51 protein-coding genes (1 of these 51 running past the window's edge) are annotated in these 57,671 nt (G+C 52.6%); 22 read left to right on the top strand and 29 right to left on the bottom strand.

The genetic code is table 11. The features are described from left to right. Window positions 1-1,863, top strand: the 3' portion of a protein-coding gene (locus K7H08_RS10830; protein WP_231657910.1) for an insulinase family protein. The gene continues 300 nt to the left of window position 1, outside the view; 1,863 of the gene's 2,163 nt are visible here — the last part of the coding sequence; the start codon falls outside the window, past its left edge; its stop codon occupies window positions 1,861-1,863. A 23-nt stretch (window positions 1,864-1,886) separates the two neighbouring features. Here K7H08_RS10830 and K7H08_RS10825 read toward each other — a convergent pair whose 3' ends face one another. Together K7H08_RS10825 and K7H08_RS10820 are read right to left on the bottom strand one after the other, a co-directional pair. Further along, complete coding sequence (locus K7H08_RS10825) at window positions 1,887-2,558, bottom strand: response regulator (RefSeq protein WP_009723006.1); 672 nt, start codon at window positions 2,556-2,558, stop codon at window positions 1,887-1,889. A gap of 153 nt (window positions 2,559-2,711) precedes the next feature. Then, window positions 2,712-3,650 (bottom strand): LysR family transcriptional regulator, encoded by a 939-nt coding sequence (locus K7H08_RS10820; protein ID WP_038478902.1) that lies wholly within the window; start codon window positions 3,648-3,650, stop codon window positions 2,712-2,714. Window positions 3,651-3,808: 158 nt separating this feature from the next. On the opposite strand from K7H08_RS10820, the gene speB reads away from it, so the two are divergent. Then, window positions 3,809-4,726 carry an agmatinase gene (gene speB / locus K7H08_RS10815; protein ID WP_193059715.1) on the top strand — a complete coding sequence of 306 codons (918 nt, stop codon included), beginning with the start codon at window positions 3,809-3,811 and terminating at the stop codon, window positions 4,724-4,726. Between the two features lie 128 nt (window positions 4,727-4,854). Here the strand turns inward: speB and K7H08_RS10810 are convergent, their stop codons facing one another. Both K7H08_RS10810 and K7H08_RS10805 read right to left on the bottom strand, forming a co-directional pair. Continuing rightward, complete coding sequence (locus K7H08_RS10810) at window positions 4,855-5,502, bottom strand: hypothetical protein (RefSeq protein WP_038478911.1); 648 nt, start codon at window positions 5,500-5,502, stop codon at window positions 4,855-4,857. Window positions 5,503-5,853: 351 nt separating this feature from the next. After that, the gene (locus K7H08_RS10805) at window positions 5,854-7,128 is read right to left on the bottom strand and encodes an O-acetylhomoserine aminocarboxypropyltransferase/cysteine synthase family protein (protein WP_038478914.1); all 1,275 of its coding nucleotides are present in this window, start codon (window positions 7,126-7,128) and stop codon (window positions 5,854-5,856) included. A 246-nt stretch (window positions 7,129-7,374) separates the two neighbouring features. On the opposite strand from K7H08_RS10805, the gene K7H08_RS10800 reads away from it, so the two are divergent. The 4 genes from K7H08_RS10800 (at window position 7,375) to K7H08_RS10785 (ending at window position 10,904) form a co-directional block, all read left to right on the top strand. Further along, window positions 7,375-8,136 carry a M48 family metalloprotease gene (locus tag K7H08_RS10800; RefSeq protein ID WP_231657909.1) on the top strand — a complete coding sequence of 254 codons (762 nt, stop codon included), beginning with the start codon at window positions 7,375-7,377 and terminating at the stop codon, window positions 8,134-8,136. A gap of 389 nt (window positions 8,137-8,525) precedes the next feature. After that, entirely contained in the window at window positions 8,526-8,702 is a 177-nt protein-coding gene (locus K7H08_RS10795; protein WP_167457104.1) for a hypothetical protein, read from the top strand. Between the two features lie 270 nt (window positions 8,703-8,972). After that, complete coding sequence (locus K7H08_RS10790) at window positions 8,973-9,767, top strand: IclR family transcriptional regulator domain-containing protein (RefSeq protein ID WP_038478921.1); 795 nt, start codon at window positions 8,973-8,975, stop codon at window positions 9,765-9,767. A gap of 333 nt (window positions 9,768-10,100) precedes the next feature. Further along, window positions 10,101-10,904 (top strand): SDR family NAD(P)-dependent oxidoreductase, encoded by an 804-nt coding sequence (locus K7H08_RS10785; RefSeq protein ID WP_038478924.1) that lies wholly within the window; start codon window positions 10,101-10,103, stop codon window positions 10,902-10,904. 130 nt (window positions 10,905-11,034) lie between these two features. Here the strand turns inward: K7H08_RS10785 and K7H08_RS10780 are convergent, their stop codons facing one another. The 14 genes from K7H08_RS10780 to K7H08_RS10715 all read right to left on the bottom strand — a co-directional run bounded on the left by K7H08_RS10780 (window position 11,035) and on the right by K7H08_RS10715 (window position 24,945). Further along, a complete protein-coding gene (locus K7H08_RS10780; protein WP_038478927.1) occupies window positions 11,035-12,816 on the bottom strand; it encodes an ABC transporter substrate-binding protein in 1,782 nt (593 codons plus the stop codon). A gap of 89 nt (window positions 12,817-12,905) precedes the next feature. After that, window positions 12,906-13,643 carry a sulfite exporter TauE/SafE family protein gene (locus tag K7H08_RS10775; protein ID WP_231657908.1) on the bottom strand — a complete coding sequence of 246 codons (738 nt, stop codon included), beginning with the start codon at window positions 13,641-13,643 and terminating at the stop codon, window positions 12,906-12,908. A gap of 165 nt (window positions 13,644-13,808) precedes the next feature. Further along, window positions 13,809-14,399: a malonic semialdehyde reductase gene (locus K7H08_RS10770; protein ID WP_231657907.1), complete on the bottom strand. Its 591-nt coding sequence runs from the start codon at window positions 14,397-14,399 to the stop codon at window positions 13,809-13,811. Window positions 14,400-14,455: 56 nt separating this feature from the next. Beyond that, window positions 14,456-15,319, bottom strand: a complete 864-nt coding sequence (locus K7H08_RS10765; RefSeq protein WP_038478936.1) for an intradiol ring-cleavage dioxygenase — start codon at window positions 15,317-15,319, stop codon at window positions 14,456-14,458. Between the two features lies 1 nt (window position 15,320). Next, window positions 15,321-16,241 carry an NAD(P)-dependent oxidoreductase gene (locus K7H08_RS10760; protein WP_231657906.1) on the bottom strand — a complete coding sequence of 307 codons (921 nt, stop codon included), beginning with the start codon at window positions 16,239-16,241 and terminating at the stop codon, window positions 15,321-15,323. Next, window positions 16,242-17,624, bottom strand: coding sequence for an amidohydrolase family protein (locus K7H08_RS10755; protein ID WP_198349320.1), 1,383 nt, complete (start codon window positions 17,622-17,624; stop codon window positions 16,242-16,244). Next, entirely contained in the window at window positions 17,621-18,700 is a 1,080-nt protein-coding gene (locus K7H08_RS10750) for a maleylacetate reductase (protein ID WP_231657905.1), read from the bottom strand. The genes K7H08_RS10755 and K7H08_RS10750 overlap by 4 nt, the downstream gene beginning before the upstream one ends. A 72-nt stretch (window positions 18,701-18,772) precedes the next feature. Continuing rightward, on the bottom strand, window positions 18,773-20,314 hold the full coding sequence (locus tag K7H08_RS10745) for a sugar ABC transporter ATP-binding protein (RefSeq protein WP_038478945.1): 1,542 nt from the start codon (window positions 20,312-20,314) through the stop codon (window positions 18,773-18,775). Continuing rightward, window positions 20,311-21,270: an ABC transporter permease gene (locus K7H08_RS10740; RefSeq protein ID WP_038478948.1), complete on the bottom strand. Its 960-nt coding sequence runs from the start codon at window positions 21,268-21,270 to the stop codon at window positions 20,311-20,313. Before K7H08_RS10740 ends, K7H08_RS10745 begins: the two co-directional genes overlap by 4 nt. A gap of 16 nt (window positions 21,271-21,286) precedes the next feature. Then, window positions 21,287-22,297, bottom strand: coding sequence for an ABC transporter permease (locus tag K7H08_RS10735; protein WP_038478951.1), 1,011 nt, complete (start codon window positions 22,295-22,297; stop codon window positions 21,287-21,289). Between the two features lie 157 nt (window positions 22,298-22,454). Then, window positions 22,455-23,393, bottom strand: a complete 939-nt coding sequence (locus tag K7H08_RS10730) for a sugar ABC transporter substrate-binding protein (RefSeq protein WP_038478954.1) — start codon at window positions 23,391-23,393, stop codon at window positions 22,455-22,457. A gap of 323 nt (window positions 23,394-23,716) precedes the next feature. Then, complete coding sequence (locus K7H08_RS10725; protein WP_009723019.1) at window positions 23,717-23,893, bottom strand: hypothetical protein; 177 nt, start codon at window positions 23,891-23,893, stop codon at window positions 23,717-23,719. 102 nt (window positions 23,894-23,995) lie between these two features. After that, window positions 23,996-24,406 carry a hydroxyisourate hydrolase gene (gene uraH / locus K7H08_RS10720; RefSeq protein ID WP_038478956.1) on the bottom strand — a complete coding sequence of 137 codons (411 nt, stop codon included), beginning with the start codon at window positions 24,404-24,406 and terminating at the stop codon, window positions 23,996-23,998. A gap of 47 nt (window positions 24,407-24,453) precedes the next feature. Then, window positions 24,454-24,945, bottom strand: coding sequence for a GlcG/HbpS family heme-binding protein (locus K7H08_RS10715; protein WP_038478958.1), 492 nt, complete (start codon window positions 24,943-24,945; stop codon window positions 24,454-24,456). A gap of 135 nt (window positions 24,946-25,080) precedes the next feature. Between K7H08_RS10715 and K7H08_RS10710 the strand changes: the two genes are divergently transcribed. The 3 genes from K7H08_RS10710 to K7H08_RS10700 all read left to right on the top strand — a co-directional run bounded on the left by K7H08_RS10710 (window position 25,081) and on the right by K7H08_RS10700 (window position 28,467). After that, window positions 25,081-25,752, top strand: a complete 672-nt coding sequence (locus K7H08_RS10710) for a heavy metal response regulator transcription factor (protein WP_198349316.1) — start codon at window positions 25,081-25,083, stop codon at window positions 25,750-25,752. Next, window positions 25,752-27,125 (top strand): heavy metal sensor histidine kinase, encoded by a 1,374-nt coding sequence (locus K7H08_RS10705; protein WP_038478965.1) that lies wholly within the window; start codon window positions 25,752-25,754, stop codon window positions 27,123-27,125. The genes K7H08_RS10710 and K7H08_RS10705 overlap by 1 nt, the downstream gene beginning before the upstream one ends. Window positions 27,126-27,309: 184 nt before the next feature. Continuing rightward, window positions 27,310-28,467 carry a linear amide C-N hydrolase gene (locus K7H08_RS10700; RefSeq protein ID WP_231657904.1) on the top strand — a complete coding sequence of 386 codons (1,158 nt, stop codon included), beginning with the start codon at window positions 27,310-27,312 and terminating at the stop codon, window positions 28,465-28,467. A 156-nt stretch (window positions 28,468-28,623) separates the two neighbouring features. Here the strand turns inward: K7H08_RS10700 and K7H08_RS10695 are convergent, their stop codons facing one another. The 3 genes from K7H08_RS10695 to ccoG all read right to left on the bottom strand — a co-directional run bounded on the left by K7H08_RS10695 (window position 28,624) and on the right by ccoG (window position 33,000). After that, the gene (locus tag K7H08_RS10695) at window positions 28,624-29,370 is read right to left on the bottom strand and encodes an alpha/beta fold hydrolase (RefSeq protein WP_084183764.1); all 747 of its coding nucleotides are present in this window, start codon (window positions 29,368-29,370) and stop codon (window positions 28,624-28,626) included. Between the two features lie 116 nt (window positions 29,371-29,486). After that, window positions 29,487-31,226 (bottom strand): sensor domain-containing protein, encoded by a 1,740-nt coding sequence (locus K7H08_RS10690; RefSeq protein ID WP_038478970.1) that lies wholly within the window; start codon window positions 31,224-31,226, stop codon window positions 29,487-29,489. Window positions 31,227-31,539: 313 nt separating this feature from the next. Continuing rightward, window positions 31,540-33,000: a cytochrome c oxidase accessory protein CcoG gene (ccoG, locus tag K7H08_RS10685; RefSeq protein WP_231657903.1), complete on the bottom strand. Its 1,461-nt coding sequence runs from the start codon at window positions 32,998-33,000 to the stop codon at window positions 31,540-31,542. A gap of 309 nt (window positions 33,001-33,309) precedes the next feature. Between ccoG and mapR the strand changes: the two genes are divergently transcribed. The 6 genes from mapR to gltS all read left to right on the top strand — a co-directional run bounded on the left by mapR (window position 33,310) and on the right by gltS (window position 39,060). Beyond that, on the top strand, window positions 33,310-34,719 hold the full coding sequence (gene mapR, locus K7H08_RS10680; RefSeq protein WP_231658078.1) for a GntR family transcriptional regulator MpaR: 1,410 nt from the start codon (window positions 33,310-33,312) through the stop codon (window positions 34,717-34,719). 112 nt (window positions 34,720-34,831) lie between these two features. Beyond that, window positions 34,832-34,954, top strand: a complete 123-nt coding sequence (locus K7H08_RS10675) for a DUF2474 family protein (protein ID WP_084183612.1) — start codon at window positions 34,832-34,834, stop codon at window positions 34,952-34,954. A 102-nt stretch (window positions 34,955-35,056) separates the two neighbouring features. Beyond that, window positions 35,057-35,908 (top strand): sensor domain-containing protein, encoded by an 852-nt coding sequence (locus tag K7H08_RS10670; RefSeq protein WP_231657901.1) that lies wholly within the window; start codon window positions 35,057-35,059, stop codon window positions 35,906-35,908. Between the two features lie 210 nt (window positions 35,909-36,118). Beyond that, window positions 36,119-36,829 (top strand): IclR family transcriptional regulator, encoded by a 711-nt coding sequence (locus K7H08_RS10665; protein WP_038478978.1) that lies wholly within the window; start codon window positions 36,119-36,121, stop codon window positions 36,827-36,829. A 26-nt stretch (window positions 36,830-36,855) separates the two neighbouring features. After that, window positions 36,856-37,776, top strand: coding sequence for a formimidoylglutamase (gene hutG, locus K7H08_RS10660; protein WP_231658076.1), 921 nt, complete (start codon window positions 36,856-36,858; stop codon window positions 37,774-37,776). Window positions 37,777-37,854: 78 nt separating this feature from the next. After that, window positions 37,855-39,060, top strand: coding sequence for a sodium/glutamate symporter (gltS, locus tag K7H08_RS10655; RefSeq protein ID WP_231657900.1), 1,206 nt, complete (start codon window positions 37,855-37,857; stop codon window positions 39,058-39,060). Window positions 39,061-39,093: 33 nt separating this feature from the next. Here gltS and K7H08_RS18405 read toward each other — a convergent pair whose 3' ends face one another. Both K7H08_RS18405 and K7H08_RS10650 read right to left on the bottom strand, forming a co-directional pair. Further along, window positions 39,094-39,225, bottom strand: a complete 132-nt coding sequence (locus K7H08_RS18405) for a hypothetical protein (protein ID WP_269438877.1) — start codon at window positions 39,223-39,225, stop codon at window positions 39,094-39,096. Between the two features lie 34 nt (window positions 39,226-39,259). Continuing rightward, a complete protein-coding gene (locus K7H08_RS10650) occupies window positions 39,260-40,576 on the bottom strand; it encodes an MFS transporter (protein ID WP_231657899.1) in 1,317 nt (438 codons plus the stop codon). Between the two features lie 365 nt (window positions 40,577-40,941). Between K7H08_RS10650 and K7H08_RS10645 the strand changes: the two genes are divergently transcribed. Next, complete coding sequence (locus K7H08_RS10645; protein ID WP_231657898.1) at window positions 40,942-42,096, top strand: M20 metallopeptidase family protein; 1,155 nt, start codon at window positions 40,942-40,944, stop codon at window positions 42,094-42,096. Window positions 42,097-42,156: 60 nt separating this feature from the next. Further along, on the top strand, window positions 42,157-43,662 hold the full coding sequence (locus K7H08_RS10640) for an AbgT family transporter (RefSeq protein WP_231657897.1): 1,506 nt from the start codon (window positions 42,157-42,159) through the stop codon (window positions 43,660-43,662). Between the two features lie 12 nt (window positions 43,663-43,674). Here the strand turns inward: K7H08_RS10640 and K7H08_RS10635 are convergent, their stop codons facing one another. Continuing rightward, a complete protein-coding gene (locus K7H08_RS10635; RefSeq protein WP_231657896.1) occupies window positions 43,675-44,571 on the bottom strand; it encodes a LysR family transcriptional regulator in 897 nt (298 codons plus the stop codon). 329 nt (window positions 44,572-44,900) lie between these two features. Between K7H08_RS10635 and K7H08_RS10630 the strand changes: the two genes are divergently transcribed. Continuing rightward, complete coding sequence (locus K7H08_RS10630; protein ID WP_231657895.1) at window positions 44,901-45,311, top strand: GNAT family N-acetyltransferase; 411 nt, start codon at window positions 44,901-44,903, stop codon at window positions 45,309-45,311. Window positions 45,312-45,446: 135 nt separating this feature from the next. On the opposite strand, the gene K7H08_RS10625 is transcribed toward K7H08_RS10630, so the two are convergent. Both K7H08_RS10625 and K7H08_RS10620 read right to left on the bottom strand, forming a co-directional pair. Continuing rightward, window positions 45,447-45,653 (bottom strand): cold-shock protein, encoded by a 207-nt coding sequence (locus K7H08_RS10625; RefSeq protein WP_038478993.1) that lies wholly within the window; start codon window positions 45,651-45,653, stop codon window positions 45,447-45,449. A gap of 472 nt (window positions 45,654-46,125) precedes the next feature. Continuing rightward, on the bottom strand, window positions 46,126-49,230 hold the full coding sequence (locus K7H08_RS10620; protein ID WP_231657894.1) for a bifunctional diguanylate cyclase/phosphodiesterase: 3,105 nt from the start codon (window positions 49,228-49,230) through the stop codon (window positions 46,126-46,128). Window positions 49,231-49,708: 478 nt separating this feature from the next. Between K7H08_RS10620 and K7H08_RS10615 the strand changes: the two genes are divergently transcribed. Continuing rightward, window positions 49,709-49,855 carry a PAS domain S-box protein gene (locus K7H08_RS10615; protein ID WP_231657893.1) on the top strand — a complete coding sequence of 49 codons (147 nt, stop codon included), beginning with the start codon at window positions 49,709-49,711 and terminating at the stop codon, window positions 49,853-49,855. 151 nt (window positions 49,856-50,006) lie between these two features. On the opposite strand, the gene K7H08_RS10610 is transcribed toward K7H08_RS10615, so the two are convergent. Next, complete coding sequence (locus K7H08_RS10610) at window positions 50,007-50,894, bottom strand: LysR family transcriptional regulator (RefSeq protein ID WP_038478998.1); 888 nt, start codon at window positions 50,892-50,894, stop codon at window positions 50,007-50,009. A gap of 124 nt (window positions 50,895-51,018) precedes the next feature. On the opposite strand from K7H08_RS10610, the gene amaB reads away from it, so the two are divergent. The 3 genes from amaB (at window position 51,019) to amaA (ending at window position 55,387) form a co-directional block, all read left to right on the top strand. After that, window positions 51,019-52,512 (top strand): L-piperidine-6-carboxylate dehydrogenase, encoded by a 1,494-nt coding sequence (gene amaB / locus K7H08_RS10605; protein ID WP_231657892.1) that lies wholly within the window; start codon window positions 51,019-51,021, stop codon window positions 52,510-52,512. Window positions 52,513-52,581: 69 nt separating this feature from the next. After that, a complete protein-coding gene (nhaC, locus tag K7H08_RS10600) occupies window positions 52,582-54,039 on the top strand; it encodes a Na+/H+ antiporter NhaC (protein ID WP_231657891.1) in 1,458 nt (485 codons plus the stop codon). Between the two features lie 55 nt (window positions 54,040-54,094). Then, window positions 54,095-55,387 (top strand): L-pipecolate oxidase, encoded by a 1,293-nt coding sequence (gene amaA, locus K7H08_RS10595; RefSeq protein WP_231657890.1) that lies wholly within the window; start codon window positions 54,095-54,097, stop codon window positions 55,385-55,387. Window positions 55,388-55,450: 63 nt separating this feature from the next. On the opposite strand, the gene hglS is transcribed toward amaA, so the two are convergent. Further along, the gene (gene hglS / locus K7H08_RS10590) at window positions 55,451-56,812 is read right to left on the bottom strand and encodes a 2-oxoadipate dioxygenase/decarboxylase HglS (protein WP_231657889.1); all 1,362 of its coding nucleotides are present in this window, start codon (window positions 56,810-56,812) and stop codon (window positions 55,451-55,453) included. Then, window positions 56,809-57,671: (Fe-S)-binding protein (locus K7H08_RS10585; protein ID WP_231657888.1), on the bottom strand; the 863-nt coding region annotated here is incomplete at its 5' end. The genes hglS and K7H08_RS10585, both read right to left, overlap by 4 nt.

Here is a 57,671-nt window from a genome sequence, read left to right as displayed (position 1 = left end):
CCATCCGTCATTTGTGCCGAAGTCGCCGCCATCGACGCCGAGTGGCAGGCCCGCCAGCACAGTTCGGCAATGCAACGGCTGTCGGCCATCGCCACGCTCAGCGACCCTCAACATATCGGTGCTGGCTGCCGTCACGGTAACGCGCAAACCCTAGGCAGCGACATGGCGCTCTTACTTGAAGCGCTCACCGCGTTTCACCGCGACCACTACCACGGCGGCCGCGTTAGCATTGCCATGATTAGCCCTTGGACCACGGAAACGATGACCCGGCTGATTAAACGCATGGCAACGCTGTTTAGCCCACCAACACCCAGCGCTCCTTCGCTTGCCATTACGCCCCGTTGGAGCCGCCTGCCCCACGCGAAGATAGCCAGGACGGGCAACGCCGTTGAGCTACTGTGGCCGCTGCCCTCGGCCATTGCTCGTCATCAGCTTATCGCCCTTAGCGGCCTAGCTGGCTCGGTACAGCAAGGCTACCTTGTAGAACAATTTCCTGATTCGATTACCGACTACCGCGCAACGTTGGCCCCTAACGGGGCAACAGACACCTTTAGCTTGACGCTAAGCGGCACTGCGACACAGGAGCAGGTGGAAGCCCTTGCGGCTGACCTAAGTGAGCGTTTAGCAACCTTCTTCGCAACCCTGCTCGGCACAGCACCTAACGATCACGACATCGTTTGGCAGCCACCCGCTGATACGCTGCAGTTAGCCCCGGCTTGGTTTGCACACGCCCGCCGCCAAGCGCTAGCTCGTCGCTTTATTGCGCAGCCCCCTGAGCATCAGCCAGGCGCAAGCCCGTTTGCGGCTAACAATGCCCGTTGGCTATTAGATAACGCGTCTCCATCGCCCTCACCATCCACTTTTGATAGACAACCAGCGGCTTACCCCGCCGTGCAGCATTGGTGCGGTCAGTACGGTGTTAGCGATGATTTCGCGGCACTTGCCACCACCGCCTGGGCGGCCTGCTTTGTGCCCGGCGCAGTGATTGTCCCCAGCCCGCTCACCGCTCAGCGGCTGGCGCTTCAGGATATTGTCTTCAAGCAAGAGAACTCGCTCCACGGCAGTTGGGTGATGGCGGTGGGTAGTCAAGCCAACCACGCCATGGTGGCGCTGTTGGAAGACGCCGTGCTAGCTGCCTCTAAGGCTCAAGAAGGGCTGCTGGCTCAGCAGTTGATACAGCGCTTAACACCATTGCCTGCCACGCCTGCGGTATGGGTCTCTCATCAAGCGGAGTTAGACACTATTTCGCAGGCACTAGCCGCCCTGGCCTGTCGCTCACTGACAACTACTGCTGGAAACACACCCAGAACCGCTCCGTCAGCCGCCGATACACAACCAGCGAACGTTGCAATCATGCGCACGCTGATCTTACCGGGCTCGCCCGCTCAACGCTGGCTATTGGCGGCCGCTGAAAAGTATCACAGCGCAACGTTTTTTCAGCAGGCACGCTATGACCATCACTTGGGCTATGTGGCGGCGGTTCGCAGGGGCGACGGCGCGCCTTGCTCGCTTGGCTATGTCGTGCAAACTAGCAACGAGGTGCAAACCAGCGCAGGCACTGTCTCGGCAGGGGAAAAACGGATAGCGGAAAAGCTACGATCGATCACCGATACCCTCTGGAAAACGTCGGATAGCGTTCTGCAGGGGCAACTGCCAACGCTAACACCACCTGAAACGCCACTCGCGGCGCTGGTTCTCCAGTGGCAAAGCCTCTTAGCAGGTACCCATCAGCCACTGCATCGCCTTGGACAACAACACATCGATTCACAGGCACTTACCAATTTACTCTCTCAGATAAACACCTTGGGCCATTGGCAAACCCACTGGCTGGATAGCGCAGGTCATTATGCAGTCAACCGCTGAGACAAACCGACAGCTGCAGCAAGTCAACGATTGAGGAACTGGGAAAAATCGATATCGTTGGCGGATAAAATCGCCTGTACTCGGCTGGTCACCCCCAGCTTGCGCAAGATCGCTGACACGTGGGCTTTCACCGTGGTTTCCGCAATATTAAGGTGATAGGCAATCATCTTGTTAGATTCACCGCGCGTCATATGCTCCAACACTTGTAGCTGCTTGCGGGTCAGCAGGCGCAGTTGTTCCGCGGTAAACCCTTGGTCCTGATGGCGACGCTTGCGGATACTGTCCGGTGCGCGCATGGCATCGGCAGGTAGAAAGATATTGCCTTCCAACACCTGGGCAATGGCGTGGCGCATTTGATCACGGGGCAGTGACTTGGTGATAAACCCCGCCGCACCACAAGAGACTGCCTGCAGAATAATCTGCTTATCCTCTTCCGCAGACACGATCACCACCGGAATCGTAGGCTGCTCATTACGCAGCTGCAAAAGCCCTGTTAATCCGTTCATGCCGGGCATATTTAAATCTAGCAATATCAAATCAAGATCAGGATCTTGCTGGGCATGGGCAAGGGCCGCATCAAAGTCTTCTACCTCGATAACCTCAGCATCTGCGTAAGCTTCACGGATCACTCGCGCCATGGCATCGCGCACCAGGGGATGATCGTCGGCAATCAGGAGTTTATATGTCGCTGTCATTATTATGGTTGCCTGTGGTTTAGCTAAATCCCGCTTACTGTGTCTTTTATAACACTCTACTAAGTCATCTCGACTAAGTCACCTCGACTAAATCACCACTACGGAGTCATCCGCCTTTAGTGAAGCAACTTCCCACCACCAAGCGGAGCCCGGCTACTGCTCAGCGGCTTTCTGCTTAAAGGTGCTAGCGAATTCGATCAGCGATTGCGTCAACCAAATGAGGGCAGGATCGTTGGCATACAGCCCATGCTGAATCAGCGTCATATTAAGTGCAGGTAACTCTTTAGGCGGCGCGACGATCCGCACCGGCAGCATGGTGATAAATCGCTCGGCCATTTGGCGTGGCAACGTCATGATCGCATCAGTGAGCGCAACGACCCGCGCTGCCGCAATATAATTTAAGTTCTTTGAAATCACTCGGCGGTTTAAGCCGTGCTGCACTAAACAATTATCGATATTACTGGGTCTTAAACCGCTGATATCAGACAGTGCCACATGGGACTCACAGGCAAACTGCTGAATATTCAGTGCATCACCTACGCGCTCATTGTCAGTCGCAGCCAAGCAAACCAACTCCTCATCCATCCAAAGATGCTGTATGACACCACTGGGCAGCACACTTTGGCTATCCAGCCCGACCACCATATCCACTTGGCGCTGTTCCAGCCCTTCACTCAGTACGTTGGGGGTGATCAGCTCAATGGAAAAGCTGATATCCGGCGCGTAAGCCAGCAATTGGCTAAGAAACGCCGGATACATCACCTCTTCAAAATAATCCGTGGTGGCCAGGGTGAAATGCCGCTCGCTGGTGGAGGGTAAGAAGTTGATCGGCGGGGCGAGGCCTTCCTGCAACATGGCCAGTGCCTGCTGCACGACTGGCAACAGCGCCAGCGCACGAGGCGTTGGCTGTAGACCATTGTTGGTACGTATTAATAATGGGTCATCCAACGCGTCCCGCAGCCGTTTTAAGGCATGACTAAGGGCGGGCTGGCTTAAATGTAGCTTTTCCGCTGCTCGTGTCACGTGACGCTCACGCATTAGCGCTTCAAATACCAGCAGAAGATTCAAATCAAAATGACGAAGCGAACGCATAGCGCCTCACTATTTATCCAACGAATGGTTTCATTCTAAACATTCATTTCATTCATCGCTAAAAATTCCTTATCGTCGCGCTACTTCAAGCCCTATCCCCCTGTTTTATTTCTACTGCACGCCATAGGAGTACACGCTCGGTGACCCCATCTCAGATCATGCCAAGCCTGTTTGGTGATGTTATCTCTACCTTTATGGGCGTGCCGAAGGCCACGGATCCTAAAACGACCGATGCTGAGGTCGTGGTCAGCGGTGTGCCCTTTGATCTAGCGTGTTCAGGACGATCAGGCACCCGCATGGGGCCAAACGCCATTCGTCAAAGCACTGCTAACCTGATCTGGGAAGGCAAACGCTGGCCTTGGGACTTCGCCCTGGAAGAGCGGCTGCGGGTATGTGACGCGGGCAATCTGGACTACGCCTACGGTGAGCCGGAAAGCCTAGTCGATAACCTTGAGACCCACGCATTGCGGTGGCTAAAAGCCGATAAAAAAATGCTGACACTGGGCGGCGACCACTATATCAGCCTGCCCCTGCTACGCGCTCATGCTCGGGTGCATGGCCCACTGGCATTGATCCATTTTGATGCCCACACCGACACCTACGAGCAAGGCACGCGTTTTGACCATGGCACTATTTTCCACCATGCCTTAAAAGAGGGCTTGGTAGTGCCGGAGCACTCGCTGCAAATTGGTATTCGCACCAGCTATGATCGCCATAACCACCCTTATGAAGTGCTGGATGCAGACTGGGTAAATGATCACGGCCCTGCCGCCGTACTGGAACGCATCCGTGCACGTGTTGGCCATCATCCAGCTTATATCAGCCTGGATATTGATGGCTTAGATCCAGCCTACGCGCCAGGCACCGGGACACCAGTATGTGGCGGCATGTCTACCGACCTGATGCTAAAAGTGATCCGCGGCATGGTGGGCATGCCGTTAATAGGCATGGATGTTGTTGAAGTAAACCCTGCTTACGACCATGGCGATATCACATCACTCGCCGCAGCCACGTTAGGGCTAGAGTTTTTATATACGCTGGCCGCGTCTAAGCGTGTTGAAAGGTTAAGCGTGTAAGTCTCGCTTCGCGTTGCCGCCTCTTCGCTCACAGCGTTGAGGCGGAACAAGGTTGAGAAGTCGCTGAGAAGTTGTTGAGAAGTAGACGGCTACTGCTGATCACATGGAGTAACATGCGTGAGGCGACGTTAACGAGCACTTTGCTCACGCACAGCAGCAAGATCCCAGTCACGCATTAAGTCGACGGCGACATCTTGGGATTCCAGGTTTTCACCCTTCACCTGCATCATAATTCGACCATCGAGTAATAGCGTCACTTCTGCACGGGAGCGTTCAGGCTCCCACTTCACCACTGCCGCTTCACGCCCCAAACGAACACGCTCCATATTAGGCTGCGCGGCGATCATTGCCGGATTGTTAAACATTGCCCCCATGCTTTGTATCAGAGGACTATCAAGCATCATGCTAGCGGTCATCTGACCATCGCCGTCATCTTGTTGATAAGCGCGCTCAAGCGACGTACCACCAACGCCAAACATGGCGGCAGCTCCCCCTCCTGCGCCGCCTGAGGTCGCTTCATGTGCCGTCCAACCCTCCGGTGCGTCAGGGAAGGTTTGGGCAATCAGGCCTGACATCATCTTGCGCATATCTTCAATAGCAAATTCCAACTCGGTAATTGCCGCGCCGTACTCTTGCTCTTGATAGAGTTCAAGACCTAGTTCGATCTGTTCAACAACCTCATCCGCTAATACGCTTTGTGCGGCAGGAAAAAGTAGTACGCTAGCCACTACCGCCGCCTTTAGACGATGAGTCGACAAGATGTGATTCAACTCCATGACAGTTTCCTCTTTGATAGGTCTTGTTAGTTATTTCTATGGGAAAGCGCCTGCATCGCTGCTATCGCTTATGGAATTAGCTTTATGGTGCTAGCTTTAGTTTTGATAGCATTAGCAATACCGTCAAATTTAAAGTGATATCTAACGTTGAGACATGCCTAACATCAGCCCCTACCCGTTTGTTTGAACCGGATCGAAGCCTCTAACGTCATGCACTTAGCCGAAGGGGCGCGCAAAAAAAGTAGCGATTAAAAGCTGCGTTACTCAACGTAATAACGCTAGGCGATCAAGTAGTTAACTATTTATCACCTAGCGTTAGAAAACGCGGACAGCATCCGAATTAGAGGCGCGTTACTCTTGAGAAGCCGCTAGCGCTTGATCAATATCTGCTAGCAGGTCGTCGATATGCTCAATGCCAATCGACAAGCGCACCATATCCGGTGTAACACCTGCGGCCTTTAACTCCTGCTCATTTAACTGGCGGTGGGTAGTAGATGCTGGAATCGAAGAGCAGCTCTTGGCATCGCCGATATTAACCAAACGCAAAATCAGCGACAGGGCATCGTAGAAGCGCTCACCTGCGGCCTGGCCGCCCTCAATGCCAAAGCTAAGAATTCCCGAGGCATGGCCATTCATATAATGCTTGGCCAGCGCATGGTCAGGGTGATTTTCCAAACCTGCATAGTGCACCCAAGTGACCAACGGATGGTTTTCCAAATGCTTGGCAACGGCTAACGCATTGGCACAAATGCGTTCAATACGCAGTGACAGCGTTTCCAGCCCCTGAAGCAGGTTCCAGGCCGCTTGAGCCGAAAGCGCTGCGCCCATGTTGCGTAGCGGTACCACGCGAGCACGGGCAATAAAGGCGGCGTCGCCCACATCGCGGGTATAGCTAACGCCGTGATAGGAGATGTCTGGCTCGTTAAGCAGCGGGAAACGGCTGGCATTTTCCGCCCAAGGGAACTTGCCTGAATCAACAATCACACCGCCTACCGTGGTGCCATGGCCACCGATATATTTCGTGGCTGAATGAACGACAATATCCGCTCCGTGCTCAATGGGCCGACACAAGAACGGCGTTGCAGTGGTGTTATCAACAATCACCGGTACCCCATGGCGATGTGCCGCGTCAGCTAGCTTTTGCAGGTCCACCACGCCACCGGATGGATTACCGATGCTCTCGCAAAACACCGCTTTGGTACGCTCATCAATTAACGCTTCGATGCCGTCGATATCATCTTTATCGGCAAACCTGACTTGAATACCTTGGCGTGGCAAGGTGTGGGCAAACAAGTTGTAAGTGCCGCCATACAGCTCGCTAATCGAAACGATATTATCGCCTGCTTCAGCGATGGTTTGGATCGCATAAGTAATCGCAGCCATCCCAGACGCCACCGCCAATCCTGCAATGCCGCCTTCTAGCGCAGCCACCCGCTGCTCCAGCACCGAGCAGGTTGGGTTCATAATACGCGAGTAAATATTCCCTTCCACTTTCAGATCAAACAGATCCGCCGCGTGCTGGGCGCTATCAAATGAAAACGACGTGGTCTGATGGATCGGCACGGCAACTGCGTTTTGTGAATCAGGCGCATAGCCATGGTGGAGGGCAATGGTTTCAGGCTTCATAAGAACGGCTCGCTAGTTGATGAAGGATCACCCTTGATCCTAAACAAGCGCCACTCTGAAGGCCAACGTCGTTTAGTCGAGTTAATAAACCTGATGTGCTACATGTTGCACTTGTTCATGAAGATAGCCCTCAATCCGCTGTTTGAAGTATAGAGCCACATAGCGGCATACAGTATAGTTAGCGCGCTTTTATAAGCGCCATGTTGAATTCACAACGTCTATTATTTATCGACAAAGGAACTGGCGATGCAAACAACGCCCTTAGTACGCTCTACATTCTGCACCTTAGGTTTAGCTGCCATACTCACTCTCAGCGGCTGTCAATCAGGTGCAGACATGGGCGGTATGCTCTCCGCTGGCACCGGCCTAGTAGGCGCTGTCACCATGAGTGACGAACAGATGCAACAACTAGGTGATCAAACGATTGCCCAGCTTGATGCCGAAAACCAGCTTGTCGCCAGTGACAGTCAATATGCCGAGCGGCTGGCAAGCCTGACCCAGGGTTGGGAAAATATCGACGGAAACGATCTTGAGTTCAATGTCTATCAGTTGGATGACATCAACGCTTTTGCGGTACCCAACGGCTCTATCCGGCTGCATACCGGCCTAATGGACGCAATGACAGACGATGAAGTACGTTACGTTATCGCTCATGAGATTGGCCACGTGGCGCTGGGACACTCCAAGCGTGCTTTCCAAGTTGCTTACGCAGCATCGGCTGCACGTGAAGCCGCCGCTGCCAGCGGAAGTGCTACTGCTGCGGCACTGTCCAGCTCTGAACTTGGTGAGCTGGGCGAAAAGCTGGTGAATGCTCAGTTTTCCCAACGCCAGGAAAATGAAGCTGATGACTACGCTGTTGAGTTGATGCAGCAGTACAACCTGAATGCAGAAGCCTCTTTGACTGCGCTACGCAAATTGGAAGCAGCATACGGCAACAACAGCAGCTTTTTCTCCAGCCACCCCGCTCCAGGTGAGCGAGCTGAGCGCCTTGAAGCTACGCTAAACTAAGCGCAGCGTACTGCTCCACCACGTATTACTTCACCGTTCACTACTTCATTGCCTTGCCAAGTAAGCGCCTCTCGGTCTTGCTTGGCAAACGCATTGCCCTGTTCGCAACCATTTGCCCCTACCACCCGCTACCTAACGCAAAGCTGTCGTTTGACCTCACGGGAGCCGCGTGACGTTTCACTCGTCACACCTCGTTTTTATGCGTTAGTGACCAATCCTAGTCCCCGACGTCGCCCCTCAACAACCATTCTAAATAATAGAATGGTTCGAGTATTTTTAATCAATTTAATAATTATGTTAGCCTGCTTACAATGTCTCTCGTCGTCCATATAGCGATGAACAGTCATCGCAAATGTAGAGACGTTTTATTTAACGTGAGGTTAAAAGTTATGAAGTTAATCAATACAGTAGCAGCAGCCGCCCTAATTTTATTCTCAGGTGCAGCACTTGCCGAGCGCGGCTCTGGTGAAGCCAATCAGATCGCCTACCCTGATTCATCAGCACAACACCAAACCGACGCGAGCACGTTCAGTGCTTCTGAGTTACCGATTAGAAATTCGAAGTAATCAGCAACCTTCCTAAATCAGGAATTTGCTAATGGGTGGGCCTTTTGGTCCACCCTTTTTCATAGATGGAAAGAGCGGTATATGAGCGCTGATGCCCCCTCCATAGACGAAAATACTCGCTAGCGATCTCTTAAGACTTGCCTCTAGGCCTTTATGAAGCCTCCACAAGTCAACTCCGATTTACCGCTGAGCAACGCCTCTTGTTGTTCGCCATTCGAACAAAATGTTATTTTCTCGCTTCGTACCTACATTGACGCAGCCGAGACACTCATGAGTAATGCCCTACCAGAAGATGCTTTAAAACCGACGGATCGTGATTTTGTTGCCGCGCTGGCCAGCGGGCTGGAAGTCGTGATGGCGTTTGATGAGACGCACACGCGGATGACACTCAGCGAAGTCGCCGAGCGTACAGGAATGAACCGCGCGAAAGCACGGCGATTTTTACTGACGCTCCACGCCCTTGGCTATGTGCGCAAACAGCAACGCTACTTCGAGCTAACCCCCAAAGTGCTGCAGCTAGGCTACTCCTATTTAGCGTCTAATAATTACCGAGGCGTCATTCAGCAGTATCTGGAGGATATTACCCGCCAGTGTGGTGAATCTTCATCGCTTGGGGTACTCGATGGCGACGACGTTATCTATCTGGCCCGCTCAGCTGCCCCGCACCGCTTGATGGCGATCACGCTTTCCGTCGGCACTCGCCTACCGGCGGCATACACATCCATGGGTCGAGTGCTACTTGCCCAACTGCCGGATAGCGAGTTGGATAGCTACCTAAGTCAGCTCACCTTGACGCGCTATACCGACAAAACCATTACCGATAGCGCATCACTAAAAGCGGCGATTCAGCAAGCGCGGGAACAGGGTTATGCGATTACCGATCAAGAGCTTGATTCCGGCCTGCGCTCGATTGCTGTACCCGTGTTTGATACCCATGGAAAACTGATCGGCGCGATGAATATCAGTACCAATGCCGCCCGTGTGGATATGCCTACGCTGTTGGAAACGTATCGACCGTTATTATTGGAAAAAGCACAGCTCATTCGCCAGTCGGTAAGTGTGTAACCCCTTTAAATTATTGAGTTTGTTCAAGCTATGCTCAAACGACGAGTCCTCTACTCCTACGGGAGTCTGGGCGGACTTGTCTATTGGCTACCGCCTAATAGCGCTTGTGTTCCTGTAGAAACGTCCAATCTGGTCATATTAGCGACAGGCCAACCTGTCATTGCCCGTATGACCTGCCGAGAATATGCCAACACAAGGAAACAAAATCTGTCATTCGAAATGACGAGTAAACGACGGATGTCCTTGTTAACGCAGACTCCCTACGCTTAACAACAAAGACTATTTACTGTGGTGGCGTGGAGTGGCCCACAACAAAACTTACAAGGTAACCTCATGGACAACACTCGACTCAAAGGTAAAAACTGCCTCATTACAGGCGCAGCTCGCGGCATGGGCGCTGCCGTAGCCGAACACTATGCTGCCCAAGGGGCAAAGGTTTGCGTAGCAGATATCAATATTGAAGGGTGCGAAGAAGTCGCGGCACGTATCAAAGCAAACGGCGGCGATGCTATTGCAGTCAAACTTAACGTTACCGACCGCGCTGAAGTACAGGCCGCCGTAAAAGCCACCGTTGCTGCCTTTGGCAGCCTGAATGTTATGGTCAACAACGCGGGCATCAACAAGCCATTGATGTTCCTTGATATCACTGAGGAAAACTGGCATCAGATAATGGATGTTAACGCGCTGGGCTGCTTACTTGGCATGCAGGAAGCCGCCAAGCAGATGATTGACCAGGGCAAAGAAAACGGTCCTTATAAAATCATTAACGTTGGCTCAATTCTGTCTCGCCAAGCCTTTGACGACGTTGTGCCCTACTCATGCAGCAAACATGCTGTGCTGGCCATGATTAACGGCGGTGCCAAGGCACTGGTCGACCACAATATTACGGTCAATGGTTATGGCCCTGGCGTCGTGCGCACTGAACTGTGGGAGCAGCTTGATAAAGACTTGGTCAGTATCGGAAAATTCGATAAGCAGGGCCAGTCGATGGACGAGCTTGCTGAGAAAATGATCCTAATGAAGCGCTACTCCTACCCGGAAGATGTGGTCGGCACCGCCTCTTTCCTGGCCAGCGCTGAATCTGATTACATGACCGGTCAGTTGCTGATGATTGATGGTGGCATGATCATGCAGTAAGTCAGTCTCCGCCCCATGCCTGCGATTCAGACATGGGGCTAGTTACCTCACAACGGGCTCCCCCCTTCGGGAGTGCTTTTTTATCTTTGTGGTTTTCGTCCGTGTGATCCGTGAGTGTCCGTGGTCGGCCTCAATAATGCCCCTTTTCGCGCATCACCTTATCGGCACGCTCTTGAGCAATAGAGAGTGCTTTCTTGATAGAGCGCCGTCCATCCAGTACTTCAAATATCTCGTTTCCCGCAATGCTGATGACCTCCGTTACCCCAGGCACGGGCGGGCGTGGCCATGCCTGTAAAATATCCTTCTTTGCCATATCATCGACAATCTTAATCAGCGGCGATAATGCCGACACTTCAGGGTCCTGACTAACACTGAAACGAGGCGTTACCAAGCTACCGTTCATGATGTAAAGCTTGGACATATTGGCTGATGTCAGGTGTCTTAGCGCTGTCCATACCGCCTCAACACGCTCTGGTGCTAAGTTCGAGGGAATAGCGAGGGCATAACCACCAATCGGCGTAATGGCGCGACCATGATTTCCAACCGGATGGGGCAGATAGCCAGTATTGCCATATGCAGGAGAGTGTCGATCTAACTCAAACAACGGGGCGAGTAACGTATAACAGTAGGCCATACAGGCCTCGCCCGATGCGTACGACTGAGCACGTTCGTACCAGGACATACTAAGAATGTTCGGCGGTGAATATTTCAAAATATCCAGCATATATTCACAGGCCCTATAAGCGGCATCTGACTGAAACATTGGGCGCAATTGCTCGCCCGCGGCTTGCTGAAAGTCATAACCGCCCTTGCCGTTGGGGAGGTTAAGCAGCGGCTGACCGAACTTTGCCATTAAAAAACTAAACGTATGACCAAGGGGCGTGCCTCTTGCCGCATTCCAGGCAATGCCATAACGCCCTTTGGCTGGGTCATGTAACTGCCTAGCGACTTTAACCAGTGCTTCTGTGGTGGTGGGCGGCGTTAACTGCGCTGCCTCGAAAACATCCTGACGATAACAAAGTAATTCCGGTGTGGTTTGAACAGGGATACCGTACTGGCTACCCGTATACCCTGAGCTCTGAATCGCCATGGGGTGGAAATCAGAAAGATCGTAATTATCGCGTTTAATTAGCGTATCGAGAGGCATGAGAATCCCTCTTGCCGCTAATTCACCAAACCAGGGCAGGTCACAGGCCACGACGTCATAGCGCGACTTCGCCAAACGGGCATTATCGAGGATCTCATCTAGCAGATTATCGATTGACCGTGCTTTGTTGCGAATTTCTAGGCCAAAGATTGACTCTAACTGACGCTTAAGATTGTGCATGGCCATAAACGTGGGGTCAGCGTGGGCTAACACGCGTAACCCGCCCTTCAGTTCAAGCCGTGCAGACAGGACTGCTGGTGTTGATATCACCCGCTCTGAAGACGACGCCCCTAAGAAGATCTTACTGGCCGTTTCCGATGAGGGGTCGATTCCGAACAATGGGCCGAGGAGCCCTTTAATTCGCTCAGCGTAGCTTTCCCACTCCTGAATCATTTGAGAAGAAGGATGCAGCGAAACTGTTTTACCCGACTTGGTTCGTGGGCGTGAGATAAGAAGACCTCGCTGCATAATGCTGTTAATACCGCGCTTTGCCGTCCCATAAGTCAACCCAGACGCATCGGCCAGCGACGTTGGGGTGGTTAATCGACCTGCAAGATGGTTGCGCATGACGTGCAACAACATACGCATTTCGCGATAGCCGAGCGCCATGGAGAGCGTGCCTTCAGTTTCATCTTCAAATTTTTCAATGAAGTCGATAAAGCGAGCGAACTCTGTATTAGAAATTTTCGAGGAGGGCATTTGCGACAGCTTATCGTAAGGCCCCTCTGGATTAGCCTCATTTATCTCAGCAAGACCGTCTCTCATGACAACCCCCAAGCATGGTAAAGCCATAAGACTAACAAAGTAGTGATAAGTGCTTTTAACGATCAGCCGTTGTTTAAAGCATTCAAACGTCAGTTGATACCATTCATGATTAACCGGATGCCCAGTAAGATCAGTAGACAAAGAATGACACGGAAAAACACTTCACCATCAATACGTTTCTGAATCATCAACCCTAACCTGACCCCCAACCAAGCCACTGGCATCAGTAATAGCGCTATCGTCAGGTTATCGATATTTACCAAGCCAAGCAGAGTATAGGGAACCAGTTTTACCAGATTGGTAATCGCCAGAAAGACAACGGCTGTGCCTAGAAATTGCTGTTTCGTCAGTTGGCATTGCAACAAGTAAAAATTCAGCGGCGGGCCGCCCGCATGGGCAATAAAGCTGGTAAACCCTGCTATCCCACCACACAGTCGTCCAACCCAGCTAGGCATCAACTTGCCACGTAGCGGCTTGAATAGCCCCCATAGACCAAACAGCACTGAGAAAATCCCCAGCACGAGTTTCAGGAGCGCTTCATCAAACCAGCCATAGGTTAAATAACCTACTCCAACACCTAATATCGCAGGTGGAAACATCAGCCACAATAAACGATCAACCCGCTGTCGCCACCACGCTTTTAGGCTAAAGATATCCATCACTATTAGCAGCGGTAGCATCACTGCCACCGCAAATGCTGGGCTCGCTTTTAGCGAGATTAACGGCACGGCAACCACCCCCACACCGCCGGCAAAGCCTGACTTGGAAATACCTGTCAGCAGCACGGCGACCACCATCAAAATAACAAAAACCCAATCAACACCCATGACACACCTCATCAGTCTTCGAGCAGCAAACGGCTATTCGCAGATGAAAAAAGGGGCCATGACATGCACAGCCCCTTTTGCTCGGGTAATTTACCCCTACAAACTGCCCAGATGCTTTATCTGTCGGGCTTAAAGTACCTGTTATCGTACCTGTTATCGTACTTGTTATAGCACCTGGCACACTTCATCGAAGGAGAAGCGATCACCACGGGGGAACAATGCGCTGGCATCGCCATAGCCTAAGTTACATAGGAAGTTGCTCTTCACTTTGCCGTCCGGGAAGAACTCTTCATCCACGGCCGCGTTGTTGAAGCCGGACATCGGGCCAGCATCCAGGCCGAGTGCGCGAGCAGCCATGATCAGATAGCCACCCTGAATCGAGCTGTTGCGGAAGGCGGTGGAGTGAATGAAGTCCGATTTGCCTTCGAACAGTGATTTAGCATCTTTGTTGTGGGCAAACATGCGCGGCAAATGCTCATAAAACTCGGTATCAAAACCAATCACAGCCACCACTGGGGCTTTCATGGTCTTCTCCTGGTTGCCCGGCAGCAGCGCTGGCTTCAAGCGCTCCTTGGCTTCGTCAGTGGTCAGGAAAATAATCCGCGACGGCTGACAGTTCATGGATGTGGGGCCAAAGTGCATCAAGTTATACAGTTCACGCAGGGTGTCTTCACTTACCTCACGGTCCTGCCAAACGTTGTGAGTACGTGCTTCAGTAAACAGTGTTGCGATAGCTTTTTGATCAATCATTGTCATGTCATTTCCTCTTTCGGTTTAACCAGCTCAGTTCGAGCCGGGCGTTCAGGGTAAGCTCAAGCCGTCTTTAAGCCGAAGTTGTAATGAAAGTAGCGGTAAGGGGTTTCCATCTGCCGACCATCGGGCCCCTGACCCGCTGGCTGCTGCGCAAACTCTTTGACCAGTGAATCTTTCACGCCAAAGACCGCATCCGAATCGAGGTAGGGATCATTCTCAGCGAAGATTTGCGTGACCAAGGTTTCGTACCCCGGCGCCATCAACATGAAATGCACATGGGCAGGGCGATAGGGGTGACGACCCGTGATTTCGAGCATCTTACCCACCGGCCCATCGGTCGGAATCGGGTAAGGCGATGGCGTGACCGTCCAGAAGGCATAACGCCCCTGGTCGTCGGTGTGAAAGCGCGCGCGTAACGAGGCGCTTTCAAGCTCAGGCTTCTGGACGTCATAAAAGCCTTCACTGTCCGACTGCCAGACATCAATGGTGACATTCGCCAGCGGCTTGCCCTGGTCATCGTGGACATAGCCCTCGACAAATAAGGGCTCCCCTTCAACGCCCCAGTTAATGGCGTCGCCTTGGCTCGCCTGGGGAGGATCTGCCACGTAGAAAGGCCCCAGCACGGTGCTTTCGGTAATTTTGGGGTCGCTTGATGCGTGGTTAATGGCATCCACCAGCATCGTCACGCCGAGGGTGTCAGACAGCAGAATGAATTCCTGGCGTTCGTCATCGCACATTTGTCCTGCACGGGTGAGAAACTCAATTGCCTGGGTCCACTCTTTCTCGGTGGGCTTCACCTCGCGCAAATACGCATGCAGATGTTTTACCAAGCCATTGAGCAAGGTTTTGAGCCGTTCGTCCTCACAGCTTGAAAATTCATTAATCACTGCCTGGGTAATATTGTCGGTGGTCAGGTTACGCATCTTACTGCCCTCCCTGCTGTGCAGGCGTTGGCTCACCCAGCCCGGAAAGGCGTTCGGTGTGATGTACGGTAGCGATATAGTCATCATCGCCATGCCCGGTGGCGATCAGCGCGGTATAGGCTTCACGCATTTGCGCGGCCAGCGGCGTCGACACCCCGGAGCCATGGGCACAGTTCAGGATCAGGTCAAGATCCTTGGCCATCTGGGCGGCGGAAAACGTCGAGGTGAAATCGCGCTGTGAAAGCGGCGGCACCTTGTACTTCACCATAGGGGAGCCCACTGCGCTGTCAGAAATCAGCTCCAACATGGCGTCCCATTCAATGTTGCCTTTACGCGCCAGCGTCAAGGCTTCGCTCAGCATGCCGGCACTCACCGCAATCATCAGGTTGATGGCCAGCTTGGCGACCCGAGCCTGCTCTTCATCGCCTAGCCAATACTGCGCCTTGGTAAAGGCGTCAAACACCGGTTTCGCCGTTTCCAATGCATCGCGTGGGCCAGACACCATCGCCGACAGCGTGCCGGCCTCTGCCGCCACCGGGTTGCCGGATACCGGGCTGCGCAAATAGGCAATGCCCTGGGCCTCTGCGGCTTCGGCTACTCGCGCCGAGGCTTCAACACTCACCGTGCTGGTTTCAATCAGAATGCTGCCGGGCGTCATGTGACGAATAAGCTCACCCGAATCAAGGCACAGGCTGATCAGTGCCCGGTCATCGGGAATGGAGACAAACACCAGGCCACACTCCGCCACGGCGCTGGCAAGCGATTCATGCGGGGTAATCCCTATGTCTTCGGCGAGCGCCAGACGCTGCGCTGAAAGATCAAAGCCTTGAACGGCCGTCCCTGCCTGAATAATCCGGGCGGCCATCGGCAAGCCCAGCTTGCCCAGGCCAACCCAGGCGACCTTGGAGGATGAATGGGACATTTAATGTGCCTCCTGTGTGGATTGAGCTTCACGCTCCAGCAGCTCGGCGTGAATGCGATGGCCTGAAGCGGCAAGCTCGGCAATACCCGGTTGGATATTCATCAACAGACGACCGCCACGTTTTTTGAACTGCCCGGCCACCATGACACTGTCGACGTTGGCAAGGCTTGTTTGCATAACGACCGTAGAAACGGGATCGTTAACTGGCTGCATATTGAGCTGGTTGCTATCCAACAGCACCAAGTCAGCCTGTTTGCCTGGGGTCAGGCTGCCAATGCGGTCATCAAGCCCCAGGGCTTTTGCTCCATCCAGGGTGATCCAGCCCAGCGCTTCCCGAGTGGTAATGGTCGAAGTATCGGGGATCTTGCCCAGCTCTCGGCGAGAGGCATCGTTATCCAGGGCGCGCTGCATCCCTAGAGCGGCTCGGGCTACGCTGAACATATCGCCGGAAAGCACGGACTCAAGATCTACCCCCAATGAGACTACGCCGCCGTGCTGGCGCACCAGTCCAGTCACCGGAAAGCCATGCCCCTGGGTCATCTCGTTTTCCGGTGCTACTGAAAAGGTCACGCCGCTGGCGCAGAACCTAGCCATCTGGCCATCATCCAGGCTCTGGCCATGCACAATGTTGATATCCGACCCCAGCAGACCACGAGCTTCCACTTCGTCCCAGGCGCCGGGCGACACGGCTTCGCCACCGCCCTGATGCATGGATGCCACCAAGCCAAACTCTTTGGCCAGGGAAAAGTCCTGCAGAGTGACATCCAGGGTGGAGTAATGCGGCCCCAGAATCGCCATCCCCAAAGTGACCAGGCCATCAGGATTAGACAGCTCCCCGCCAAGCAGACGCTCTATTTCATGGCGCGGGTGGGGAATTTCACTAAAGTGCGGTTGACCGGGCTTGGGGTCCGGCTTTGGCGAGCCGTGCATGAACAGGGCCCGAATACCGGATTCCTTCAACCCGCGCACAGCGGCATCGGTATGCTCAGGGGTCGGATTGTTATGGCACCAGTCACCCAGAGTGGTGGTGCCGCAATTAAGCTGGTTGATGGCGCCCATGCGGGTCGCAATGTAGATATCGTCCGGCGTGAACAGGGCCGCCAGCCCGCGGTGCACGTGACGAAAATATTCCAGCAGCGTCCAGTTGGCAGCTACGCCGCGCAGGCCGGTCTGCCAGGTGTGCATATGGGCATTCACCAGGCCGGGAATCAGGATACCGCCGCCACAGTCAATGACCTCGGCGTCCTGGGTTCTGGGGTCAGCCGTCAGATCATGACCCACGGCAGCAATGCGCTCGCCCTCAATCAGCACCTGGCCGTCGCTGAGTTCGCCTAACTGCGGGTCCATGGTGACAATGCTGGCGTTGATCAACAGGGTTTTCATTGCTCACCCCCGTTATCTGCCTGTGGCCGACGCCCGGATTGGGCATCGGTCAACAAACGACGAATGCCATTCGCTTCCACGTCGCGTGGATTCCAGTACGGGTTACGGGTAGCAATCTCAGTGGCACGTTCAACGTCTTCCACGCTAAACCCGAGTTCAGAGAGCGCGCTTGGCGCCCCGACGGCACGTCCCAGGTCATACAGACCAGTGGCGGCATCGTCGCAGCCCAACGCACGGCAGATACGCGCCATGGCCTGCGGCGCGGCCGGGGCGTTGTAGGCCACCGCATAAGGCAACACGATGGTGTGCGTTTCTGCATGGGGAAGATTGAAAGAGCCGCCCAGGGTATGGCACAGCTTGTGGTGTAGCGACATGCCTACCGAGCCCAAACAGGCGCCACACAGCCAAGCGCCGTAAAGTGCATCGGCACGTGCGTCGACGTTGGACAGATCATTGGCGATAACCGGCAGGCTTCGCGCCAGAGCAGCAATGCCTTCTTCGGCCATCAGTGCAATCACTGGGTTGCCATCGCGGGCATAAAGCGCTTCCACCGCATGGGCGATGGCGTTAATACCACTGGTGCCCGACATACCAGCTGGCAGCGTCAGGGTCAGGTCAACGTCGTAAATCACCGTTTCCGGCAGCACGTCTAGGGTACGCTGGGTGGTTTTCTCACCGTCACGGGTTTCACCCAGGATCGGCGTCATTTCCGACCCGGCATAGGTGGTGGGAATAGCAATCTGGGCTAACCCTGTGCGCAGCGCTATCGCCTTGCCCAAGCCAATGGTAGAGCCACCGCCAATGGCGATGGTGCAATCCACGTCCAGTTCCTTGACGACCCGCATGGCATCATCCGTGATATCTACCGGGGTGTGCATGGCAGCCTGGGCATAGACACCGACGCCTTTATCACCCAACTGCTGCAAGACATCCTGGGCCTGCTGGTGCTGCTGGGGCGTGGCCAGAACCAAGGCACGTGAACAGCCGAGATGAGCAAGCTCTTCACTTAGACGTGACAGGGTTCCTCGGCCAAACACCACGCGGGATGGTAAGCCATTATAAACAAAGGGTTGCATGGAACATTCCTTATACGTTTGAAGTGGTCTGTATGTGCTCTTTGCAGTGCACATCAGTCGCAACACAGCGAGCTAGCTCGCCTGTGCCTGCCTGCCCATGCCGGTAATCGCCTGAACCAGTTCGTCCTCACTGACGTTATCGCCATCAAATTCAGCGGTCACACGGCCGTCGTACATAGCGATAATGCGGTTACTCAACCCCAGCACTTCCGGCATCTCGGAAGAGATCACCAGCACCGCATAGCCGGATTTAGCCAAGTCTTTCACCAGGGTGTGAATTTCCGACTTGGAACCTACATCAATGCCTCGGGTGGGCTCATCAAGAATCAATAGCTTCGGATGGGTATGCAGCCATTTGCCGATAACAATCTTCTGCTGGTTACCGCCACTTAAATTGCCTACCTTCTGGCGCCAACTGGGGGTTTTGATTTTCATTGCTTGGTGATATTTGTCGTAAACTTCGCGCTCTTTAGAACTGGTCATAAAGCCCATTGACGACACGCTAGACAGGCTTGCCAGGGTCATGTTGTCTCGGCAGTTCATGCCCAGAATCAGCCCTTGGTCTTTGCGGTCTTCCGGGACTAACGCAACGCCACTGGCGACTGCATCATGGGCGCTGCGAAAGTTGACAACCTCACCATCCAGTATCACTTCCCCAGCGGAAGGTGTTCGCAAACCAAAGATGGTTTCTGCCACTTCAGAGCGCCCTGCTCCAACGAGACCATACATGCCAACAATCTCGCCCTTGCGCACGTTAAAGCTGACGTTCTCAAACACCCGCTTCACTGAGAGGTTACGCACTTCCAGCAGGTTGTTGCCAAAATCACTGGGCTTACTGGCATGATCAAGCTCCAAACTGCGACCGATCATCATGCGGGTGATTTCGTCTTCGTTGGTATCTGCGGTATTGACCGTGCCGGTGTATTCGCCATCGCGTAGTACTGAAATGCGGTGGGAAAGATGGAAAATCTCATCCATGCGGTGAGAGATATAGACGATCCCCACGCCCTGCTCACATAGCGAGTTGATCACGTCGTAAAGCACTGGTTTTTCATGGTCGGTGAGCGACGCCGTCGGCTCATCAAACACCACGACGCGTGGGGTAAACGCCAGCGCTCGACCAATCTCCACCATCTGTTTTTTAGCAATCGATAGCGACCCAACCAAGTCATCGTGCTGAAAACCGCACTTGAGCGTCTCAAGAATCTTATTGGTATCCTCGCGCAGCTTACGCCAGTCAACACGGTTGAACGGCTTTCTTGGCAGGCTGCCCAGAAAGATGTTTTCGGCCACCGTCATTTCCGGTACCAGCGACTGCTCCTGATGGATCAGAACGACCCCTGCACGCTTAGCATGCTTAGGGTTTTCAAAGGCCATCTCCTCACCACCAAGAGTAATCTTGCCTTCATTGGCTTGATGCTTACCGGCCAGCACCTTCATCAAGGTTGATTTACCCGCGCCATTCTCCCCAAGCAAGGCGTGTACCTCGCCGGGACGGACATCGAAATCAACATTGTTGAGTGCCACAACACCAGGAAAGCGCTTGGTGATGCCTTTAAGCTCAAGTATTGGCGCAGCATCGATCGGCTGGCGTGATTGGTTGGGAGCATTCATATCCGCACCTCCTTGGCCGAGGGCGCATTAAGTTTCTTATCAATGATCAGTACTGAAATAAGGATCGCACCGAGGATCACCAGCACGTAGAAGGCAGGCACCTGCATCAGGTTCATGCCATTACGCAGAATACCAATCGCCAGTACGCCGCCCAGGGTTCCTACTATGCTGCCGTAGCCACCGGTCAGCTTGGTGCCGCCCAGCACAACCGCGGTAATCACCCAAAGCTCATAGTCACGCCCCAGGTTTGGCGTTGCTGCGCCCATCTGGCTGGCCAGCAATACACCTGCCAAGGCAGCAAAGAAGCCCACAATAATAAAATTGATCATCATGTGGCGTCCCAGGCGGATGCCCGCATCGATGGAGGCTTCTGGGTTGCCGCCAACGGCAAAAGTATTGCGGCCATGGCCGGTACGGGTCAGCACCAAGTGCATAATTAACGCGCAGGCTAGGAAAATAATCGCCAAGACAGGAAACGGCCCAATCGTGCTGGTACCAAAGTCTGCAAACGCAAAGTTCATGGCAAAGAAGGACTGCTCATCGGTGTACAGAAAGATCAGGCCACGCACACCAAGCATGGCACCTAGCGTGACGATGAAAGCGTTGACACCGGTTTTCCACACCACAAAACCATTCAGGGCGCCCAGCAGAATTCCTGAACCCAAGGCCGCTAGAATCGCCAGTGTCATGCTCACTTCCTGCAAACCCACCGCTAACGATGCAGCAAGCCCCAATATTGCTCCCACCGACAGATCGATGTTGCCGTTGATCATCACGAAGGTCATGCCTAGCGCAACTAGGCCAATCGTTGAGGTCTGCACCAGAATATTGGTGATGTTGCCAAACGACAGGAAGTACTCCGACATAAAGCTGAAGAAAATAAAGAGCGCGATAACAAACACCCAGATAGGCTGGATACTCGTCCTGCCACGGAAGAATCCTTTAATAAACGACATACTGTTTTCCTCCGTGCTATGAGTGGGTCGTGAACAAGCGCTTACGCTTGTTAGCGAGATCCAGCCATACGGCTAGGATGATAATCACCCAGGTCACAATCCACTGGATGTAATAGGGGTAGCCCATCAGCAGCAGGCCATTCTGGATAAAGCCCAGGATCAACACGCCAATCACGGTTTTCCAAATACTGCCCGCACCGCCGAGCAAACTGGTTCCGCCAAGAATGATGCCGGCCAGTACCAGCAGCTCGTAGCCCTGGCCTACGTTGTTTTGCGAGCCCATTACCCGTGAGCCAAGTACCAGGGCGGCACAGGCCACACAAAAAGCTGAAATTAGATAGGTGCTGAACACACACCAGTTTTTACGAATACCGGAATAAACCGCCGCCATCGGGTTGCCACCGACCGCAAAGATGCGCCGACCGTACCCGGTGTAGGACATCACTACCTGCATTACGATGGCCAGTAGCCCAAACATCAGAATGGGAACCGCAATACCACCGACATAGCCGCGTCCAAAGAAGGCAAACCAGGTGCCTTGCTGATCGGCGATATCAACGTTCTGACCGCCGCTGTAAATCAGCACGAAGCCTTGAATAGCCGACAACATCGCCAGGGTCACAATCAGTGAATTGAGACGCAGAAAACCAATCAAAAACCCGTTCACAGCACCGATCATCAAGGTCAGCACGAACATCAACAAAATAGCGTTGGTGGGGCCAATCTTGTCGTGTAGGTCAACCACCAGAACAGTGGAAAATGACAGCATCGAGCCAACGGAAAGATCCAAGTTGCCACCGATAATCACCACGGTGACACCGACGGCGATGATGCCAATGATTGACGCCTGACGTACCACGGTCATGATGTTGGACTGAGAGAGGAACTGCTCAGAAAAGAACGAAAAAACAAACATACTGAGCAGGAAAAAAATGAGTATTCCTTGTGCCGATAGAAAACTCAGCATACCAGCCTTGCTGAGCTTTCCCGTCAGCAACCTAGGTTTTGATTGCTCTGCGGAAGCCATGCTATTCACCTATATAAAATCACCCCGGAAGACACCGATTAGCACGACGTTTGTTCTCACGCTAACCATGCCTCCGACGCAGAAAACCTGCCTTTAGGGTCACGCCGTGTCAGTGTTAGTGGGCAACACCTGCGGCACCAAACCGTTCGCTCTACCTTTAGAAAACCGGGCGGTCGAACTCTTCAAGGTTTTCAGCAGTGATTTTTGGCGTTTCGAAGAAATTCATTTTCGGGATATCTTCGCCAGCCAATACATCCAGAGCCGTTTTTAGGGCAGCCTCCGCATCATCAACAGGTGACTGATAGATGGAACCGTAGTATTCACCCCGCTCAATAGCGTCGTAGCCGACAGCGAAGTTAGTAGCACCAATGAAAATAATCTCATCAGCACGTCCAGCGCCATTGGCAGCATTTAAAGCGCCGACGCCCATGTTGTCATCGCCGGAATAAACACCATCAATACGGTCATATTTGGTCAGGAAGTCTTCCATCACCCGCTGGGCTCGCTCACGGTTCCAGTTACCCGGCTGAGTTTCCATTAGCTCAACGCCTGGACAAGCTTCTGCAAGACGCTCCTCAAAACCACCGGCACGCTCCATCGCGGTGGTATAGCCCGGCTGACCAGAAATCTGCACGATTTGACCTTCACCGCCCAAGGCATCACACATCATCTCGGCAGATGAAATACCCTGCTGAACATTGTCCGGCCCAGAAAAGGCAGCGATGAACTCAAGACCCGCTTCAGCAATTTTAGAGTTAGTAACCACCACCGGAATGCCGGCGTTATGCGCTTGGCGAATCGCAGGAATGACCGCTTGGCCGTTGGTTGGCCAAATAATGATGGCATCAACACGCTGCTGAATAAGATCCTGCATCTGGCCAATCTGACGTGCGACATCGCCACCGGCATCCAGCACGACAATATCTACGTTGCCAGCGCGCTCTGCAGCGGCTTCAAAGGCGCTTTCATAGGTTGTTTGGTAACTATCGACACCGACGTTGTTTTGGGTAATGCCAATGCGGTAGGTAGTTTCGGCTTGAGCCGTCGTGATCGACATCATAATGACCGACACGGCAATAGCGGTTTTCTTGAACATTGCGTTACTCCTGACGTTTTTTAGTAATTGTTTTTTAGCCTGCAGGCTATGCAAGCCTGGGTTTGGAGCTTACTGCTGAGCTTTGTTCCAGCACAACGTGACCGAAGTATAGAAATGACCAAACTGGTTATTTTGTTTTGTTACTTGAACACGACGATATGCAGGTCATTCATCAGCAAGGTCTTAGCAGAAAGAAAAGGAAGAAAAGGAAGGAAAGGAAGGAAAGGAGAAAGATTACTGAACAGAACGACAACGGCCTCTATCACAGAGGCCGCTGGGCATACACCTACTCTAAACGTTTAATAAAACCACGCCATAGCGGCTTAACGATTTCGGTCAGGCAGATCAGCCAAGGCATTGTGCCCAATAGCACCGCTGTGCTGCTGGGACGTTGATTCTGGGTAAGCGATTTGATTATCTTCACCCGAACCGCGCTCCGCTAATGCAACACCAGAAACCAGTGCAAGAGCGATGGCAGCGACGATATTAATTACTTTCATTATTCATTCTCACTCGTTTTAATTGGTTAACTAATAAATTGAGTTATTAATAAATAGAGCGGTTAATAACTAGAACAACTCATCAATGATTGCTCAGTGACCTTAATTCCCACGGTACGTTGAGTAGCCGTAGGGGCTAAGCAGTAGCGGTATGTGGTAGTGCTGATCGGCCTCTTCCACTACGAAAGGTACTGGCACATTGGGGAAAAACGTAGCGGTGTCATGCGCTTCAAACCATTCACCGGTTTCAAACGTGACACGGTAAGTGCCTGGCAAGAACGCTTCATCAGTGGGGTAAAGGGCTGATACACGGCCTGCATCGTCGGTAGTTGCCGTTGCCATCAATTCCCAGCCCGTATCGGTATGACGCTCAAGTTCCACATCAACGCCAGGAGATGGCTGGCCGTTCTGAATATTGAGGACATGAACACTCAGCGGGTTATCAGCCGCCAGTGCTGTGGCAGCAACACTGCTAAGAGCAATACCAGCAAAAAAAGCAGACAATAGTTTCATAACAACATCCTTTTAGTGTGATAGGAGTAAAGCGGTGTTTGTGGGATTTACTGGGGTATCACGCTGTCGATAGCCGTTAGGGCACAGCCTTCGTCAATAGCAGAACCACCCGCCCCAGCAACACCAAGGGCACCAATCAGTTCACCTTCGATTCGGAGCGGCACACCTCCCCCCAACAGCAGCAATTCATCCAACGTGTTTAGGTTTGCCGACTCAGGGTCTTGGCGAGCATGTTCAGATAACGCGCGACTAGTACTGCCCGTCGACAATGATGTAAATGCTTTGCGTTGGGCGGCCAACGTGTTGTGGGGGCCGATGTTGTCATCGCGTTGCAAAGCAACCAGATTGCCACCACGATCTACTGCAGCGACCACCGCAGTGCGGCCATCGGCATGACACGCTTCCAAGGTGGCATTCACTAAGCGATTAGCCAGATCTAGCGACAGTGTCTGCTGCTGGAGCGGCCCGGTATCGGCAAGTACGCTACCGGCCAACAAGACAGCGCCAAGCAGAGGCAGGCGAGCACGTCGTGATGTCATGAAAGTCTCCTTATCAAGTGATGGCATCATCCTGACAGCTCGACCTCGTCAAACACCTGACGGCAGCATTACAGATTTGTAATGTGAAAAAGCGTCCGATCCGGCTACTCTGTGTCGATTTCGCGGGGTGACTGTATGCGTATCCTGATAGTAGAAGACGAGCAAAAAACCGCTGATTACCTGAGCAGAGGGCTTGGTGAATCGGGCTATGCTGTTGAGGTAGTTCGCGATGGATATGATGCACAGCACTACATTGAAGAGTACGAATTCGACTTGATCATTCTTGATGTCATGCTGCCCGGCCTTGACGGCTGGCAGTTACTACAAATGGTCCGCCAGCGAAGCCAAGTACCGGTGCTTTTTCTGACCGCGCGCGATGCCGTAGAGTATCGCGTCAAGGGGCTGGAACTGGGCGCAGACGATTACTTAGTAAAGCCCTTCTCGTTTGTCGAACTATTAGCCCGAGTACGTACGCTGTTACGCCGCAGCCCGCCTCGCGAGAGAGAGCATTTTCGCGTAGCCGATTTAGCAATGGATGTTTTGCGCCGCCGAGTCACCCGCCAAGGCGAACGACTTGCACTCACCAACAAAGAATTTGCGCTTTTAGAGCTGTTTCTCGACCGGGAAGGCGAAGTGCTATCACGTACCTATATTGCTTCTCGGGTTTGGCAGATGAACTTTGACAGCGACACCAACGTCGTTGAAGTAGCTGTACGGCGACTTCGCGCTAAAGTCGACGACCCCTTTCCCACTAAACTAATCCACACCGAGCGTGGCATGGGCTATGTGCTTGAGGATCGTTCCTAATGCCAGCATTAAACTCTCTAGCAACGCGCCTATCGTTACTTTTTGCCCTTGTCAGCACACTACTGCTGGGAAGTATCGGCACCTATCTCTACCATTCGTTAACCCGTGAAATAGCATGGCGTGATGACCAAATGCTGCATGGACGCCTGGAACGTATGGAGGCGCTGCTTGACGATAGCGAAAGCATCGCGATGCTTCACCAGCGCCCTCAGCTCTATGCCAACATGCTAGGCAATCGCGACAGCCTGCTGTGGGTACTTGATAGTGAAGGAAAAGTTCTCATTGAGGTTAATCCCAGCAATGTGCCCGTGCCAGAACTGCCAATGACGCCATCCGTTCGCTTTAGTGATATGCCTGAATCGATCCAGGCGAGACTGGCGTGGCACACTCTTGAGCAAGATGGCCAGCCATTAACTCTGGTCGCAGGCAAGCTGCTAAATGAGCGAAATCAGATGCTCGCTGCCTATCGGCTCAAACTATGGGTGGCATTAGTGACTGGAGCATTACTGGCTTTTTTGCTTGGCTGGGGCGTCAGCCGACAGGGGCTTCAACCGCTGCGCCGCCTGGCTGAGCAGACCAACCGCATTGACATTCGCCAATTGGATCGACGCTTGAACGTGGCTGGGGAAACGGAAGAGATCAACCGTCTTAGCCAAGGCCTGAACCGTATGCTGGGTCGATTAGAGGAAGGATTCTCCCAACTCTCTCGCCACTCAGCCGACATGGCTCATGAGTTGCGCACCCCCTTAACCAATTTATTAGGGCAAACACAACATACGTTGCGCCGGGAAAGAAGTAATTTGGAATATCGCCAGGTACTTGAATCGAATATCGAAGAGTATGAGCGCCTATCAAGAATGATCGACAGCCTGCTATTCCTAGCCCGTACTGAAAGCCCATCAAGTGATATTCCCAAGGAGCGCGTCGATATCAGGGAGCTAGTCACCCAGCTATGTGATTACTTCGAGGGCATGGCGGAAGACGACAACCGCACATTGATAAATCACACTAGTGGTAGCGTACTTGCCAACTGCGATCTATTGCGCACGGCATTAGCCAATCTAATCGCTAATGCCCTACGCCATGGACGTTCAGGAACACCTATCCGCATTTATACCAAAAACGTTGAAAACCAAATTGAGTTACACATTCATAATCATGGGCCTGTCATCTCACCAGACGATCTGCCAAGAGTGTTTGAACGGTTCTATCGCTGCGATCCAGCGCGAAGCGGAGTGGCAGGCTCAGGCGGCTTAGGCCTAGCCATTGTTCGCTCAATTGCTCAGTGGCATAAAGGTGACGTGCGGGTCGAAAGCGATGCCGAAAAAGGCACTACCTTTACGCTCTTACTCAGCATTAACGACACGCACTGATACGGTTACGACTCTCTTACTTAACACACTAACTTATTTTTTGTTATCACCTAGCATTATCTAAAAAACAAATAACAACTATCAGCCTCACAAAAACTAACGTTTTCTTAAGTTAATTTTTAATAAATTACGCTATAGTTTACTGTAACGTATGTTAATTCTTAATGATTTTGTGAGGAAATATATGATGCTACGCCTTTCTAAACCTCGTTTAGCGCCGCTATGTATCGCCGTTGCCAGTATCGCCATAGCACCCACCGTATCCGCTTGCACTTCCCTTCTCTATAGCGACGCAAATGATCACTATTATGCGGGCCGCACCATGGAATTGCCCATGGAGTTACCTTACAAGGTATCTTACTTTCCTGAAGGCACTACCTTTGGTTCGCAAGCTGACAAACATCATGCACTAGACTTTACTGGTCAAAACGCATTTGTAGCGATTAGCGTACCTGACCCAGTCTCAGGAGACGTAAAAGTAGCGGAAGGGCTTAATGACAAAGGCCTAACATTCAGCGTGCTGGCATTCGCGAGTACCGAAGGTCCCGTAGATATGGTCGACAACACACAAGCAGTGCTAGCCGCTATCGACTTAGGCGCCTGGACGCTTTCTCAGTTTGATACAGTCGACGAAGTCAAACAGGCATTAGAAGAACAACCTGTATTAGTCACTTCATTACTACCCCATGGGTTACTAAAAACACCGTTCCATTACACCCTGCATGACGCTACGGGTAATTCAATTGTGATCGAGTTTGCTAACGGCGAACAAAATATTATTGATAACCCGCTAGGTGTTATGACGAATGGGCCAGAATTTTCCTGGCATATGACTAACCTGAACAACTACACATTTTTAAGCAACATTGATCAATCAAAATTGGAGCTTAATGGGGTAACACTCGCCCAACCTGATTCAGGCATCGCCACTGCTGGGCTCCCCGCCTCAAACACATCGGTTGGCCGCTTTGTACGCGCCGTTTACTATTCTCAGTTTGCCGAAAAAGCGGAAGATGCTGATAATGCAATCACCACGCTGGCGCACGTCATGAATAATTTTGACCGTCCGCGCGGCATTACTATCGACAACCGTTTCCATGATTCTATTGAAAACATTGCGGCCCCAGGCGTTAACAATAATCGCGTCTACACGTCTGAGTACACCTCCTGGACGTCATTGATTGACCTCCAGCAGCGGCACTTCCACATACGCTCTTACGACAGCCTTAACTATATTCATTTCGATTTAGATGAGCTAACTGATATTGATGAAATACGGCACGTCGAACTTAAAGATGTTGTCCATGGCCCACAAGATGCCACCGCATCCTTACGCCAATAAGCAATTCTCTGAAGAACTTGATTCGATAAAATACTTTTATAAACAACACACTAGGTAATAAAACATACTAAGCCGTTATGCGAACCGTCCAGGGCAAGAGCTAGCACCTCTTGCCCTACAAGCTCTAACTAACCTACGACACGGTCTACTCACACGTTAACGCCTACCCTCTAACCAGGCGTTAATTTCCCGAGCGACAAGCTCTGGATGCGTCATGTGGATACAGTGCCCCTCGCTTGCCATAACACGCAGTGTGCTATGAGGCATTTGCGCATGGATATAACGCCCTACTTCCGGGCTAGCAAGGGAGTCTACTTCGCTTTGAAGCAATAGCGCCGCGTGTTTCGCTTGAGGTAGTAAATGTCTGTAATCCGAAAAGAAGGTAGCTCGCGCAAAGGTTTTCGCCACTAACGGGTCGGTTGAACAGAAACTGCTGGAGAGCTCTCCAATTAACGCATGAGACGTCCCAGACCCCATAATCAGTGGTGCCAGATAATTAGCCCATCCGATATAATTTCGATCCATTAAGCCAATAAGTTCTTCCAGATCACTACGCTCAAAGCCACCGTAATAGTTGGGTGGCATATTGAGAAAGCAAGGCGAGGGACAAATCATAATATGACTAGCGAATCGCTCGGGGCTGGCAATGGCCGCTAAGAGGCCAATGTTGCAACTAACAGAATGCCCAACAAAATGCACCTCGCTCAAATTGAGAGCATCACAAATATCGGTAACATCACGAGCATAACCTTCCAGCGTATTATAGCGTGACTCGCTGAAGGCAGAAATTGTTGATTGACCTGATCCTACATAGTCAAACAAGACCAGCGTGTAGTGCTCTTCAAGCTGGGGGATAAGGTACTGCCACATATGTTGGTCACAGCCAAAACCGTGAGCGAGCATCAGGGTTTTATTGCCTGACCCAACAACGGTTACATTATTTCGAGCTATGACTCGCTCATTTGTTAACACGTTTGCTTTGCTCCCTTAGCTTAACGGTTTTATATACCAAAAATTAACTATCGATGACGTTTGAATTGCTTCTTAAAAGCGTGCTGATGCCACTCTTCAACCCAGGGTTTGAAGGCATGAGCAGGCATTGGACGGGCAATAAAATATCCTTGCCCACATTCGCAGCCAAGCTCAATAAGCTGTTGGCTATGTTGAAGCGTTTCAACACCTTCAGCGACCAAATCACATTCGAATGCGCCGGCAAAACCAATAACACCTTTAAGAATCGCTAAATCTCCAGCGCTAGACAGCATATTTTGAACGAAACTACGATCAATTTTTAGTGTATCAACTGATAGGTCTCTAAGATGGCTTAAAGAGGAGTACCCGGTACCAAAGTCATCTAACGAGATACGGATTCCCATCATTCGGCAAGCATTGAGCACCGAGTAAACATGGCTAACATCCTCAATAGTGCTTGTTTCCAAAACCTCAAGCTCAAGTCGCTGTTTTGGCAAACCAGGAAAGTCAGCAAGTATGTGGCTTAAATCGCAGAGAAACTGGGAATGCTGTAAGTGATACCCATCGATATTGACACTGACATGTAAATCCAGTCCTTGCTGAAGCCACTCCTGAAGCTGGCAAAGTGCGCTAGTGATAACCCATCTCCCCAGCTCCACGCCAGTCGACGTATTATTCAGCACAGGCAAAAAAGTGGCGGGTTCTTTTAATCCGTCGCTGGGGTGGTTCCAGCGTATGAGCGCTTCAGCTCCAATCACCCTCCCCGTGAGCATATTAATTTTGGGCTGGAAATAAAGCTCAAACTGATTAGCGCCCATCGCAGCTCTAATAGCATTTAACTCTGATTGTTTGCCTTTTTGGACTTGTTCATTACCCACATTAAATAAACAAATCTGATTTTTTCCTGACAGCTTTGCTTGATACATCGCCTGATCGGCTTGACGAATCAATTGGTCAGGCTCTACCTCTTTCGATTGCGGATAGAGGGTAACGCCTATACTGGCAGAGAGCTTTAACAACACCGAATCTATATCAAAGGGTTCTGAAAGTTTATTAATAAGTCGAGAAAGTGACTCTTCAACTAAACCGGCACTAAAGCGTCCATTCAAAAAAATAACAAACTCATCGCCACCAAAACGAGCAATCAAATCGTCGCTTCTTAAATTAGTAGCCAAGCGTTTGGCTACTAATTGAAGAATTCTATCGCCCATATGGTGACCATAGAGATCATTCACCTCTTTAAAGCCATCAAGATCAACAAACGCAAGCGCGAACGCCATATCATTTTTCTGTAAATCAATGATTTTCTGATCAAGGTGCTTGGTCAAAGCCGCGCGGTTAGGTAAACCGGTCAATTGATCGGTATCTGATAAAGTGCGTAGCAAAGAGACCTTCTGCTCAAGAAGCTTTTTAGTCTCCGTCAACTCCTGAAATAATTGGTCAGATCGGCTAGAACTACTGACACTCCAGAAAATACGCTCATTGGCACTATCATCGCAAAGCACATTCACCACGATTGGCAGGGTACTTGTAGAACGAGTCACCATTGAAAGCCGTATTTCGTCGCACTGCTTTTCCCGAACTAAAATAGGCACTATATAAGTGTCATACATAATCTGTGACGCTTTGCTCAATAAAATGAACAGATCGGCGCCTAATAAATCACGCGTTGAATAACCGTGATACTGCTCAAGATAGCGATTACTATAGAGAATCCGACGCTTATAGTCAGTAACCATGCACCCTATTGGGAAATCATCAAGCGAAAATAAGTTGGATGTCACCATGCTCTACCTTGAAATATACCGCAATGATTCATGCGTAAGCGTTTTTTACATTTACATATGATCTCTGATAATTAGAGAATTTGCTATTTTTATAACGTAACCAATTGATGTCATATAAAAAAACATCAATATAAAGAACTCTGCAAGTGGTACCGCCCGCTATATCCCACGCTTGTAAGTTGCGCAATAAAAAAGTGAAGCGCACTAACGAAAATATGAAGAAAACACTAAGAACAACCGATGCTGCCCACTAGATTTTTCTAGAAGGCAGCATAGCTAGTCAACGTCATCATCTTGACCAAGAAAAAGACGGTTATCTCGACGGCCCCAGGAAACGCGTTTCACTCACACGCGTTACCGATGGTTCTTCCAGCGATGTAAAGCGCAGCTCAATGGAGTGGCTGGGTTGAGTCAAAACACCCTCATCGGCGCTGAGAGCAACCCGTAAGCGGCGAGTCTCGTTAGCCTCTACGTCAATGGTTTCCATGCCTTGTAAGCGCAGCCCTGGCAAGCCGGATGCCGTTAACACATAGCGGTGAGGATCGGTATCTTGATTGCGCAGCGTTACGTTGTAGTAGTTGACGATGCGTCCACTTTCAGTACCTTCAAACAACGCTTGGCGATCTCGCGCAACATCTACATCGATGGGCACACGGGTGTTTAAGAAGCCAACGAGCAGCACCACCATAGAGAGCAGCGCCACAGCATAGGCGATCAGTTGAGGGCGCCAGAAACGGGTGTCTTTACCCTCCAACGCGCGCTCCGTGGTATACCGCACAAGGCCAAGCGGTTTATTAATCCGTGCCATGACGCTGTCACAGGCATCAATACACGCGGCGCAGCCAATGCATTCGTACTGCAGTCCATCACGAATATCGATACCTGTTGGGCACACCTGAACACACAGCTCACAATCGATGCAGTCACCAACACTGGATGCCTCAGCACCCTTTTGATGATGATTACGACGAGGTTCACCACGCGCAGCATCATAAGAAACAATCAGTGTATTGGCGTCGAACATTGCCGACTGAAAACGCGAGTAAGGACACATATGGAGGCATACTTGGTGGCGTAGCCAACCCGCATTCAGGTACGTAAAAACCGTGAAGAAGCCGATCCAAAATAGCGCCCAGGGATGCGCATTCAAGCTGACAAAATCTACCACCAACGCTCTAATCGGCGTGAAGTAACCGACAAAGGCGATCCCCGTTGCCAGCGCGATTAGCAACCAAGCCGTATGCTTAGCGGTTTTGCGCCAAAGCGTGTCAAAGGTACGTGATGCGTTATCACGACGTATGCGACGGTGCCGTGGCCCTTCCAAGCGATGCTCAAACCAGATAAACAGAAAGGTCCAAACGCTTTGCGGGCAGCTATAGCCACACCACACGCGCCCCGCCGCTACCGTGATCAAAAACAGGCCAAACGCGCACAACACCAAGATCCAGGTGAGCAAGATAAAGTCTTGTGGATAAAACGTCGCCGCAAAAATATGGAACTCTTGCGCAGCAAGATCAAACCACACCAGCGGCCGCCCCCCCCAATTAATCCATGGCAAGCCAAAATACAGCGCCATTAACAACCAGTTTGAGCAGCGCCGGATGCGCTGAAAAAAACCACCAATTTCTCGCACATAAATATGTCCAAGCTGGGGTGGCTTATTATTGGACGGGTTGCTACTAGAAGGCTGGTGGCGGGAATCATTAGATGCAGGCGAGTGGTGTTCAACCGCTGCCTCAGTGGTTAGGTTTTGCAATGGAATGCGTTGCGTCATACCGATATCCAGAAAAGAGGGAATGGAGGTCATACGGTCGAGGGGCGTCGCCGATTATTAACCACCACTATCCCCACTACGCTGACTAACAAACAGGCGCAGTTTTAGAGAAATATTGCGTATCAGTTGAGCCTAAACAGCTTATAAAGCTACCTTCTGATATGCTTTTTATTAATGGATTTGAGCCTGTTTTAAATTTCCCACATCCGTCACAGTGGCATTTCCCTCTAGCAGAGAGTCTCACCTGTGCCACCTAAAACTGTGATGGAGTATCCTGGTGCTATCCTCAACGCACCGACGGTTTATCCCATGAAACGTTACGAACAATTTGCCGATGAGATAGCCACGCTGATTCGTCAGGGCGTGCTTGGTCCTGGGGAGCGAATTCCGTCGGTTCGCCAGGCCAGTCGTCACAATGGGATCAGCCCATCCACGGTGTTTCAGGCGTACTACTTACTCGAAAACCGCGGTCTCATCACAGCACGAGCGCGCTCAGGCTATTTTGTTCGTGAACATGCTCGGCGCTTGCTGGGCGAGCCACGTGTGACGTTGCAGCCCACCGACCCAGCGGAAGTAGAAGTCAGTGAGCTAGTGTTCTCGGTGCTCGACTCACTGCAGGATGATCGAACGGTGCCTTTTGGGTCAGCTTTCCCAAGCCCTGAGCTTTTCCCACTTTCTCGGCTGAGCACTAGCATGACACGTGGTCTGCGCGAGCTTTCTCCTCAGCAGGTAGTGGCCGACATGACCACCGGGCATGTCGACCTGTGCCGACAAATCGCTCTCCGCTACATGCTGGGAGGCATTCAGCTGCCAATGGAAGAGCTAGTGATTACCAATGGCGCGATGGAAGCGCTCAACTTAGCACTGCAATGCGTGACCCAACCTGGCGATTTGGTGGCGGTTGAGTCCCCGGCGTTTTATGCCAGCCTGCAAGTATTGGAGCGGCTAAAACTGCGTGCAGTGGAGATTCCAGTGCATCCACGCGAGGGTATCGACCTTGATGTGCTAGCAGAGCGATTGGCGTCGCTACCTATCAAAGCCTGCTGGTTTATGAGCCATCTGCAAAACCCGCTCGGCGCCAGCCTAAGCAATGAACGAAAGCAGACCCTTTATCAACTATTAAAGCAGCACCAAGTCCCCATGCTAGAGGATGATGTGTATGCCGAGCTGTACTTTGGCAGCACACCGCCTACCCCAGTGAAAGCGTTTGATGATGAGGGGCTAGTCATTCACTGCAGCTCTTTCTCGAAATGTTTGGCGCCTGGCTATCGCGTTGGCTGGGTAGCGGGAGGGCGCTACGCCGAAGCTATTTCACGACTGAAGTTAATGACGACTATTTCGCCTTCCATTCCCGCACAGGCAGCCATTGCCGACTATTTACAGCACGGCGGCTATGACCGTCACTTACGTAAGCTCCGCCACGCTCTAGAAGCCCAACAAGGTAGTATGCTGGCGTCTGCAGATCGCTACTTTCCCACCCAAACACGTATCACTCGGCCTGATGGCGGCTACTTTTTATGGGTAGAGTTTCCTGAAAAAGTTGATTCACTACGCTTATTCAACATGGCGCTCGACCATGGTGTTAGCTTGGCGCCAGGCCCCATTTTTTCCGCAACTCAGCAGTTCCGGCATTGCGTACGCTTAAGCTATGGCCACCCGTGGACAGCACGCAGCGAGCGGGGCATGGAAACCCTAGGACAGCTATTAACTCTGTTTTAAATCCCTGCCGCTCTGTAGCTCACCCCTCTTCCTAACTGATATGGTTTTTTGGTTAAAAACTAAGCCTGCCATGAAGAACATCTACTAATAAAGTAATCTAGCAAATAGCCAGATAGAACCACTCGCTAGGCGCTTAGGCTGGTTAATGATCATTTGGTTTTCGAGTGTTGGTGTTCTATTACTGCTTTCACTGGGAATTAAGCTCATGATGGGGCTAGTGGGCTTAACCAGCTAAAAGACTTACGTTGTCTGGTCAACGTATTAGACATTGGGTCATAGGTTATGATCGCTCTTTGGCAACTTGCCTGCCATTGAACAATGTTAACCGGATTAGCCTATGCCAATTGACCTGCAAGCGCTCTATCCCAAACTAGTGCATCTGATGCTGGACACGGTCTTCGTGGTCGATAAAGACCATCAGATCCTGTTTGTGAGTGATGCCTGCGAGTCACTGCTTGGTTACCGTGCTGATGAACTGACCGGCACTTTAATCACCCATTACATGCATCCTGACGATCTCGCGCTCACGCAAGCTTCCATTGTGCGGGTCATGAGCGGTCAACAACACATCGATTTCCGCAACCGCTACCTCCGCAAGGATGGCAGCACTGTGCACATTCTATGGTCTGCTCGCTGGTATGAAGACGAAGAAGTTCGCATCGGCGTTGCTCGAGACGTAACAGCCCTAATACAAGCCGAAGAAGAATTACGCTTCCTTGCCCATCACGATCCACTAACAAAGCTGACGAATAGATCACTCTTCTATGATCGGCTCGTTTCAGGCTTGGGCGCGGCTCATCGCCATCAGAGCAGCCTTGCGCTGCTGTTTCTGGATATTAATGACTTCAAGCTGATTAACGATACCTATGGACATGCCATAGGAGATGAAGTGCTCTGTACAGTGGCTCGGCGACTGGAAAGCTGTCTACGTCAAACAGACACGGCCGCGCGCATGGGCGGTGATGAATTTACTATTCTACTGACGGACATCCAATCAATGGAGACCGTTACACACAAGGTAAATCAGATTCTCGCCATCATGGCCGAGCCGCTGGACGCAGAATTTGGAGCGATCAACATGCCGTCTTGCAGTATTGGTACAGCCTGTTATCCCGCCGATGGGGACGATGCGGATACGCTGCTCAGGCATGCTGATAGCGCGATGTACAGAGTGAAAATGCATCGGTAAAGCACAACCATTGCGTTAGGCGTTTTAAAAAATCCGACGTTGCTGATGCCGCTGGAACATCGCGTTGCCCCTTGCTATTTCACGCCGACAATACCCCGCCTTCCCATATCAAGACTAAAGTCTAAGAATTTTAATTATCAAAAATTGATAACTTTTTTTTCTTTTATCTATTTTGCTGCGTATCGTTTATCAAAATTTGAGGTAATTGCGATGGGGCCATCCGACCGGATGCTAGCGCTACTGTGCTGCCTAGCTAATCAAGGGGAAGCAATGACGGTGAAGTCGCTGGCCGAGCTGACCGCTCAGCCAGTCTCGACCGCATATCGCCACCTGCGCCAACTTTTGGCCTGGGGCCTAGTCAGCGAACGCGAGGGCGGCACCTATGCGCCGGGCCCTCAGGCGGTGCGTCTGCACCAAGGTTTCGAACACCACAACGAGCTGCTTCGCTGGGCTCGCCCAGTGTTGACCGAATTGACTGAGACCACTCAGGAGAGCTCGGCGCTGCTGGTGGCGGTGCGTGACCACGCCCTTTGCGTAGAGATGATCGATAGTCCACAGCCGCTGCGCTGCTGCTACCACCGGGGCCAGGTGCAACCGCTACTCAAGGGCGCCAGCGCTCGGGCGCTGCTGGCCTGGATGAGCGATGAAGAGCGCCAGATGGCGCTGATGCTTCGCTCGGAGGCGGAGCGGGACGATGCCCTGATCGATCTCGAGACCATTCGCCTACGGGGCGTGGCGGTCAGCGTGGGCGAAATCGATCAAGGAGTGTGGGGCGCCAGTGCCCCAGTGTTCAACGGCCGCGGTCGTCTCAAGGCGGTGATCAGTGTGATGGCCCCCAGCGCTCGGGCTCAAGACCGAGCCGAGACTCTGAGCGAGGCCACGCGCCTCAGTGCACAACGATTGGGAGAACTCCTGCAGTGACACAAGCAGATAATGAGGCGGCTCTGATGGCGCCCTGGCAAGGCCGGGTCGATAGCACAGAGGCAGGTGACGCACGGCGCTGGCATCAGGTGATGCGTCCGGCCTTCCAGGCCGAGGCGCCGGGGCGCGCTTTGTTAGGGTTCTGCTCTGATGCTGGCGTAGCCCGCAACCAAGGGCGGACGGGGGCCAGTGAAGGGCCCCTGATGCTGCGTCGCCAGCTAGCCAACCAGGCGTATCATCTGACGGCACCGCTGTATGATGCCGGCGATGTGGTCTGCCAGGGAGACAACTTAGAGGACGCCCAGCAAGCCTTCGCCGGGCGGGTGTCCGAACTGCTCGAACAGGGCCACCGGGTCATCGGCTTGGGCGGCGGCCATGAGATCGCCTTCGCTAGCTTCTCAGGGCTGCTGGCTCACGCCCAGCGTCAGACGACGATGCCGCGCATAGGCATCCTCAATCTGGATGCCCATCTCGATCTGCGCCAGGCCGAGCGCGCCAGCTCAGGCACGCCCTTTCGGCAGTGCGCCGAGCTGTGCCAAGAGGCGGGCATCGACTTCCACTACACCTGCCTTGGAGTGAATCGTGGCGGCAATACGCCAGCGCTTTTCGCCCGCGCCGAGTCGTTGAGAGTGGAGTGGGTGCTCGACGAGCAGTGTCGCTCGCTGGACAGCCCCGCGATGAAAGCCGCTCTGGAGCGGCTGCTGACACAGGTCGACTGGCTCTACCTCACCATCTGCTTAGACGCCCTACCAGCCTGGATTGCACCGGGCGTCAGCGCCCCTTCCGCCCGGGGCATCGAGCTGTCCCTGGTTGAGGATGTCATTGATCACCTAGCCGCACGCGTTGCGCTGCCAGTAGTGGACGTAGCCGAGTTCAATCCAAGCCTGGATATAGACGCGCGAACGGCCCGTGTGGCGGCCCGTCTGGTCGAGCGCCTGGCGCGCTAACCAACGATTAACCGGTCGTCAACGGCCACCCCTACCCGACCGCCCTGAGCGGCACACAACAACTCATGGAGCATCAACATGCACTTTACTCTGGATGCCGTGTCCACCACGGCACTGGCGCTGATATTGCTTGCATTTGGCGCCGGGCTTAAGCGCCGGCTCAACTGGCTGGAACACTTCTGCGTCCCTACCCCAGTGATCGGCGGTTTCGGCTTCGCCCTGCTGGCCTGGCTGCTGCGCGATCTTGGCTTGGTTACCTTCGAACTTGACACGGCGATGCAGAGTCCATTGATGATCGCCTTCTTCACCACCGTGGGCCTGGGTGGAAGCCTGGCGCTGCTCAAGAAGGGCGGTAAGGCGCTGGGCATCTATCTAGTGGCCTGCTGGCTGCTGGCGCTGATGCAGAACGGCGTGGGCATTGGCATGGCCAGCCTGCTTGGCCTCGACCCGCTGATCGGCCTGATGGCCGGAGCCACCTCCTTAGAGGGCGGCTTTGGCGCAGCAGCGGCCTTTGGCCCTGAGGCGGAAGCCCTGGGTGCCCAGGGTGCCACTACTGCCGCCATTGCCTCTGCCACTTTCGGCATGATTGTCGGCGGTTTGATCGGCGCGCCCATCGCCCGCTGGATCATCGATCGTCGGCAGATTCCGGTTGTCGCCGAGGACGTGCATGATCTGGAGAAACTGCAAGCCGAGGAGCGCCCCACCCAAGCGCCCATCGACAGCCGTACCCTGCTGCGCGTGCTAGCCGTCGTAGTACCGATCATGGTACTGGGAGTGTGGTTCAAAGAGGCCCTGTCAACTCACCTAGGGGTCATCCTGCCGAGTTATGTGGGCGCCATGTTTGTCGCCATCCTGCTACGCAATCTTAATGATCGCTTCCACTGGGTCAGCATGCCAGACAACGCCCTCGCCACCCTGGGCGACGTAGCCTTGGGCGTCTTCCTGACCATGGCAATGATGAATCTTAAGATCTGGCAGCTCCAGGAGATGGGCGGCTCACTGCTGTTAATCCTGCTGGTGCAGACCTTGGCCATCGTCTTCCTGGCCGTGGTGGTGCTGTTCCGTCTGCTGGGCCGCAACTACGATGCCGCAGTGCTTACCGCGGGCTTTATTGGCCACGGTCTAGGCGCTACTCCCAATGCGGTGGCGAATATGAGCGCGGTGTGCGAGCACTATCGTGTGGTGTCGCATAAGGCCTTCATTATCGTCCCGCTGTGCGGCGCCGTGCTGATCGATATTGTCGCCATCCCCGCCATTACCTGGTGTCTGAACGCCTTCGCCTGATCAATGTTCGTCCGACAACGCTAGCCTCTGGATTCAGCTGGCGTTGTCGTTTTTGTCGCCGATGCCGCGAAGGTACTCATTACCTCTAGCCACACCTCTGCTACCGGTGAAGGCAAACCCTCGCGGCAAATTGCGCTCCCCAGGCACCTGCTCCAACTCCTCCATGGCTTTCGACCGTATAACGCCAATCAGAAACGCATTAGGACACGTTATCCTCTTTAGTAACGGGCTCTTCGATGGGCTCGCCATTCTCATCCAGCAATTGGTGATCATATGCTGCTTGAAGCCCCGTCTCTTCAGCAGCGGACTGCTCCTCTTGCAGTGGTTCTTCTTCAACTGATTCTTCCACCAAGTCTGCCCAGTAATCAATGTGGCCAGGATAAGCTGGCGATATAATCGCCACCACAATACCAACGACAGAAAATAGCGAAAATGCATAGGCATAACCAAAGCCGTCCACCAGCATGCCAACAACCGGCGATCCTACTGCCTGCCCAAGCGCACAGGCCATGAAAGGCAAGACTGGCCCCATGGAAAGCCGCCCCGGCAATAGCCGAATCCCCGTCATCAGATACAGTCCCGTTAAGCTCATGTAAGCAAGTCCAAACACCATGGCGGAAAATATCGCCAATGCTAACTGGCCTGGACTGGCAGCAAGCAACACCAAGCTTGAAGACAGCATCATTAACATTAATGCCTGCGTAATAGGAGGGTTATTACGGTCAGCCAAATCACTCACTACGGCACCTCCAAGCCCAGCAAGTCCTACGGCAAACCAAAGCCAACCAGTTTGATTAGGAGGCAACTCACCAAGGGTAACGGCCAAATCAGGCGCAAAAAGCCAGAACGGCGAAGACACAAACCCCATAGCGAAAGCAAAGAGTGATAGCCGGGTAAGGCGCGACCACTGTAGCCGCGTGATTGGCGGTGGCGGCGCCGCATTCGCTGGCACAACCCGAGAGACCGAAGGAATAAAGTACCAGGCAGCAATGACCCCTAAGCCTGCCAAAACAGCAAAGCTAGTGTAGGTAAAGCGCCACGCATCGGCCAGGAAAACGACCGTCGGCACTGCTACGATAATGCCAATACTGGTGCCAGCATTCATGATAGAGCTAACGCGGCCATGCATTGTTCGGCTCACCAGCGCCTGCATAGCAGCCGTCAGAGCGGGCATCATCAAGCCGGTACAAATGCCGCAGACAAACACACCTACGCCGAGCGATAAGGCGCCAGACGACTGGCTGATAAAGACAAGGCCAGCCACACCAAATCCACCTGACAACACCGCTAAATTACGCGCACCGAGCCGATCGGCTGCAAGCGGTGCGAACAACGTCGCCAAGACAAAACTAATAAACGGCAGCGCCCCAATAATGCCAATCAAGTACGCTGTCAGTTCTAGCTCGGCGCTAATGGAAGGCACAAATAAACCAAACGCAAAGCGCGCAAGTCCATAGCTAATCGCTACCAGCGCTGCACCAAATAGGGCGAACCCCATGTTCGACAAGGTTTTCATACCGAGCACTCCACGGCCGTGTGTGTCTTGTGCATCAAGCTGATCTATCAACTGCGCCACCAATAGCTTACTTCGCTGGGTGATTGCAATCTCCGGCTGTGTGGCTGCCGCAAAGAGGTATGATTTAGTCGATACGCAGAATGCTTAAGTTAAAAATAAGCATTAAAAGAAGGTGACACTGAAAATTTCACCGCTAGCTGCCAAGGGCGTTGATAACATCGCTAAGAAGTCACTTCGGTTGTATCAACCCATCATCGTTGCTTTGAAAGCAACAAATTCGTCATTAAAACGACTCCTTTCTACCCGCCAAGTCGCTTAGCTTACAAAAAGCCGAATAAAGGCACCGACAACAGTAGGGATAGGAAATGTTTTCAGATAAACAAGTTGGTGAAGCCACTGCTTTGCGGCATCGGCTACACCAGCAGCCCGAGCTTAAATTCCAGGAAAATAACACCGCCGCGCTGGTCGCGGAGCGGCTAAGAGCGCTTGGCTATCGCGTTACCGAAGGTATTGCCACTACAGGCGTTATGGCTGAGCTAGCGACCGGTCGCGAAGGCCCAGTGATTGCCTTTCGCGCCGATATGGATGCGTTACCCATCAAGGAAGCCAACACATTTGAGCATCGCTCCCAACGGCAAGGTTTGATGCATGCCTGTGGTCACGATGGGCATACCGCCACGCTGTTGTTGGCTGCCGAGGCCATCATGGCGCTGCGTGACGAGCTATGTGGACACATTAAACTGCTATTTCAGCCTGGCGAGGAAGGTGGCAATGGTGCCGACATCATGGTCAAGGCAGGGGTATTGGAAAACCCCAAGGTGGACGCGATATTTGGCTACCACAACCGCCCTGGTTTCCCAACAGGCCAACTGTTTGTTAAACCAGGGCCGGCTATGGGCGGTAACGACACTTATAAAATCACTATCGAAGGTATTTCCGGCCATGCCGCCATGCCGCACTTGGCGGTAGATCCTATTTATGTCGGGGCATCGCTGGTACAGCAGTTGCAAGGGTTAGTGGGCCGCCACAAATCGCCGCTGGAAGCAGGCGTGATCACTGTAGCTGCTTTCCATGCGGGCGATGCCGCAAATGTGATTCCTGGCCAAGCCGAGCTGCTAGTGAATATCCGCAGCGACCGCCCCTCTTCACGCGAAGCGCTTGCAGGCAAGCTTGAGCAGGTAACCGCTGGCGTATGCGCAGCCCACAGTGCGCAGTTTCATCTGGAACACCTACACCAGGTGCCCCCCCTGGTTAACGACCCTGCGTGGTCAGAACGTGTGTTAGCGGTTGCCAACAAGCACGGAGTAAGCCACGACATTCAGCAGCTGGACTATATGCCCACTATGGGTGCGGAAGATTTCGCGTTCTACCTGCAGGAAGTACCGGGGTGTTTCTTCTTTGTCGGTAATGGCGATAGCGCCTATCTGCACAACGAGCACTACGACTTTAACGATGCTGTTCTGCCGGTCGCAGGCGGGATGTTTGTGGCGCTGGCAAAAGAGCTGTTAGCACGAGCGTAATTCTCTGCAGGCCTCTCATTACGATTAAAAAAATAACGTTAAGTAAAAAGGATTAATACGATGCAAGGTGTTCTTTCATCTATTGAGCGTGTGGGTAATAAGCTCCCACACCCGTTTATTCTCTTTGTCATTTTGGCTGGCGTAGTTGTGGTCGTCTCAGCCCTGCTTGCCGCACTCGGCGTTTCAGCGGTTAACCCGCAAACCGACGCAGTGGTGCAGGTACGCAGTCTACTCTCGGCTGATGGCATTGAGTTTATGCTGACCAGCGTGGTCAGTAACTTCGTTAACTTCCCTCCCCTCGGCCTTATTTTGGTGGTGATGTTTGGCATTGGTTTGGCCGATAAAGTGGGCTTAATGTCGACCTTGATGCAGGTGAGCGTGGCGAAAGCACCACCCGCTCTGCTCACTTTCTGCGTTTTTATGGCGGGTATTTGCGGCAGTATTGCCTCCGATGCCAACTACCTGATCCTGATCCCGCTAGCCGCCATGGTGTACTACTCGGTGGGCCGCCACCCAATCGCCGGTGCAGCTGCCGCCTACGCAGCGGCAGGCGCCGGGTTTGATGCCAGCCTATTCATTACCGTCGGGGATGCGCTGTTTGCTGGCATAACCACGGAGGCCGCACGCTTGGTAGACCCAGACGCCTACGTCTCACCTGTGGATAACTACTACTTCGTGGCCTGCTCAGTGTTTGTGCTGGCAATTATTGGCACGTTAGTCATCGATAAGATCGTAGAGCCGAGGCTGCAACGCACCCTACCGATAAGCAAAGACTTTAAAACTGACATCATAAAACCGGCATTAACCGACGCAGAAAAGCGCGGCCTAAAGCGGGTAGGCGTTGCCACACTGATTTACCTAGCGCTGATCTTAATTGCCGTGGTGCCCGAGGCATCACCACTGCGCAATGAAGAGGGCGGCTTGATCCCCTCGCCCTTTTTGCGCTCACTCGTGCCACTGATGTTTGGCTACTTCGTCACTATTGGCTTGGTATACGGCATCACCACCGACAAGATCACCAGCAGCCGTGATGTACCACAACGCATGGCGGAGTCTGCCAGTGACTTAGCACCTACCCTAGTACTGTTCTTTGCCATTTCGCAGTTTATTGCTTATTTCCGCTGGTCAGAATTGGGGCAATTTATTGCTATTGAAGGCTCCAATATTCTGCAAAGCACCGGATTTACCGGGCTACCGCTAGTAGGCGCGTTTATTGCGATGAGCGCAGTGCTGAACGTCTTTATGACCAGCGGCTCCGCTCAGTGGGCGTTAATGGCCCCGGTATTCGTGCCGATGCTGATGATGATCGACTTCGATCCAGCCTTTGTGCTGGCAATGTTCCGCATAGGCGATTCCAGCACTAACATCATCTCCCCCATGAGCCCATATTTTTCGGTAGCACTGGTGTATATGCAGCGCTATAAGCCAGATATGGGGCTAGGCACGTTGATAGCCACCATGCTGCCGTTAGCCATAGGCTTTTTGCTCGCCTGGTCAGCGTTTTTGATGTTCTGGCTGGCCATGGGCTGGCCAATTGGCCCAGGCGTATACATGATGGCTAACTGATACTTCAGTACGTCACTGCATCGCCATCATTAACTTCCACAAATAGTCGGCAGCGGGCGAAAGCCTTCTGCCGACTCTACGCACCAAATTGCCTTGGCTACTAGCGGCCATAGGGTGATCAATGGGAATCGCCTTCAGCAAACCAGCGTTTACTTCGCTGCGTGCAGCAGCAGCCGTCATAAACGACACGCCAATCCCCGCACATGCCATCCTTCGAGACACCGAATGCAGGTTGCAACGATAGGCAGGCGTAGCCAACTGCCCGGCAGCACCAAATAGCGCATTCACGAACTGCTGCGAGCCCGAGGCATCCGGTAAAAAAATCAATTTGTGCTGTAATAACTCCGTGACCGACACGCTATCTTGGCGGGCAAGCCAGTGGGATGGTGCTACCAGCGCGCACAACGGCCCCCGCTCAAAAGAGTGCACTACTAACCGTGGGTCTGAAATGGGGCCGTAGGTAATAGCAATATCCACCTCGTCGCTGGCCACCATCTCATGGGGTTCTCGGGGGTAATAAATCCCTGTTTTAATCTCGATCAGCACGTCGGGATAATGCTCGGAAACACGGCGCATCACGTGGTTGATAAAGCTATCCACAAAGCCATCACCTACCGAGACTACCACCTTCCCCGACTGTAAATTGCGTAACCGAGACAGCGTATCTCCCAGCTCTGAATTCAACCGCCGCTGAGCAAGAAATCCTTCCACTACCAATTGGCCTGCTTCGGTCAACGTCACATGCCGCCCTTGACGCTCCAACAACGCCATGCCCAATTCTCTCTCCAACCCACGTACTTGGCGGCTTACCACAGAGGGATTGATATGCAGATGCTCCGCCGCCGCACGAATGCCACCGCAACTGCTTACCTCAAATAAGTAAAACGCACGTTTATCCAGTAGGGTCATGATGATCTCGTGTGAATAACCTCGTGCCGATGAGCTCGCACACCAGCTTTTTCAAACCAATAGCAACAAAATGCCCCTATCTAAGGCAGCTTGCTCCCAATCTTTTTATGCTACTTTCGAAATATAAATAATGTAATTTTATAGTGGCAGGCCATGCGTGCCTATCTAAGCCAGAACGTGTGCCCTAAACCCTATTAAGTCAAAAGATCACCCACACGCTCACATAAAGACATGGAACATGGACACAAAGAGTAGAATGAAAATTACTCTGAATGCGATAGGAGCATGCATCGTTGCAAATAGCTGAGATAACCCCCTCTGAGGTGCCAATGGAGCTACTTCTTTTAGCGGATCCCTGCGAAGAAGCCATCAAAAGCTACCTATATCAATCAAGGTGCTTCATAGCCAGCGCCAAGGGTTCGGTAGTCGGAGTTTGTGTTATCAAGCCGATTTATGAGAGAGCACTGGAATTGATGAACATTGCCGTTTCACCATCGGTTCAACAGAACGGTGTTGGTACACAACTTCTCAGGCATGTTATCGAAAAAGTAAAGGCATCTGGTGCGCAACGCTTAGAGGTAGGAACGGGTACATTCGGCTATCAACTGACCTTCTACCAACGGCAGGGCTTTAGGGTTAATTGTATTGATAAAGATTTTTTCTTGAAGAACTACCCTGAGCCTATCATTGAAAATGGAATTCAGCACAAAGATATGCTTAGACTAAGCCTGGAATTTTAGCCCCCTCATAAGATAACGGTTAATAACTCAGCATATTCTTTTTAGACTACTCTATAAACAAACGCGAAAACCCCGCACACGGCGGGGTTTTTAAGCTTACCGACTTAGCCGGTAGCTAATATCTCGGTAGGGAGTTTATTCCACAACCTTGATATTAGAAGCTTGAAGGCCTTTTTGGCCCTGAGTTACGTCAAAAGAAACCTTCTGACCGTCTTGCAGGGATTTAAAGCCTTCTGCTTGAATTTCGGAGAAGTGTGCGAACAGATCGTCGCCGCTAACTTCAGGAGAAATAAAGCCGAAGCCTTTAGTGTCGTTAAACCACTTTACGGTACCAGTTGCCATGATCGAAATCCTCGATTTAGCGAAATTAATGCCGGGGAAATACCCGAGTTACAGAGGGTAGAACAAGAAACTTTCACCAGGCTCAACGCTAAAATGCTTCGATACTGCTGACAACGTTCGACTTGCTAACCAACTGAGATCAGTCTGCGCTTCTATATTACTTACGTCAACAGCTAATACGAAAAAGAGCTAAATAAGATAACAGCAGCATCTATATTAATGTGCTTACCCTGAACATAAAATAAAGCTTAATAATATATTGAGGATTTAAAATATGCATTACAGCAACTTACAAACTTATTGGCTGGCATATAGCCAGCCATTCTTTTAAAACAATTTTAAAAAATCTTCTTCAAACGCTTAAATCGCACATCAGCATGGCTTTTCCCTCTTCTTCGTCAGTAATCAACTGCGCCTGATAGGGGCCGCTGTAATGGTTCACCAAGGAATAATCAACGCTTGAAAGCGGCTATCAGGTAAGGTTGAGTTCTTTGAGCATTTTTGAGGGATGTTCGTACCACGTCTGCAACACCTTTGCCGGCATGGGACGGGCGATACCGAATCCTTGCAACAAATGGCAGCCCATTTCTGTCAGTCGTTTGACGTGAGCGTTACTCTCAACCCCTTCCGCGACGACTTTTTTATTGAATCGTTTAGCCAGATACACAACGCTCTCAACAATGGCCAAATCATGATCGCGCTCCAACATGTTGATAACGAAGCTGCGATCTACTTTAACCACGTCCACGGGCAGATCACGTAAGTAGGTCAGCGACGAATACCCCGTACCAAAATCATCCAAGGCAACGTTCACCCCTAGCGAGCGACAGGCACGCATGACCTGTGTCGCGGCTTGCAAATCGTCCAGCGCAGCAGACTCCAGTACCTCAAGGCATAGCAGTGCTGGCGACACATCTGGGTGTGCGGCCAACGCACCCTGCAGCGTATCGAAGAAATCGGCTCGAGTGAGTGACTGGGGGCTTAGGTTAATGCATACCTCCAGCATGATGTCGCTGGCATGCCACTCCTCCATCTGCTTCAGCGCTGTTTCGAGCACCCATGCATCAAAGCTCAGTTCTAGTTCGCTACCAGAAATCGCGGGTAGAAACTGACCGGGGGCCAGCAGCCCGCGCTCGGGGTGCTGCCAGCGGATCAGCGCCTCCACACCGGTGACCTGCTGAAAGACTGGATCAAACTGCGGCTGGTAAAAGAGCACAAACTCATCTGCATCAAGTGCACGTGCAATTTGTCCGCGCCGGATCTGAAGGTCCTTAAGCTCTTGTTCGCGCTCAGGATCGAATAGGACGAAACGATTACCACCGGCCATTTTGGCGCGATACATCGCTTGGTCGGCGTGACGTAACAGGGTGTCAGGATCATTGTGATCAGCAGGAAAGAGAGTAACGCCTAGGCTGCCAGTCAGTCTCAGCGGCGCCTTATCTGTGCCCCCTAGTTCAGGCATCGTCAATGGTTTCGTAACCTGTTGAAGTATAAGATTTAAACGCTCAACACCACCCTCAAATCGGTGCAGCAGAAAAGCAAACTCATCCCCCCCAATACGAGCGATAAGATCACCTGACCCTAGCGCATCGACTAATTGTCCAGCCAAAACCACCAGGATTCGATCAGCCCCCGCTCGACCAAATCTCAAATTGAGTTCCTGAAACCCGTCTAAGTCGAGTACCGCTATTGCCAGGGTTTCATCTGGCTTGCTGCTATCAAGTGCCTCATGCATAAGCTCAATCATGTGGCGGCGATTAGGCAGCGCGGTCAAGCGATCCACATACCCCGCTCGAAACAGCTCATCCGCATGCTGCTTGATGCGCGTCAGGTCGGAAAAAACGGCAACATGATGGGTAGTGTCACCAGTTTCATTGCGTACCACTGAAATTGACAGCATCTCTGGCAATGGATCGCCGTTTTTGCGTCGATTAATCACCTCACCCTGCCAATATCCCTTCTCGTTCAGCGATGCCCACAGTGACCGATAGAAGCTAGGCGTTTGGCGCCCTGACGATAAGACCCGAGGGTTCTTGCCAAGCACTTCGTCACGGGTATAGCCGGTAATTCGTTCAAATGCTTCATTAACCTCAATAATGCGGTTATCGCTATCCGAGATCATGATCGCTTCACGACTGCTAGAAAACACCTTGGAGGATAGCTCCAGGCGCTTCCAGGCTTCGTCGTTCTGACGGCGCAAGCGTAAGCCGTGAATCAGTTGACCAAGTGGCCGGAGCAAAGGCTCAAGCAACGTAAGCGTTTCATTGCTATACCCCTTAGCACAGTTAGCAAGTCCCAGCATAGCAACCATCTCGCCTTCCACCGAGACAGGCAGACACAACAGCGTATCGAGGGAAGGATGCCCTTTAGGCAGTCCGCCACGCCTGGGATCATGGGAAGGCCGATTGCTAATCAGCGGCTTGCCAGTACGCAGAACATGACCATAGAGTGAGTCTAACTGAGAGAACACTAAACCGTGCGCTTGTGCCTTACGGTAAAGTGTCCGTGAAGCGTCGTCCCAACTAATATCAGTAATGGCGTGGGTCTTAAGAAACGGCTCTCCGCTCTCATCCTTAAACACCTCACCAATAAACCCGTATTCACTCTCTGTTAGCGACAGCAGCGCCTCTAGCGCACCTGAAAACGTATCAGAAATATTATCTCCAGCAATAATGCTCGCTTGCAGGCGAGTGATTAGATCGTCGATACGGTGACGCCACTCAAGTTCGTGTTTGTTCCGCTGAAGGAGCGTAATGTCCTGCAGGGTACCGGCAATATGACGGGCAGGCACCGTATCGTCGATAGAGGCACCCGTTAACTGTACCCAGGTAATCGCCGTTTCGCCGGGGGCTTTCAAACGTAGGCAGGCGTCAAAAGGAGTGCCCTGATGAATGATTCTCCCCAACCCGCTTTCCAGTGTGTCGCGATCTTCAGGCAAATAGTGACTTGCGAGCTCAAAGCGGCTACTAGGTGTTAACGGCGAAGCGCCATGCAAGCGCAGAAACGCCTCATTACTCCATATCGTATTGGAGCTTACATCGAGCTCCCAAACACCCAGCCCCGCGTGATTAATAAGTCGCTCAAGACGCTGAAGCCGCTGCAATTCCAGATGACTCATGACCTGGTGGGCTAAGGTCTGCAAATGACGCTTATGCTCGTCACCTATGGCCCTTAGGCGGTGATCTATCAGGCACAGCGTGCCAATAGAAAACCCGTCGGGCGTCAATAGCGGCGCTCCCAGGTAGTAGCGAATATAAGGCGGGCCGGTGACTAAGGGATTATTCTGGAAACGGGCATCCACAGTGGCATCCACCACCTCCAAAAGCTCGTTTTCCAAAATAGTATAAGCGCAGAACGAGACGTCACGGGGGATATTGGCAATTTCGGGGCCCACTTGGCTCTTGAACCACTGACACTCTTCTTCAACCAAGCCGATCAGCACAATTGGAACGTCAAAAAACTTGGCGGCAGAACGAGTAATAGCATCTAAAACAGCGTCAGGAGCCTGGTTATGACGGATATAGCGCCACATCGCACGCAAACGGTCTGCTTCATTCGGTGGCAATGGTGCAACCATTAACACTCCTCAATGAAACAGAGCTGAAGGTTTGCTAAGGGGCAAAATAATGACGGCCTGAACTCATGACGCATGGGAGACTTCCTTACATTTTTTTTGGCGTCTTTTAGTATCGGCAAGCAATGCAATAGCTTTAGTCGGATATCGCGAGAATTAGCATAAAGGAGGAGCACTTTTACGTTGCTATCACTTATGTTTAGTTACATGGTACGAGTTGAATAGCTACGCGTCAGAATTAAACATAAATACAGTCATACGACCCTTGCGCCTCATGCATGTAAAGGGCGCGTTATGCACCATGAATTTCCGCTACTAGAGGCCCAGCAGGAAATCCACGAGCTGACCGCCGCCGGAGCGCCACTCACCACAACGCTGGTCGCGCTAATTGAATAGGCAGAATTGATGCTGCCTGACGCGCTGGTTTACATTATGCGCTTCGATCCGGCGCACACTTTCTGAGTGGCACCGCTCCCTGTTTGTGAATCACCCTGGTGGCGTTTATGAATTTGACCTTAACGGACACTTTCAACGCTGCAATAAAGCACTTGAAAGTATCACAGGATACCCAGCATCTCATTTAATAGGGGCACATTTTAACCCGTTTATTGCGCACTCCTTTCAATAACCTACCCAGCAACAGCAAGAAGACCTCACTCGCCGCCACTGTGACCTACTCCAAGGGTACCTATTCGCACGCCCCATGCCCTTAGAAGAACTAAAGCGCCTGCCCGACTATTTACCCGTCGCCCTAACAACTAACAACTAACAACTAACAACTAATCCAAACGAGCTCGTATCCACTCAATAAAAACGCGCAGCTTATAAACGTCGACCATATGCTCTGGGTAGGCCATGTAGTAAGCATCCTGGCTTTTAAGCGAGAACTGCCAAGGAATGATTAACTTCCCCTCATCAAGCTCTTCCTGAGCAAGGAATTTTGGCACTAGGGCGACGCCACAGCCCGCGCGGGCCGACCTTAACGCCATATAGAACGTATCGAATCTTGGGCCATGGTAGCTGTGCTCCGTATAGAGGTCTTGTGCTTCAAACCAGTCATGCCACCCTTCGGGCCGAGTAGAAACCTGTAACAACACCATGTCTGTTAAGTCTAATGGGTCGCGAACGGTTGTCTGCTCCATGGCGGAAGGCGCGCAGACAGGCACCACCTCTTCATCCAGCAACTTTATACACTCAGCCCGCGGCCATACACCATGGCCAAAAAAGAACGCCGCCTCTATGCGCTCTTTTTGCATATCAAACGGTTCGGTACGGTTAGAAATATTGAGATTAATATTGGGATGTTTAAAGCGGAACCCGTTGAGTCTGGGGATAAGCCACCGTGCCCCAAAGGTGGGTAACGTGGCGATATTCAGCACATCTGCCTCTACGCCATAAGACTGCATATAACGCGTGGACATTTCGACCTGGGCTAATATTTTACGCGCCTCGCCGAGATAGACCGCCCCCTCTGGCGTCAGGTGCAGGCGCTTTCTCACCCGCCTGAATAACGGATGTTGCAGGGTAACTTCCAACTGTGACACCTGCTTGCTCACCGCACTTTGCGTCAGGCTCAGCTCATCCGCGGCCCGCGTAAAACTGAGGTGCCTCGCCGCTGCCTCAAAGCAATTCAAGCTGGTCAAAGAAGGTAAGTTTCGACGACGCATGGCAATCCCACTTGGTGAAATTAAGGAATGATGTTTTTCACAAACATCGTTTGATGAGCTACCGCAAGCTTGGCAATACTGGCCCTGTAACCAATTTACTCACAACTTAATATTTGGTGAAGCAATGATTCATTCCCTGATGGAAAAAATGGGCGTCGCAAAAGAACAGTATCAAGGCGGCGACCTGATTGTTACAACGCCGATTGATGGTAGCGAAATTGGTCGTCTTACAACGGCTTCTAACAGCGATATTGAAACTGCTATTGCGAACTCAGAAAAAGCCTTTCAAGCCTGGAAAAGCGTGCCTGCCCCCCGTCGTGGTGAATTGGTGCGCCTGTTTGGGGATCAACTGCGCCAGCACAAGGAATCACTCGGCGAGCTGGTCACCTGGGAGTGTGGCAAGATTCTCCAGGAAGGGCTTGGCGAAGTTCAGGAAATGATCGACATTTGCGACCTTGCCGTTGGTCAATCTCGCCAGCTTTTTGGGCTGACCATCGCTTCCGAGCGCCCCGGTCACCATATGCGTGAAAGCTGGCACCCGTTAGGCCCGATTGGCCTAATTACAGCGTTTAACTTTCCCGTCGCCCCTTGGGCATGGAATTCAGCCTTAGCGCTGGTATGCGGCAATAGCTTGCTTTGGAAACCTTCCGAAAAAACACCGTTAACGGCGCTGGCCTGCCAAGCACTGTTAGAGCGTGCTATTGAAGAGTTCGGCGATGAAGCCCCCGAGCACCTGAGCCAAGTGGTTATTGGTGAGCGTGCCGCTGGCGAGCAGTTGGTCAGTGACACTCGCGTTGCGCTGATCAGCGCTACCGGCAGCACCCGCATGGGTCGCGAAGTAGGCCCACAAGTGGCAGCGCGCTTCGGTCGCAGCATTCTTGAGCTGGGTGGCAACAACGCCATGATCTTAGCGCCGAGCGCAGATCTTGATATGGCGACTCGCGCCATTCTCTTCTCTGCGGTAGGTACGGCTGGGCAACGCTGCACGACACTGCGCCGCTTAGTCGTTCATGAATCCATTAAAGACGAAATCTTAGCGCGTCTTAAGAAGTCCTATAGCGCGGTGTCTATCGGCAACCCGCTTGAAGGTAACTTGGTTGGTCCGCTAATTGACCATCAAGCCTTTGATGCGATGCAAAGCGTGCTGGCTAAAGCGCGTGAACAAGGTGCGAAGGTGTTCGGTGGCAACCGTGTAGAGATCGCCAACAGCAACGAAGGCTACTACGTCGAGCCTGCCATTGTTGAAGTGACCGAGCAAAACGATCTGGTCAAGCACGAAACTTTTGCGCCCATTCTTTATGTTCTCACCTACAAAGAGCTGGATGAGGCTATTGCTACCAATAATGACGTCCCCCAGGGTCTGTCATCGTGTATTTTCACCACCGATGTTCGCGAAGCCGAAACCTTCATCTCTGCGGTTGGTAGTGACTGCGGCATCGCCAACGTCAACATCGGCCCTAGCGGTGCTGAAATTGGCGGTGCGTTTGGGGGCGAGAAGGAAACCGGCGGCGGTCGCGAGTCCGGCTCCGACGTTTGGAAGAGCTATATGCGTCGCCAAACTAACACCGTGAACTACTCTCGTGAACTCCCACTGGCCCAAGGCATTAAGTTCGACTAACCCTTCCCCTCTATAAGGGCCCCTCCCTGCAGGGCCCTTACTAAAAACATAAAAAAATGAAGGTGATGTATGCGTGACGATGTCCAAATCGGCCCGACGCCGGGCCTCGCGATGGCGCTATTACCGCTGCTGGCCACTACCGCCATTCTAATTCTGCAATTTTTTATCTTCTCTGACTTTACCCCGCATATTCCTTTAGCCTTCGGGATAATGATTTGTGCCCTGTGCGGACGCATCCGTGGCGTACCCTGGCAAAAAATGGAAGCCTCAATGCTTGAGGTGGTTAAGCTGGGGATGCCCGCTATTTTTATTCTATTAGCGGTCGGTATGGTGATTGGCACCTGGATTCTTTCCGGCACCGTTCCCACGCTGATGTATTACGGTTTCCAGCTGGTTTCACCCTCTTACTTCCTTGTCGCGACCTGCGTCATTAGTGCTTTGGTATCTCTTGCCACAGGCACGTCCTGGGGCACAGTAGGAACGCTCGGGCTTGCCCTAATGGGCATCGGCGAAGGGCTGGGCATTCCCATGTATCTAACGGGCGGGGCGCTGGTATCCGGTGCGTTCTTTGGCGATAAAATGTCGCCCTTATCAGAGACTACCAACCTAACCCCTGCCGTATGTGAAACCGATTTATGGAGCCATATACGCAGCATGATGGCCACCACGGTGCCCGCCATGATTGTCGCGCTGGTGCTTTATTTATGGCTCGGCACTAGCTATGGCGGCCAGCTTGAACGAAGTACCGATATTGCAACGTTTCGTCAGGCTCTTGATGACACCTTTACGCTCTCCTGGGTAACGCTGATTCCGCCTTTTGTTGTGATCGGTTTAGCACTTGCCAAATTCCCACCTTTTCCGACTATTTTCACCGGCGCTGCGATAGGCGGCTTAGTGGCTATCGGCGTTCAGGGCGAAACCGTTCATGCCGTGTTTGATGCCATGCAAAATGGCTTTAGCAGCGATACTGGCAATCCGGCGATTGATGCTCTACTCAGCAGTGGCGGTGTGCTCTCCATGACCTGGGTGGTAACGCTAACGTTCTTCGCGCTGGGTTTTGCTGGCATGTTAGAAGCCTATGGCACCGTTGACGCGATTATTAAGCAGCTCATGCGGCTTATTAAAGGGCGCTTCAGCTTAGTGGCAACAAGCTCCGGCACCACGCTGGCGGTAAGCACTATTATTGGCGATGTTTATACAACGCTGGTGCTGCCCGGTCGCTTGCTGAAAGGCCAGTATCAAGCCATGGGCTATAAGACTTCGACGTTGTCACGCACCATTGAAGACAATGGCACGCTCTCCTCTCCGTTGATTCCCTGGAACATGGGCGGTGGGTTTGTGTCCTCGACGATTGGCGTACCCACGCTAGCATATGCGCCCTTCGCATTTGCTTGCTGGCTATCCCCTTTATTCGGCCTGCTGTGGGCGCTAACTGGCCGCTTTATTCCTCGTGAATCCCCCGAGAGCGCGGCTGAAAACTCGCCCCATACACCTCAAACCAACTACTCCTCCCAACCTACTTCATAGCCATACAGGGTCGGCCATAGGCCGACCTGCGCTTCTTTTCAGGAGGTACTATAAGATGCAAACGACCCTCTCCGAGCGCTGCCTTTGGCTGCAAACGAGCGCGGAAGCCCCAGTACACTATCCTGCGTTAGCGAACCAGGAAGAGGCCGAGGTCTGTGTTGTTGGTGGCGGTATTACGGGTCTGTCCACCGCGTTACATTTGGCCGAAAAAGGCATCAAGGTAATTTTGCTGGAGGCGGGAGATATCCCCACGGGGGGTTCAGGCCGCAACGTTGGCCTGGTTAATGCCGGACTTTGGATTCCACCCGATGACATCGTGGCCGCGCTAGGTGAAGAGAAAGGTGAGCGCGTTAATACTATTTTGGGCGGCGCCCCAGCAAAGGTATTCGACATTATTGAGCGCTATGCCATTGAGTGCGATCCAACGCGCACAGGCACCCTGCACCTTGGCCATAACACCAAAGGCTGCCAAGAGCTCGCACGCCGCCGGGACCAGTTACAAAACCGTGGGGCGCCGGTGACTTTAATTGAAGGAGAGGCATGCGAGCAGATGACGGGGACCTCTCAAATACATGCAGCGCTGCTTGATAAGCGCGCGGGCACTATCAACCCCTGCGCCTATACGCGCGGTCTCGCACGTGCGGCAGCGGATCGTGGGGCCACTCTCTACTGCCAAAGCCCCGTAACAGGCATCGAGCGACAGGAAGACCGCTGGCGGGTGTTAACTCAAGACGGCAGCGTGACCGCGAGCAAAGTCGTCATGGCGACCAATGCGTATACCGAAGACGACTGGAATCAAGTTCGACAACACTTCTTTATCGGCCACTATTATCAACTGGCGTCAGAACCCCTGACGGGCGAAGCCGCCGATGCGATACTGCCAGAAAAGCAAGGCGCTTGGGACACTCGCACGGTACTTAGCAGCATTCGGCGAGATAAGGCAGGCCGCTTACTGCTGGGCAGCCTGGGGAAAGGTGAAGGCAAGCCGTTGGCTTACTTAACCCGTTGGGCCAATACTATACAAGATCATTACTTCCCTGGGCTCGGCAACGTACGCTGGGAATACACCTGGACCGGCAAGGTCGCGTTCACACCGGACCACACCTTACGTATTTTTGAACTGGCCCCTGGGATATTGTCAGCCACTGGCTATAACGGACGCGGCATCACTACCGGCACAGTGGTCGGGCAAGGTTTTGCTTATTACATTGCAAACGAGGATGACAGCCTGCTGCCGCTGCCGTTGTCACAGCCCAAACCCATCAAAGCCCGCCCGCTGTGGAGCTGCGCCTATGAAGGCGGTTTCTCGCTATATCATGCGGGTCAGTGTCTACGGGTGCTGATTTAGGGGCATTACTACGTAACAAAACGGCAGCACATTCCTGTGCTGCCGTTCTTTATAAACGAAAGATTAGCTTTTTAAACTTGCCAGCACCTTCGCTTTAGAGGCATTTTCGCGCTCTGCATAGAGCGATAGCTCATCCGTCACCTGGGCACCCAATGCCTCTTCAAAGGCATCGCGATTGGCATTCCCAGCATAGGCTTCGCTCTCTGCACCACCCAGGTTCGACTGGAAAATACCCGCCGCACTCACTGGTAGAAAGTCTTCATAGGTAATCGGCTGTGCTTCCACCAGCCCCTGGGCGATTAACGCCTCAATATCAGCACTACCAGCGTCGTTAGCGGCCTGACCTTTTTCGGTCAGATGATAGTGAAAATACGCTAGCCCCGCACGGCGCATGGCTTCGTCGTTATCAGGGAGCTTGGCAAAGACGTTTTGCATAACCGTTTGGTGTGCGTCGTTATCCAAGCCTGCGGTTTGCTTGCGGCCTTCAGTAAGCAACTGGTCGTAAAGCGCACGGCCTTTCGGTGTTAGCGCCACTCCACGCTGCTCAATTTCACCAAAGCGAGCGGTGTGAGTGCCTTGCGCGTCACCGGCAAAGCGGATTGATTCTTCCAACGCTTTAAAGCTGGTTTGGCGCAGCAAAATGGGGCATTCACGACGCGGCGGCCCTTCAATGACGGCTTTGGGGTTCATGCCCATCTCCGGCATGCGGCGCTGTACTTCGTCGATATCCAGGGTGCGTGGCGTCAGGTGATTAATATGCGGCCCACGGAAGCACACTACATCGGCAATCAAACGGTGCTCATCATGTAGCGCCTGATAAGTCTCCAGATCGACCGTCGCATCCTGATGCCAACGGAAGGTTTCCAGTGCTTCTTTGACGAACTGGTCGGTCTCTTCGCTGGTGAGCCCCCCCTGGGTTTCATGGCGCTCAATAAGCTCGCGCGCCCCTGGGGTAAAGATATCGCGCTTAGCCAGAATTTCTTCCGAACGCTGGCGCAGCGCCTCGCTTTCAATAAGCTCTAAACGCAGCAGCGAGGTAAAAACACGGAAAGGGTTCATCGCCAGCGCATCATCGTCGATAGGCCGGAAGGCGGTTGAGTGAACCGGTACGCCCGCTTCTGAAAGGTCGTAATAGCCCACCGGATACATACCCATCACAGCAAACAGGCGGCGCAGCATGGCAAGCTCTGTAGCGGTTCCCACGCGAATAGCCCCGTGGCGTTCTACGCTCAAACGGGCCAATTCACCCTGCGCTTCCAGGCGGCGATGCAGTTCGGGCTGTTGACTAAGTGTTTCTTGGTTAACGCGCTCGACAAGTTCAAGCAGCGTGCCGTACTGCGGCACTTCGGCTTGATACATGGCCGACATTGCCTTAGAGAAACGGTCACGCACTTCATTGGTTGAAAGAAGGCTCGGTTGAGTCATTTCGTTGCTCTCTCTTGCATATTGTTGGGATAAGGATGAGATACCGACCTCAATTGCGCCAATAGCGCCTGAAGCGGGTGTAGCAAAGTTTGCCCAGAATAGCGTTTCACCTGGCTGCGGCAGGAGTAGCCTGTTGCTAGCAGCTTGCCTGTGTTTTCGTCAGCTTCCACCTGGGGCTGCCAGGATTGGGCATAAATGGTTTTGGAGGTTGCGACATTACGGGTTTCATGGCCGTAGGTGCCGGACATACCGCAGCAGCCGGTCGCCATCAGCTCAAGCTCTAAACCAAATGCCGCAAACACCTGCTGCCAGGCTTTGGGGCTGCCCGGGGCGTTGGTCTTTTCGGTGCAGTGGGAAAACAGCTTAAAGCCAGGATCGGTTAGGTTCAGTTGGCGAGGTGCTAGCGTGTTCATACGCGTGGCTAGCCACTCTTGCAGCATCAGCACGTTGGGTACTTGTTCACGGCCCAGGGCTTTGACGTACTCTTGGCGATAGGTCAGCGTCATCGCCGGGTCGATCCCCACCATGGGCACGTCGAACTCAGCCAACGCCCGCAGGCGCTTGGCCTGTTTTTCCGCTGTGCGCTCAAAGGCGCCTAAAAAGCCCTGCACTTGCAGCGGTTTGCCGTTAGCAGAAAACGGCATCACAAACACCCGCAGATTCAGCCGCGACAGCAGTTCCACCAAATCCATCACCAGCTTGGCTTCAAAGTGGCTGGTGAACGCGTCCTGGACAATTATCACGCTGTTGGCACGCTGCTGCTCAGTCAGCAGCGCAAGCGAGGTAGGCGTGGCTTCGGCAACGCCCCAGGCGCGTAGCTGTTTCTTTACGCTGGCGCGGGAAAGCTGCGGGGAGTCGC

This window comes from Halomonas sp. IOP_6, assembly GCF_021151565.1.
GTDB lineage: Bacteria > Pseudomonadota > Gammaproteobacteria > Pseudomonadales > Halomonadaceae > Vreelandella > Vreelandella alkaliphila.
The sequence above is the reverse complement of the archived record's forward strand: the minus strand, read 5'-3'. Positions and strand labels throughout refer to the sequence as shown.

Bases quoted from the DNA above. Each gene is read 5' to 3' on its own strand.
- amaB (WP_231657892.1), top strand. From the start codon at position 51,019: ATGATTCATTCCCTGATGGAAAAAATGGGCGTCGCAAAAGAACAGTAT.
- K7H08_RS10610 (WP_038478998.1), bottom strand. From the start codon at position 50,894: ATGCGTCGTCGAAACTTACCTTCTTTGACCAGCTTGAATTGCTTTGAG.
- K7H08_RS10665 (WP_038478978.1), top strand. From the start codon at position 36,119: ATGGGGCCATCCGACCGGATGCTAGCGCTACTGTGCTGCCTAGCTAAT.
- K7H08_RS10695 (WP_084183764.1), bottom strand. From the start codon at position 29,370: ATGCTCGCTCACGGTTTTGGCTGTGACCAACATATGTGGCAGTACCTT.
- K7H08_RS10745 (WP_038478945.1), bottom strand. From the start codon at position 20,314: ATGAATGCTCCCAACCAATCACGCCAGCCGATCGATGCTGCGCCAATA.
- gltS (WP_231657900.1), top strand. From the start codon at position 37,855: ATGCACTTTACTCTGGATGCCGTGTCCACCACGGCACTGGCGCTGATA.
- K7H08_RS10705 (WP_038478965.1), top strand. From the start codon at position 25,752: ATGCCAGCATTAAACTCTCTAGCAACGCGCCTATCGTTACTTTTTGCC.
- K7H08_RS10795 (WP_167457104.1), top strand. From the start codon at position 8,526: ATGAAGTTAATCAATACAGTAGCAGCAGCCGCCCTAATTTTATTCTCA.
- K7H08_RS10770 (WP_231657907.1), bottom strand. From the start codon at position 14,399: ATGACAATGATTGATCAAAAAGCTATCGCAACACTGTTTACTGAAGCA.
- K7H08_RS10635 (WP_231657896.1), bottom strand. From the start codon at position 44,571: ATGACCCTACTGGATAAACGTGCGTTTTACTTATTTGAGGTAAGCAGT.
- K7H08_RS10765 (WP_038478936.1), bottom strand. From the start codon at position 15,319: ATGCGTAACCTGACCACCGACAATATTACCCAGGCAGTGATTAATGAA.
- K7H08_RS10760 (WP_231657906.1), bottom strand. From the start codon at position 16,241: ATGTCCCATTCATCCTCCAAGGTCGCCTGGGTTGGCCTGGGCAAGCTG.
- K7H08_RS10650 (WP_231657899.1), bottom strand. From the start codon at position 40,576: ATGAAAACCTTGTCGAACATGGGGTTCGCCCTATTTGGTGCAGCGCTG.
- K7H08_RS10715 (WP_038478958.1), bottom strand. From the start codon at position 24,945: ATGACATCACGACGTGCTCGCCTGCCTCTGCTTGGCGCTGTCTTGTTG.
- K7H08_RS10710 (WP_198349316.1), top strand. From the start codon at position 25,081: ATGCGTATCCTGATAGTAGAAGACGAGCAAAAAACCGCTGATTACCTG.
- K7H08_RS10640 (WP_231657897.1), top strand. From the start codon at position 42,157: ATGCAAGGTGTTCTTTCATCTATTGAGCGTGTGGGTAATAAGCTCCCA.
- K7H08_RS10645 (WP_231657898.1), top strand. From the start codon at position 40,942: ATGTTTTCAGATAAACAAGTTGGTGAAGCCACTGCTTTGCGGCATCGG.
- K7H08_RS10750 (WP_231657905.1), bottom strand. From the start codon at position 18,700: ATGCAACCCTTTGTTTATAATGGCTTACCATCCCGCGTGGTGTTTGGC.
- K7H08_RS10800 (WP_231657909.1), top strand. From the start codon at position 7,375: ATGCAAACAACGCCCTTAGTACGCTCTACATTCTGCACCTTAGGTTTA.
- K7H08_RS18405 (WP_269438877.1), bottom strand. From the start codon at position 39,225: ATGGAGGAGTTGGAGCAGGTGCCTGGGGAGCGCAATTTGCCGCGAGGG.
- K7H08_RS10805 (WP_038478914.1), bottom strand. From the start codon at position 7,128: ATGAAGCCTGAAACCATTGCCCTCCACCATGGCTATGCGCCTGATTCA.
- hutG (WP_231658076.1), top strand. From the start codon at position 36,856: ATGGCGCCCTGGCAAGGCCGGGTCGATAGCACAGAGGCAGGTGACGCA.
- uraH (WP_038478956.1), bottom strand. From the start codon at position 24,406: ATGAAACTATTGTCTGCTTTTTTTGCTGGTATTGCTCTTAGCAGTGTT.
- mapR (WP_231658078.1), top strand. From the start codon at position 33,310: ATGAAACGTTACGAACAATTTGCCGATGAGATAGCCACGCTGATTCGT.
- K7H08_RS10700 (WP_231657904.1), top strand. From the start codon at position 27,310: ATGATGCTACGCCTTTCTAAACCTCGTTTAGCGCCGCTATGTATCGCC.
- nhaC (WP_231657891.1), top strand. From the start codon at position 52,582: ATGCGTGACGATGTCCAAATCGGCCCGACGCCGGGCCTCGCGATGGCG.
- K7H08_RS10775 (WP_231657908.1), bottom strand. From the start codon at position 13,643: ATGGGTGTTGATTGGGTTTTTGTTATTTTGATGGTGGTCGCCGTGCTG.
- K7H08_RS10690 (WP_038478970.1), bottom strand. From the start codon at position 31,226: ATGGTGACATCCAACTTATTTTCGCTTGATGATTTCCCAATAGGGTGC.
- ccoG (WP_231657903.1), bottom strand. From the start codon at position 33,000: ATGACGCAACGCATTCCATTGCAAAACCTAACCACTGAGGCAGCGGTT.
- K7H08_RS10755 (WP_198349320.1), bottom strand. From the start codon at position 17,624: ATGAAAACCCTGTTGATCAACGCCAGCATTGTCACCATGGACCCGCAG.
- K7H08_RS10785 (WP_038478924.1), top strand. From the start codon at position 10,101: ATGGACAACACTCGACTCAAAGGTAAAAACTGCCTCATTACAGGCGCA.
- K7H08_RS10725 (WP_009723019.1), bottom strand. From the start codon at position 23,893: ATGAAAGTAATTAATATCGTCGCTGCCATCGCTCTTGCACTGGTTTCT.
- speB (WP_193059715.1), top strand. From the start codon at position 3,809: ATGCCAAGCCTGTTTGGTGATGTTATCTCTACCTTTATGGGCGTGCCG.
- K7H08_RS10735 (WP_038478951.1), bottom strand. From the start codon at position 22,297: ATGGCTTCCGCAGAGCAATCAAAACCTAGGTTGCTGACGGGAAAGCTC.
- K7H08_RS10740 (WP_038478948.1), bottom strand. From the start codon at position 21,270: ATGTCGTTTATTAAAGGATTCTTCCGTGGCAGGACGAGTATCCAGCCT.
- K7H08_RS10790 (WP_038478921.1), top strand. From the start codon at position 8,973: ATGAGTAATGCCCTACCAGAAGATGCTTTAAAACCGACGGATCGTGAT.
- K7H08_RS10620 (WP_231657894.1), bottom strand. From the start codon at position 49,230: ATGGTTGCACCATTGCCACCGAATGAAGCAGACCGTTTGCGTGCGATG.
- K7H08_RS10670 (WP_231657901.1), top strand. From the start codon at position 35,057: ATGCCAATTGACCTGCAAGCGCTCTATCCCAAACTAGTGCATCTGATG.
- K7H08_RS10780 (WP_038478927.1), bottom strand. From the start codon at position 12,816: ATGAGAGACGGTCTTGCTGAGATAAATGAGGCTAATCCAGAGGGGCCT.
- K7H08_RS10730 (WP_038478954.1), bottom strand. From the start codon at position 23,393: ATGTTCAAGAAAACCGCTATTGCCGTGTCGGTCATTATGATGTCGATC.
- hglS (WP_231657889.1), bottom strand. From the start codon at position 56,812: ATGACTCAACCGAGCCTTCTTTCAACCAATGAAGTGCGTGACCGTTTC.
- K7H08_RS10810 (WP_038478911.1), bottom strand. From the start codon at position 5,502: ATGGAGTTGAATCACATCTTGTCGACTCATCGTCTAAAGGCGGCGGTA.
- K7H08_RS10625 (WP_038478993.1), bottom strand. From the start codon at position 45,653: ATGGCAACTGGTACCGTAAAGTGGTTTAACGACACTAAAGGCTTCGGC.
- K7H08_RS10820 (WP_038478902.1), bottom strand. From the start codon at position 3,650: ATGCGTTCGCTTCGTCATTTTGATTTGAATCTTCTGCTGGTATTTGAA.
- K7H08_RS10630 (WP_231657895.1), top strand. From the start codon at position 44,901: ATGGAGCTACTTCTTTTAGCGGATCCCTGCGAAGAAGCCATCAAAAGC.
- amaA (WP_231657890.1), top strand. From the start codon at position 54,095: ATGCAAACGACCCTCTCCGAGCGCTGCCTTTGGCTGCAAACGAGCGCG.
- K7H08_RS10825 (WP_009723006.1), bottom strand. From the start codon at position 2,558: ATGACAGCGACATATAAACTCCTGATTGCCGACGATCATCCCCTGGTG.